Genomic DNA, 57,671 nt, shown 5'->3' on the forward strand with positions numbered 1-57,671 from the left:
GCGCTTGGGATCCGACTGCGGTTCCACGATGACGCTGGACGCGGCCAACGCGATCATCGGGGTCTTGGTTTCGGCCAGCACGTCCAGGGCGGCCAGCGCGGAGGCTGTGATGTTGGGGCCGACGATGGCGTCCACCTTGTCCTCGGAGGTCAGCTTGCGCATGTTCTTGACCGCCCGGCTGACGTCCGTGCCGTCGTCCAGCACCACGTACCGCGCGGGTTCGCCCCCTAGCGTGTTGGGCCACAGGCGGATCGCGTTGTTGGTCTGGATGCCGATGGCGGCGGCGGGGCCCGTGGTGGACACGTCCACGCCGATCACGATTTCAGCTTGGGCGGACAGGGCGGGAACGGCCAGCGCGACGGCGCAGGCGTAGCGGGCAAGGATGCGAGGCATGACTACGGCTCTTGGATGGGAGTGAAGGAGATGCCGCTATTTTGCCTGATGCGCCAGCGGCGGTTATTGACGCGGCCAACCCTTGTTGCGCGGTAAGTGCCCCGCCAGGCCATCGTTACATCGGCTTGCCGTTGCGTACCGGCCTTTTACGCGGTGGGCGGGGTGGCGGGACGTATCATCGACGGTGCCGCCTGAGGCAAGGCGCGCCGCCCCTGCGGCGGCGCCTCTCCCCACCCCGGACGCGCCGCCCGCGGCTGCGTTCCCACACAGGAGTCACGTATGAAGAAAACCGCAACCGCCGCCTGGTCGGGCGATCTGAAGACTGGCAAAGGCACGATTTCCACGCAGAGCGGCGCGCTCAAGAGCCAACCCTACGGCTTTAACACCCGCTTCGGCGACACGCCGGGCACCAACCCCGAAGAACTGCTGGGCGCGGCGCACGCCGGATGCTTCACCATGGCGCTGTCTAACATCCTGGGCGAAGCGGGCATGGTCGCGCAAAGCCTGGACACCAAGGCCGAAGTCACGCTGGACAAGGTCGATGACGGCTTTTCCATCACCGCCGTGCATCTGACCGTGGAGGCCGTCATTCCCGGCGCCTCCGCCGAAGCGTTCGAGGAAGCCGCCCGCAAGGCCGAAAAGGGCTGCCCGGTTTCCAAGGTGCTGAACGCCAAGATCTCGATGGACGCCAAGCTGAAGTCCTGACCGGCGCGAAGATAATCCGGCTCTGGACGGGGCCGGATCATTGGCCCGCCCTATCCCGGGCGTGGCCAAAATCAATTTGACGGTGCAGGTGCGCTCCTGAAAAATGAGAACCATTCTCAGGAGCAGCACATGACCGGATTCATCTACGCAATATCAGGCGGCAATGCCGCCCTGGCGCAGGACGCGCGGGTTTCCGCGAACCTGCGCCGCATGGTCGGGTCGGGCATCCTGGTCGCCGTCGGCTACATCGATCCGGGCAACTGGGCGACCGACATCGCCGGCGGCAGCGGCTTTGGCTACGGCCTGCTGATGGTCGTCATCACGTCGGCCTTCCTGGCGCTGGGTTTTCAGGTGCTCGTGTCGCGCCTGGCGCTTGCCACGGGTCACGATCTGGCCACCCTCACCGCCCGCCACCTTTCCCCGCGTTTGGCCAAGGCAGCCTGGCTGGCCGGCGAGGCCGCCATTCTGGCGACCGCGTTGGCCGAACTGATCGGCGGCGCGATCGCGCTTCGGCTGCTGTTCGGACTGCCGCTCATCGCGGGCGTCGCGGTGACGGGGATCGGCACCTTTGCCGTGCTGGCGATGACGCGCGGCAATGCCGACCGGCATGAACGCGTGATCGCCCTGCTGCTGTCCGTGGTCGCGCTGTCGTTCGTCTTCCTGCTGTTCAAGGCCAATCCGGCCTGGACGGAAGTGGCGCATGGCGTCACCGAAACCGGCCGCGCGCTTCGCGATCCGCAAGGCTTTTTGATCGCGCTGGGGATTCTGGGCGCGACCCTCATGCCGCACAACCTCTATCTGCATTCGGGCTCGCTTGCGCAGCGGGCGCGGGACCTGCCGCCGCAGGCGCTGGGCATGGCGATGCGGGTGGCGCGCAACGACACGATCGTGTCGCTGGGCGTGGCCATGCTCATCAATTCGGCCATCATGATCGTGGCGGCCGCCTCGCTGTCGGGATCCGGCATGACGGTGTCCAGTTTGGACGATGCGCATGCGGTGATCGGCCACACGCTGGGCATCGGGGCGGCGGTCGTGTTTGCCGTGGCGCTGTACGCCGCGGGCCAAAGCTCCACCATCACGGGCGTGTTGGCCGGACGCATCCTGTCCAAGGGATTCCAGGTCGGCAGCAACTGGTCCGACCGCCGCCGCGCATTGATGACGCGCTTGGTGGCGGGCGCTGCCGCCGTCGGCCTGCTGGCGTTCACGGGCGGCAACGATCCGGACGGGTTGCTGGTGCTGAGCCAGGTCATCCTGAGTCTTGCCCTGCCCTTCGCCCTGGGTCCCCTGGTCGTGCTGGCCTGCCGCAAGAGCCTGATGGGCCGCTACGTGCTGAAAGGCGCGTGGGCCTGGGCCGCCATCGGCGCCACCGTCGGCATCATCGTGCTGGACGCCTATCTGCTGCTGGATATCGTGGCCTGAGGGGGGCCAGCGCCGCCTGCCAGGGGCAGGCAAAAAAAAACGCCAGCGATCAAAGCTGGCGTTTTTTCTGGCGGGGTGCTTCAGTGGTACGCGGACACGACCGGGTGTTGACGGCGGCCGGCGTCCATATTGTGCAGGACCTCGCCGACAGCGCCGCCCAGTGCAGCCATGCGCAGCTTCAGGCGCAACCAGCGCGAGCGAGCGGTGGGACCGGACAGGGTTTCCGCCTTGATGGCCTCGCGGATCAGGGACCGCTCCAGCGCATCCGACATACGGGCATTTTTCAACGCGGTATCGCTCATGATTCTCTCCTTGAGAAAGCGCGATGTGGAACAACGTGAATCCATCTTAGATCCGCGTATGCTGCGTTGCAATAAAAATCACAAACATTTTTTTCGGCGTTGCGCAATGGGTACAAACACCACCACAACGGTGCATGCCGCACACGGTTACGCACCGAGTTTGTGCGGCGGCCTAGGCCGTTCGGCCGGGCAGGTGCGCCTGAATCAGCTTGTCGGCCATCGAAGCCACCCGCCCGGCGGGCCCACCCGCCCCGAAAAGCTGGCTGGATACGAACGCGCCTTCGATCAATAGCAGCAGTCCATCGGCCAGGGCTTCGGGATCTTCCGCGCCCATCCCGGCGGCCATGGCGTTCAGCCGGCGGCGCAATTCGCGTTTGTGTTCAACGGCCACGGCGCGGGCCGGATGATTGGGTTCGGGGTATTCGACCGCGGCGTTCGTCAGCCCGCATCCCCGGTAGCCGTTCTGCACCGCACGTCCTGCCATGCCGGTCAGGTAGTCGAGCAATTGGGCGCGCGGATCGCCCGGATGGGCGGCGCACGCGGCGTCAAAGCGCGCCCAGAATTCGGCGTCGTAATCGCGCAGGTACGCAGCCGCCAATTCGTCCTTCGAGGAAAAACTGCGGTACAGGCTGGGTTTCGTCACGCCAGCCTGGTTGACGATGGCGTCCACGCCCACGGCGCGGATGCCGTCGCGGTAGAACATCTCGCGCGCGGTCTTGCGGATTCGGTCGGCCGCCAGGAGCGGCTTGGATGGCGTGGCGCCGGGGGTGGCGGACGCGGGGGAACTCTTGCTGGCCATACGAGGCTCCTTTTCTGCGAAACAGCGCGAGCGGCCATCTGCGAAAACAGGGTCGCCAAAAATCGCTTGACGATGTTACTGACCGGTACGTACTATCCGCAAACCTTAATACGTACCGGTCAGTAACATGAGTATAGCCCAGCCTCCATTCCCCTTCCGCCGCGCCGGTCAGAAGTACGCGTTCGTGGTGGTTGCCGTGATTTTCCTGTCGCTGCTGGTCGCGGCCGGCCTGCGATCTTCGCCCAGTGTGCTGCTGGTGCCGCTGGAAGAAGCGTTCGGATGGAGCCGAAGTTCGATCTCGTTTGCCGCCGCGCTGGGCATTTTTCTGTACGGACTGGTTGGCCCCTTCGCAGCCGCCGCGATGGAGCGCTTTGGATTGCGGCGCGTGCTGATCACGGCGCTGATCCTGATGTCGGCCTCCAGCGCCGTCAGCGCCTACATGACCGAACCCTGGCATCTGATCATGACCTGGGGCGTGTTCTCGGGCATCAGTTCGGGCGCCGTGGCGATCGTGATGGGCGCGACCGTGGTGAACCGCTGGTTCGTCAAGCACCGCGGACTGATGATGGGCCTTCTGACCGCCAGCGCTGCCACCGGCACGCTGGTGTTCCTGCCGGTGCTGGCCGCGCTGGCCTCGTCGGGCGACTGGACGCGCGTGGTCTGGACGGTGGCCGGCGCCGCGGCCGCGCTCGTGCCGCTGGCCTGGTGGCTGGTGCCCGACCGCCCGTCCAGCGTGGGTCTCGTGCCCTTTGGCAGCGATCCGCACGCGACGCCCGCCCCCGCCGCGCCGCGCACCGGCATGGTGGCCGCCACCTTCGGCACGCTGGCGCGCGCGGCCCGCACGCGTACGTTCTGGTATCTGTTCGCCACGTTTTTCGTGTGCGGGTTCACGACCAATGGCCTGGTGGGCACGCACCTGATCGCACTGTGCGGCGACCACGGCATGCCCGAAGTGCAGGCGGCCGGCTTGTTGGCCATGATGGGCATCTTCGACCTGCTCGGGACCACGGCCTCCGGCTGGCTGACCGACCGCTACGATCCGCGCAAGCTGCTCTTCGTGTACTACGCGCTGCGCGGCCTGTCCCTGATGTACCTGCCCTATTCCGATTTCTCGTTCTACAGCCTGTCGATCTTCGCGATCTTTTTTGGTCTGGACTGGATTGCCACGGTACCGCCCACGCTGCGCCTGACGACGGAAGCCTTCGGCGAACGCGACGCCTCGATCGTCTTCGGGTGGATCGTGGCGGGCCACCAGATGGGCGCGGCAAGCGCCGCCTGGATGGCGGGCGCGCTGCGCGAAGCCCAGGGCAGCTACCTGATGGCTTTTGTGATCTCGGGCTCGACCGGCATCATCGCCGCCGTGCTGGCGCTCATGATTGGTAGAAAGCGCGTGGTGGCGCAACCTGCCTGAACTCGCCCGTCCGCTTGCAGGCAGGCGCCTGCATTCGGAAGGGCCGCGGCGGTCCGCCCTGCCCTCAGGCCGCGCCGCCGGTGCGCCCGCGCAGGTTGTAGGCCTTCTTGCCGCCCACGTGTTTGCGGATGAGGGCTTCGGCGCGTTCGCCGTCGCGCGCCATCAACGCCTGCACAAAGGCCTCGTGGTCGGCCACCGCCGTCGTCCATTCGTCCAGGTCGAAATTGGACTTGTAGCGCAGCGCCTGCACCTGCAGGTTCAGCCGGTCGTAGGAGTGTGACAACGCCGGGTTGTGCGCGGCGCGATTGATCGCGATGTGCGTGCCCATGCTGGCCGCAAAATACGCGCGGATGTCCCGTTTTTCATAGTTTTCAAGCATCTGCGCATGCAGCCGCCCGATCTGGGCCAGCTCCGCGTCGGACGCGCGCTCGGCGGCGCTGCGCACCGCCAGCCCTTCCAGCACCGACAACACGTCGAAGATGTTCTCGATGTCCTCGGCGGACAGCTCGATCACCATTGCGCCGCGCTTGGGCTGCAGCGACACCAGGCCATCCGAGGCCAGCATCCGGTACGCCTCGCGCAGCGGCGTGCGGGAGATCTTCAGCTGATCGCACAGATCCCGTTCGTTCAGCCACGTGCCGGGCTTCAGCGTGCCATCGATGATGAGCTGGCGCAGCCGTTCCGCCACGACCGCCGGCAGCGTGGGATGGTGGATGGCCAAATCGGGGACGGAGACATCGGCAATCAAGGGTTCAGGGTTAGCCATGGGTTGTTCATGCTCGCAACATCGACTATTTTTGTATCTGGTATACCAAACACCAACGGCATACCAACCTGACCCAATCATAGAGCAAGCAGCCCCTGGGCAGGACTCATCCACCAAAGGAGACCCTATGAACAAGCATGCTCGCGCCTGGACCGGCGTATTGATACTGGCCGCCGGCCTCGCGGCGGCCAGCCCCGTTGTGGCGCAGGATCCGGTCAAGTGGCCGGAACGTCCCATCCGGCTGGTCGTCGGCTTCGTGCCCGGCGGCGGCACCGACGTGTCGGCCCGCATCCTGTCGGCGCGCCTGTCCACCCTGCTGGGCCAGCAGGTCGTGGTCGAGAACAAGCCGGGGGCTTCCGGCCTGATTGCGGCCGACTATGTGGTCAAGGCGGATCCGGACGGCTACACGCTGCTGCTGGCCAATATGCAGTCCACCGTGGCCGCGCCTTACGTCGTGCAGTCCAACATCGATCCCAACAAGGATTTCACGGCGGTTCGGTACATCGGGTCGGTGCCGAACGTGCTGGTCGTCAATCCCGCCAAGCACGCGTACACCACGGTGCAGAACCTGGTGGACGACGCCCGCGCCAAGCCCAAGCAACTCCTGTACGCGTCGTCCGGCATGGGCAGCCCGCAGCATCTGAGCGCCGCGCGTTTCTCGCAGATTGCCGGGGTGCAGATGGAGCACGTGCCGTACAAGGGCAGCGGCCAGGCCATGACCGACCTGCTGGGCGGCAGCGTGGACCTGAACTTCGACACGCTGCCGGGCGCGATCAACCAGATCCAGGCCGGCAAGCTGCGGCCGCTGGCCGTGACCAGTCCGCAGCGCAGCAAGCGGCTGCCCGATGTGCCGACGCTGGCCGAATCCGGCATCAAGGGCCTGGACGTCGTGCAGTGGTACGCGGTCCTTGCTCCGGCCAAGCTGCCCCACCCGATCATGGAAAAGCTCGACCGGGCGCTTGCCCAGACGCTGGCCGACGCCGAGGTCGCCGCCAAACTCGCCGACCAGGGCATGGACCTGGGCGGCGGTCCGCAATCCCCCGCCGCCTTCGCCTCGTACGTGCGGGACGAATGGAGCAAGTACGGCAAGCTCACCGCAAGCCTGGGCCTGACGAAGCAGTAAGGCCCGCAAAAAGCCCCGCAGTAAGCCCCAACACCGGGCACGACTCACCTGGCGGGGGACGCCCCCCCGCGCATGCAAAAGGAATCCCATGACCGCTACTTCCACCCCGGGCTCCGCGCCCATCCTGCTGCACCGCGACGGCGACATCGCAACCGTGGTGCTGAACCGGCCGGAAAAGCTCAACGCCTTCACCATCGACGGCTGGCGCTTGCTGGGCGACACGTTTCTCGACCTGGACCGCGACGACGGCGTGCGCTGCGTGCTGCTGCGCGGGGCGGGCGAGAAAGCATTCTCGCCGGGCAACGACATCGGAGAGTTCGAGACGGCCCGCAGCAACAAGCGGCAGGCCGTGGAGTACGGCGCCGTCATGCGCCGCACGATCGAGGCGATCGGCGGGTGCCGCCACCCCGTGGTGGCGCAGATCCATGGCATCTGCGTGGGCGGCGGGCTGGAGATCGCCAGCCTGGCCGACGTGCGCATCTGCGGGGAAAGCTCACGGTTCGGCGTGCCCATCAAGAACCTGGGGCTGGTGATGTCGTATTCGGAGCTGGCCCCGCTGGTTCGGCTGGTCGGCCCCACCGTGGCGCTGCAGGTGCTGCTGGAAGGCAACATCTTCGACGCCGCCGAGGCCTTGCGACTGGGCGTGGTCTCGCGCGTGGTGGCCGATGACCAGGTGGCGGCTGACGCCCAGGCAACGGCCCGCCGGATCGCGGACGGCGCGCCGCTGGTGGCCCGCTGGCACAAGAAGTTCGTGCGCAACCTGGTGCAGGGCAAGGCGCTGACCGATGCCGACCGCGACGAAGCTTTCGACTGCTTCGACACCGAGGATTTCCGCGCCGGCTACCGCGCCTTCCTGGCCAAGGCCAAACCGCAATTCAGCGGCCGCTGAACGAACGATCGAGGAACACGCATGCACAACGACAACCGCGGCTCCGGCCGCCCGCCCTTCCCCGCTTCCGATGCCCCCGCCGCCGGCGCGCTGGCCGGCATGCGCGTCATCGAGCTGTCGCAGATCATGGCCGGCCCCACCTGCGGCATGATGCTCGCGGACCTGGGCGCCGATGTCATCAAGGTCGAGAAGATCGACGGCGGCGACGATTCGCGCCAATACCGCGATCCGCAGATCAACGGCATCTCGGCGCCTTTCCTGATGCTCAACCGCAACAAGCGCGCCATCGCGCTGGACCTGAAGCATCCCGACGGCAAGAAGGTGCTATTGCGCATGATCCGCGACGCCGACGTGGTGACCGAGAACTTCCGCAAGGGCACGATGGAGAAACTGGGCCTGGGCTACGACACGCTGCGCAAGGAGAACCCGGGTCTCATCTATTGCGCCGTCTCGGGCTATGGCACGACGGGCCCCTACGCCGACAAGGGCGGATTCGATCTTGTGGCGCAAGGCTTCTCGGGGTTGATGGCCATCACCGGTGAGCCCGGCGGGCCGCCGCTGCGCACCGGCAACTCGGTGGCCGACATCAACGCGGGCCTGCTCGCGGCGTTCGGCGTGCTGGCAGCCTACCAGCACAAGCAGCGCACCGGCGAAGGCCAGATCGTGGAGACCTCATTGCTGGAGGCCAGCCTGCAGCAGCTCTACTGGCATGCCGCCATCTACTTTGGCAGCGGCGTCTCGCCCGGTCCCACGGGGTCGGCGCACGTGCTGAGCGCGCCCTATCAGGCGTTTCCCACGCGCACCGACTGGATCATCATCGGCGGCGCCAACGAAAAGAACTGGCAGCGCATCGCGCAGGCGCTGGGCAAGCCCGAATGGGCCGACGATCCGCGCTTTGCGCGCAACCGCGACCGCATGCAGAACCGCGACGCGCTGGTCGAGGAGATTTCCGCCATCCTGAAAACCCGCGACGCGCAGGAATGGCTAGACATCTTCGATGCGGCCGGCGTGCCCGCCGGTCCGGTGCACTCGATCGCGCAGGCCTTGTCGCACCCGCAGACGCTGGCCCGTGAAATGGTGGTCGAACAGGAGCATCCGGTAGCGGGCAAGGTCCGCACGGTAGGCATGCCCGTGAAACTGTCCGCCACGCCTGCCCGCTATCATCGCGCCGCGCCGCGGCTGGGCGAGGATTCCATTGCGATCCTGGGGGAGTTCGGCTATGACAGGCAGGAGATCGACGCGCTGATCGACGCCGGTGTGGTCGCGGCCGTGGACCGCGAGCCGGTGCAGGCTTGAGCCAGCAGAACGCAAGGCGGGAGACCGCCTTGCGTCAGGTCTTGCTTACTCCACTTCGCCCAGGTACGCCGCGCGCACCTTGGGATCGTGCAGCATGTCGCGCGCAGGTCCCGACAGGGTGATCTCGCCCGACTCCATCACGTAGCCGCGATGGCTGTTTTCCAGGGCGAGGCGCGCGTTCTGCTCGATGAGCAGGATCGTCACGCCTTCGCTGGCGATGGTGCGCACCACTTCAAATACCTTTTCCACCATCAGCGGCGCAAGCCCCATCGACGGCTCGTCCAGCAGCAGCAGCTTGGGTCGCGCAATCATCGCGCGACCCATCGCCACCATCTGCTGCTCGCCGCCCGACAACGTGCCGGCGGCCTGCTTGCGGCGTTCGGCCAGGCGCGGGAACAGCGTGAATACGCGGTCCGTGTCCTGGCGGATCTGGGCGGCGTCGCGGCGGATGTAGCCGCCCATCGCCAGGTTTTCCTCGATGGTGAGCTGCCCGAAGATGCCGCGGCCCTCGGGCACCATGACCAGGCCCTTGCGGACCAGTTCGTGCGACTTCTGGCCGCCGATGGATTGGCCGGCATAGACGACCTCGCCGCCGGCCAGCGGCACCAGGCCGCAGATGGCGCGCAGCGTCGTGCTCTTGCCCGCGCCGTTGGCGCCGATCAGGCAGACCAGTTCACCGTCGTCCACGCGCAGATCGATGCCGCGCACCGCACGAATGCCGCCGTAGGACACTTGCAGGCCCCGCAGCTCGAGCAGGGGTTGGGATGCCGTCATGTTGCCTGGCCCTCGTTGTGGATGAGCGGATCCTGCGCAGCCCCGGCGCCCAGATACGCTTCAATGACCTTGGGATCGCGCTGCACCTGGGCAGGCTTGCCCATCGCCAGCACCTTCCCGTATTCCAGCACCAGCACGCGATCGCACAGGCCCATGACGAGCTTCATGTCGTGTTCGATCAGCAGCACGGTGACCCCGTCGGCGCGGATCTTTTCCACCAGCTTGCGCAGCACGACCGTTTCCGAGGCGTTCATGCCCGCGGCAGGTTCGTCCAGCGCCAGCAGCTTCGGATCCGTCGCGAGCGCGCGGGCGATCTCCAGACGCCGCTGGTCGCCGTAAGGCAGCGACCGCGCGACGTCGTTCGCGCGATGGCCGATGCCCACGTAGTCCAGCAGCTCCTGGGCGCGCGCCTCGATGGCGGCTTCTTCGGCACGGGTCGCGCGGGTGCGCAGCACCGCACCCAGCACGCCCGCGCGGGTGCGCATGTGGCGGCCGATCATCACGTTCTCAATCGCGCTCAGGTTCGCAAAAAGGCGGATGTTCTGGAAGGTGCGCGCCAGGCCCGCATACGCGACCTCGTGCGGCTTCTTGCCCGACATGGATTCGCCGTTGAACGTGCAGGTGCCTTCCTCGGGGATGTAGAGGCCGGTCAGCACGTTGAACAGCGTCGTCTTGCCCGCGCCGTTCGGGCCGATCAGGCCATAGATCTCGCCCTGTTCGATGTCGAAACTGACGCCCGACAGGGCCTGCAGCCCGCCGAAGCGCTTGCCCAGTCCCTGGGCTTGCAACAGCTTGCTCATGCCGCGCCTCCTTGCGTCTTGGTGGCAAGTTCGCGCCTGCGCACCGCCGACGGCCACAGGCCGGCCGGACGGAACAGCATCACGCACACCATCGCCAAGCCGAACAGCAGCATGCGGATGCCTTCCGGATCCAGCACCACGGCGCCGAACAGCATGTGCTGGACGGGTTCCACAACGGCGCGCAGGAATTCCGGCAACGCGGCCAGGATCAGCGCGCCCAGGATGACGCCCGGAATGTGGCCCATGCCGCCAAGCACCACCATGCACAGGATCGAGATCGACTCCATGAGCGAGAAGCTCTCGGGGCTGACGAAGCCCTGCATCGATGCGAAGAGCGCGCCCGCGACGCCCCCGAACGATGCGCCCATCGCAAAGGCCAGCAGCTTGATGTTGCGGGTGTTGATGCCCATCGCCTTGGCGGCGACTTCGTCTTCGCGGATGGCTTCCCACGCGCGGCCGATGCGCGAGTTCTGCAGGCGCACGCACACCACGACGATGATCAGCGTCAGCGCGAGCAGCAGGTAGTAGTACTTTTCCGGCCCGGTGAACCGGATGCCCATCAGGTTCTGCGTTCGGCCAAAGACAAACTCGCCCACCTTGAAGGTGTCGATGCGGTTGATGCCTTGCGGCCCGTTGGTAACGTTGATCGGCGCATTCAGGTTGTTCAGGAAGATGCGGATGATCTCGCCAAACCCGAGCGTCACGATGGCCAGGTAGTCGCCTCGCAACTTCAATGTCGGCGCGCCCAGCAGCACCCCGAACAGGCACGCGACCGCCAGCGCGATCGGCAGGATCGCCCAGAACGGCAGGTGCAGCCCGAAATGCGGCGAGGCAAGCAGCGCCCACGTGTAGGCCCCCACCGCGTAGAACGCGATATAGCCCAGGTCCAGGAGACCGGCGAAGCCCACCACGATGTTCAGGCCCAGCGACAGCATCACGTACAGCAGCGCGAAGTTCAGGATGCGGACCCAGCTCTGGCCGGCCATGCCGATGACGAACGGCAGCACGGCCAGCACGACGCCGATCAGGGCGATGCCGATCAGGTTGCGGGTGGAGAACCCGCTTTTCTTCAGATGGGCGTTCATGCGCGATCCCCCACCCGTTCACCCAGGAGACCCGAGGGACGGAAGATCAGCACCAGCACCAGCACGAAGAACGCAAACACGTCCTGATAATGGCTGCCCAAAAAGCCGCCGGTCAGGTCGCCGATGTAGCCCGCGCCCAGCGATTCGATGATGCCCAGCAGCAAGCCGCCGGCCATGGCGCCGACCAGGTTGCCGATCCCGCCCAGCACGGCGGCGGTGAACGCCTTCAGGCCCAGCATGAAGCCCATCGTGTATTGCGACACGCCGTAATACGTGGCGACCATCATGCCGGCCACGGCAGCAAGCGCCGACCCGATCAGGAAGGCTGCCGAAATCACCGTATTGATGTTCACGCCCATCAGGCCCGCGACCTCGCGGTTCTGTGCGGTGGCGCGCATCGCGGTGCCCAGCCGGGTCTTGTGCACGACAGCCAGCAAGCCGCCCATGATGAGCGCGGCGATCACCACGATGGCAATCTGCAGCGTGCTCATGCGCGCGCCGGCAAACTCGAACACCTGCGGCGACAGCACTTGCGGGAAGTTCAGGTAGTTGCGGCCCCAGCCCATCATCGCCACGTTCTGCAGGATGATGGACACGCCGATGGCCGTGATGAGAGCCGCCAGGCGGGGCGCGCGGCGCAGCGGCCGGTAGGCCACGCGTTCGGCCGTCCAGCCCACCGCCATGCACAGGGGCACCGAGACCAGCAGGCCCACGCCCAGGACCACAAAGGCCGAGACGCCGGGATCGCCGCCCACCAGCGAAATGGCGATCGTGGTGGCCGCCATCGCGCCGATCATGACGACGTCGCCATGCGCGAAGTTAATCAGCCCGATGATGCCGTACACCATGGTGTAGCCAAGGGCGACCAGGGCGTACACGCTGCCAAGCGTGACGCCGTTAATCAGTTGTTGAATGAAGATATCCATAGGGGCCGCTGAATAAGCCTGGAAGAATCGCGCGGGGCGGCCAGGGCGCAAAGGCCTGGCCGCGCGTCGCGCGCCGCAGCGCCGGACGGCGCGTGCGGAAAAAAGCGGGCGGATCGTGGCGCGTGGCCTGCGCCGCCCTGGTTTCGGGCCGGCTTAGTTGGCCTGGCTGACCATCGTTTCAACCATCTCCCACTTGCCGTTCTTGACTTCGTAGATGGTGACCGAGATTTCCTTCAGATCGCCCTTGTCGTCGTAGGAAATGTGCTCGCTCGTCGCGCCCTTGCGGTTCAGCTTGGCCAGCTTGGGCAGATACTTTTCGGGTTCGGCGGAACCGGCCTGTTCGATGGCCGTGATCATGTTCCAGGCGCCGTCGTAGGCGTACGGCGCGTACACGCCGGGGGCCTTCTTGAAGCGGGCCTGGTAACGCTGTTCGAAGTCCTTGCCCGCGGCCATCTTGTCCAGCGGCACGCCGGCCAGCGAGGCGTAGGTGCCGTCGGCGGCGTCGCCCGCCAGCTTGATGAACGTGTCGCTGCGAGTCATTTCGCCCGACACCAGCGGCGCCTTCAGACCCAGCGTGGCGAGCTGGCGCTTCATGGGGCCAGACTGCGCGTCCAGGCCGCCGTAGAAGATGGCGTCAGGCGCGGAACCCTTGATGTTGGTCAGGATGGCCGTGAAGTCGTTGGCCTTGTCGGTGGTGTACTCGCGGCGCACGACCTGGCCGCCAGCGGCCTTGACGGCCTTCTCGACCTCGTCGGCCAGACCCTGGCCGTAGGCGGTGCGGTCGTCGATGATCGCAACCTTCTTGGCCTTCAGGTTTTGCACGATGAACTTGCCGACCGCGGCGCCCTGCTGGGTGTCGCTGGTCATCATGCGGAACGTGGTTTCGTAGCCCTGCTTGGTGTACTCGGGCGAGGTCGCCATGGCGATCTGCGGCAGGCCGGCCTCATGGTAGACACGCGATGCCGGGATGGTGGTGCCCGAGTTGAAGTGTCCCAGGATGCCCACGACGTCCTGATCGACGAGCTGCTGGGCCACCTGCACGCCCACGCGCGGGTCAGCCTGGTCATCGCGCGAAACCAGCACAAACTTGGCCGTCTCGCCGTCAACCTTGATGCCCTTCTTGTTGGCTTCTTCGAGCGCCAGGTTCAGACCGTTCTGCATGTCCTCGCCGTAGTGCGATTGCGGACCGGTCAGCGGGGCGGCAAAGCCGAACTTGATGTCGGCGGCCTGCGCGGCGGCGGTCATGCCAGCGGCGGCGATGCTGGCGGCGAGGAGCTTCAAAGTGGTGCGCAACTTCATGGGGAATCCTCCGAGGTATCGGACTAAGGCCTTGTTATACCTGAGCTTTTAGCCAGGCTTTTGGTTTTTTACTACCGCGGGCCCAGTGATCTCCGGGTCCCGCGCATGCATTTTCTGCAGAGTCTGAATGCCGGATTGCGGCAGCCAGACCAGAGGTGCGACCGGATTTTCGTTCCAGTGCAACCTAGCCCGATATTGGAGATAACCCTTGGATACCCAAGGGTTACCCCTGGTGACGTTTAACCGATCGTCATGAGGCTGGCGTTGCCGCCCGCCGCGGCAGTGTTGACGCTGACGGAACGCTCGGTCAGGAGGCGCTCCGGCACGTAGCTGGCGCCGGCCGCCAGCGCGTCGGACGTCAGGCCGTGCACCGCCAGAATGGCGCCCGGGCGCCGCGCGATGCGCTGATTCAGCGCCTTGAGCGCATCGCCATCGCCTTCGAACAGCACCGCCTGGTAGTCGGCGTCGTCGACGTCGGTATCAGCCAGAATGCCCGCCTGACCCTGCTGCTCGGCGTCCAGCGTCGCCAGCAGCGCCTGTGCGGCCGGCGTGTCGGCAAACCAGGCGTGGTTGCCGGTCAGGCGCGCCACGGACCACTGCGCGCGCGCGCCCGCCTCGGTGGCGGCCACGCAGTACACGGCGCCGCGCGGCTCGACCATGTAGGTATTGGTCTCGCCGGTCGGACCCGGCAAGGCGATGCGCTGCGGCAGCGGCGCCGCGGCGTCCAGCGCCGGCGGCAGACCTGCGGGGCGCGTGCCGAGCAGGCGGTACATGTACAGCGGACCGCCCGCCTTCGGACCCGTGCCCGACAGGGCTTCGCCGCCGAACGGCTGCACGCCCACCACGGCGCCCACGATGTTGCGGTTGACGTAGACGTTGCCGGCGTGAACCTGGCCCGTCACATGCGCGATGGTTTCATCGATGCGGGTGTGCACGCCGAACGTCAGCCCGTACCCCGTGCCGTTGATGGCATCGAGCAGCGCGTCCAGCTCGTCGCGCTTGTAGCGGACCACGTGCAGGACCGGCCCGAAGACTTCGCGGGTCAGCTCGCTGACGTTGTCGATTTCGATGATGGTCGGCGGCACGAACGTGCCATGACGGCATTCGCCGTTCAGCTCGACCTGGTCGATGCGATGACCGGCCGTGCGCATGGCTTCGATGTGACGCTGGATGCCGTTGCGCGCCTCCGTGTCGATGACGGGACCGACATCGACGGACAAGCGGTCGGGGTTGCCGACGGCGAGTTCGCGCATCGCGCCGCGGAGCATGGTCAGCACGTGGTCCGCGTTGTCTTCCTGCACGCATAGCACGCGCAGCGCCGAGCAGCGCTGGCCCGCCGAATCGAACGCGGAACTGAGCACATCAAACACCACCTGCTCGGACAGCGCCGACGAATCCACCACCATGGCGTTCTGGCCGCCGGTTTCGGCGATGAGGGGAATGGTGTGTCCGTTATCGTCCAGGCGATCGGCGAGCGTGCGGGCAATGATGCGCGCCACGTCGGTTGAGCCGGTGAACATCACGCCGCGCACGCCAGGGTTGGCCACCAGTTGCGCGCCCACGGTCTCGCCGCGGCCCGGCAACAACTGCACGGCGCCGGCGGGCACGCCGGCCGCGCGCAGGATGGCCACGGCTTGCGCGGCGATCAGCGGCGTCTGCTCGGCCGGCTTGGCCAGCACGGTATTGCCCGCCGCAAGCGCTGCCGCCACCTGGCCGGTAAAGATTGCCAACGGGAAATTCCACGGGCTGATGCACAGCACGGTGCCCAGCGGACGGTGCGTGTCGTTGCTGAATTCCTGCTCGGCCTGATCGGCGTAGTAGCGCAGGAAATCGACGGCCTCGCGCACTTCGGCGATGGCGTTGGGCAGCGACTTGCCGGCTTCGCGCACGATCAGGCCCAACAGGGTCTGCATCTGCTCTTCCAGCAATTGCGCCGCGCGGCGCAGGCACTGGGCGCGCTCGGCCACGGGCGTGGACTGCCAGATCGGCGCGGCGTTGGCGGCCGCGCGCAGGGCGATGTCCGCATCGGCGGAATCGGCCTCGATGACATGACCCACCACGTCGCGCAGGTTGGCGGGGTTGCGCACCTCGATGGCCTTGGCGGCATCCCAGTGTTCGCCGCCTTCTCCCAGCATGGGACCGGCGCGCCACGGCGTGCCGGCGCTGGCCAAGAGCGCCGCCGACAGCGATCCCAGGCGGTGTTCGTTGCTCAGGTCAAGACCCGCCGAATTGGCGCGCGCGCCGTCTTGGGGATTGCCGTAGAGCTCGCGCGGCAGCGGGATCTTCTCGTGCGGCGCGCCCAGAGGCGTGATGCGCGAAGCGGCTTCCACCGGATCGGCGACCAGCGTCTCGACGGCGATGGAATCATCGCCAATCAGGTTCACGAACGACGTGTTGGCGCCGTTCTCCAGCAGGCGGCGCACCAGGTACGCCAGCAGCGTTTCGTGCGTGCCGACCGGCGCGTAGATCCGGCAGGGGCGGTTGAGCTTGCCCTGCGCCAGTGGGCCGACGACTTCTTCGTACAGCGGTTCGCCCATGCCGTGCAGGCACTGGAACTCGTACTGGCCGGGGTAGTAGTTCTGGCCGGCAAGCTGATAGATCGCCGCCAGCGTGTATGCGTTGTGCGTGGCGAACTGCGGGTACACGGCTTCGGGCGCGGCCAGCAGTTTGCGGGCGCAGGCAATGTAGGCCACGTCCGTGTACAGCTTGCGGGTGTAGACCGGATAGCCTTCCAGGCCATCGACCTGCGCGCGCTTGATTTCGCTATCCCAATAGGCGCCCTTCACCAGGCGCACCATCACGCGGTGACGGCTGCGGCGGGCCAGGTCGATGACGTAATCGATGACGAACGGCGCACGCTTCTGATAGGCCTGGATGACGAAACCGATGCCGCTCCAGCCTTCGAGTTCGGGTGTGAAGCAAAGCGCTTCCAGCAGATCCAGCGAGATTTCCAGACGGTCGGCTTCTTCGGCGTCGATGTTCAGGCCGATGTCGTAGCTGCGCGCCAGGATGGTCAGAGCCTTCACGCGCGGCAGCAGCTCGGCCATGACGCGCTCGCGCTGGGCGCGCGAATAACGCGGGTGCAGCGCGGACAGCTTGATGGAGATGCCGGGGCCTTCGTAGATGCCGCGTCCCGCGGCGGCCTTGCCGATGGCGTGAATGGCCTGCTCATACGACGCGTAGTAACGCTCGGCGTCTTCGGCCGTGGTGGCCGCTTCGCCCAGCATGTCGTACGAATAGCGGAAACCGCGCGATTCCATCTTGCGGTTGTTGGCCAGCGCCTCGGAGATCGTCTGGCCCGACACGAACTGTTCGCCCATCATGCGCATGGCCATGTTCACGCCCTTGCGCACCAGCGGCTCGCCGCCCTTGCCGATCAGGCGCGTCAGCGCCTTGGACAGCGACTGCTCGCTGCTCACGGCCACCAGCTTGCCGGTGATCATCAGGCCCCACGTGGCGGCGTTGACGAACAGCGACTGCGAGCCGCCCATGTGCGACTTCCAGTCGCCGCGGGCCACCTTGTCGCGAATCAGCGCATCGCGCGTGGCGCGGTCGGGAATGCGCAGCAGCGCTTCGGCCAGGCACATCAGCGCCACGCCTTCCTGGCTGGACAGCGAGAATTCCTGGATCAGGCCTTCCACCCCGCCGCCGGTGCGCTTGCCGCGGAGCTTCTTGACCAGGCCGGCTGCCATCGCATGCACCTTTTCCAGGTTGGGCACGCGGGCCTGGCCCAGCAGCAGCGGCACGCACTCGGGCTCGGGCCGGCGGTAGGCCGCCGTGATAGCGGCGCGCAGCACGGATTGCGGTTGCACGTCCTGGCCGAATTCGTAGAACGGCGGCGTCGGTGCGGAATGGGTGTCGGCCGCGTCGTCCTCGCCAGCGGCGTCCGCGCTCAGGTGCGACATCTCGGCGGGCAGATGGCCGCGCTCGATCTTGTCCAGATAGGAAAGGATCGCCTGCTTGTGCAGCCAGTGAGGCGTGCAGTTGAGCTTGTGGGCGGCGGCTTTCAGGCGGTCGCGGAGTGCGTCATCGACTTTGACGCCGAGGGTCGTGCTGGCCATAAGAGATTGCTTCCTGTCGCATGGCAAAGGTGTAACTGGGCCCGATCGGAACCCAGTAGGGGTAGGACCGTATGCTAGACAGGTTGCAACCGCGTTTGTATTAAGGTTAACCCTAGGTTAAACCCTAGTTAACCGATTGAGATCGCGGAGGTTATCCGGATCCCCGGCAGATCATTCCTTGAGCGCGGAACATCCCATCATCTGGACCGAGCCCGATCCCGCGGGCGTCTGGCCGCGGATTGCCGCCGCCATCACGCCGGCCAGGCTCACCACCGCGCGCTGCTGCGCGGCGATCAGGCTGGGGATCGCGTCGTCAGGCACCGCTTCGGTGACGACGCTGCGGCACAACAGGCCCGTGCCCTTGGCATCCACGGGGCGCACGCGCCAGGTGGCGTCCAGCTGTGCCATGCGCCCGGACACCATCTCAAAGCGCTGGACGTCGGTCTGAATGCGCCAGATCGGCGCGCCCGGCCCGGGCTTGACCATCTGCACGTCCAGCGCGCCCAGCTCGCGCTTGAGCGCGTCGGACAAGGCATTGCGCAACTCGTCGCCCAGCGGCGAACTCCAGCGCTCGGAATACAGGGCGGAAATGCTGCCGTCGCCGGTGCGGACCATGAGTTGGGGTTGGTCGGCCTGCGTGGCAAGCGTGACGGGCTGCACCTCGATCAGGAACGAGGCGGAGCCGGGCGCCGCGCCCGGTGCCCCTGCCCGCTCGGGCGTCTGCAGGGTGTAGTAGTGGACGGGCGGCGACGAGCCGCAGGCCGCCAGTGCGCCGGACAGCGCCAGCACGGCCAGCGCGGCGCGGCTGCGTCCGCGGGCAAACGGGGTTGCGAGGCAAGAGAGTCGGCTGTTCATGAGCGTCTAGTTCCTGACTGGGCCGGCGCCCGGGATGGGGTCGTCGCCTCTGCCGCGCAGCAGGGCTTCAGGGTTGGATTGCAGGAAGTCGGCCAGCGCCCGCAGCGAACGGGCGGCGCGGCTCAGTTCCTGCATCGCCCGTTCCGCATTGACCGGCAGCGAAGCGTCGGTGGCAAGCAGCGAGTTGATGTTCGCCATCGAGTCCTTGGCCGCCTTGAGCGCCTTCTGCGCTTCGGGCGCCACCTGCTTGTCCAGGCGGTTCATCAGCTTGGACGTGCTGGCCAGCGTGGCGCGCAGGTCCTCGCCGATCTTGTCGAACGGAATCTTCTCGATCTTGGTGACGATGTTGGTGACCTGCTGCTGGAGCTGATCCAGATTGCCGGGCACCGTCGGGATGATCGCCGGTTCAGACATCTGGAACTCGACCGGCTTGGCGTTCGGGACGTTGTCCAGCACCACGTAAAGCTGGCCGGTCAGCAGGTTGGCCGTGCGCAGCTGCGCACGCAGGCCATGCTTGACCATTACCCCCAGCAAGCGGCCGCCGGCCACGTCGCCGTCCTTGATCGCGCGCTCGCGCACCTCTTCGTATACGCGGCCAAGGCGTTCGGGATACAGCGTGGCGTCCACCAGCGAATAGAAGCGCTTGGTCTCGGGGTCGAAGTCCAGCGTGATCTGCGTGACATCGCCCAGCGTGATGCCGTTGAAGTCGATCGGTGCCCCCACGGCCAGCCCACGTATCGACTGGTCAAAGCGCATGCGGATGGCGAAGGCTTCGCCGTCCGGGTTGGCCTTGGCGGCGGCCTCGGTGGCGTACAGGTCGAACTCGGAGTCAGCCTGGGCAGGCGTGTCGCCGTCGCGCGCGGTCTGCACGGTTGCGAAGGCCACACCGCCCACCGCCATCGACACGAGCGACTGGGTGCGCACCTTCAGGCCGTCGGCATTGACGCTGAAGTCCACGCCGCTGGCGTTCCAGAAGCGCGTGCCGCTGGTCACAAATTTGTCGTTGGGCGCATCGACGAATACTTCGACGTTCACGGCGCGGCCGTTCTCGTCCAACGCATAACCGATCACGCGGCCCACGTTGATGCGGCGGAAATAGACGGGCGACCCGATATCCAGTGAGCCCAGGTCCGACGCCTTGAGCATGAAGCGCTTGCCCGCGCGGTCGTGGGTCACGGCGGGCGGGGTTTCCAGGCCTTCGAAAGACAGCTTGGTGGCGCGTTCGGTGCCGTCCTTGCCCTCTTCCGCGTCCACGCCGATATAGGCGCCCGACAGCAACGTGCCCAGGCCCGATACGCCGCTGACGTCCAGCCGCGGCCGCACCACCCAGAAGTTGGTGCCCTCGCGCGCCAGGTCGGAAACGTCCTTGGCCAGCTCGGCCTTCACGACGACCTTGCTGCGGTCCGAATTGAAGCCGATGGATTTGACCGTGCCGATGTTCACGTCCTTGTAGCGAAGCTGGGTCTTGCCCACCTCCAGCCCTTCGGCGGTATTGAACGAAATCGAAATGTCGGGGCCGGCCTGCATCCAGGTCCGCACGACCAGCGACAGGCCCATCAATGCGGCCACTACAGGCACCAGCCAGATCCAGGAGATCCGGCTCTTCTTCTTGCGCGAGATCGCGGGTGACGCGAACTTCTCTTCACCGGATCCGGGTGCTTGCTCGGACATCTACTTTTTCCTTGTTCTGAGCGGAAAACAACGGCGTGAGGCCTTTCCTAGCCCGCTTGCTTGCCGGCGGCAGACGCCGGCGCATACCGGCCCTCCACCGGCGCTGATTCGATTTCGGCCTGACCTTCCAGGTCCCAGCTACGGCGCAGGTCAAAGCTCATGGCCGCGAGCATGGTCAGGATGACGACCACGCCAAACGCGGCGGCACCCGCGCCAGCGCTGATTTCCATCAGGCCTTTGAAGTCTGCCAGAGCCGCCAGCAATATAACGACAAAAACATCCAGCATTGACCACTGGCCAATGAATTCAACCATCTGATACAACCGCGTACGCGCCCCCAGATTGGTTGTGCTACGCCACTGTTCGGTCAGCAACAGCAGGATCAGCGCCATCAGCTTGGTCAGCGGCACGGCCACGCTGGCAATGAAGACGATAAGCGCGATGTCCCAGGAACCCATCTGCCACAGCTCGACGACGCCGCCCAGGATGGTGTGCGCGCTGTCGCCAAGCAGCGAGTTGACGTTCATCACCGGCAGCACGTTCGCCGGGATGTAGAACACCACGGCCGCCAAGAGCAACGCCCACGTGCGCGCCAGATGATCGGGCTTGCGGTAATGCACCACGGCGTCGCAACGCACGCAGTGATGGTGCGCTTCGGGATCGGCATCGCGCGGCAGGGCCTGCACCTGGCCGCAGACGTGGCAACCGGTCAGGACGACGTCCGGCCCGGCCTCGGGCACATGCACGGGCACGACGTCGACGGATTCTGCATACCGCCACAGCACGTGCGGCGACAGCCTGCCCAACATGGTGAGCAGCACGGTCAGGATGCCGAACGCGGCCAGCCCGATGCCCGGCGACACCGCGGCCATCCCGGCCAGCTTGACCACCGCGACCAGCACGCCCAGAAGAAACACCGGCACCATGCACCACGGCCGCAGCAGGCCCAACAAGCGCATCGCGCCGTGAAACCCGGCGGGCTCGCGGTGTTGCGACAGCGGCCCCAACACCCACAGCAGCACGGTCAGCTGCAGCAGCGGCAGCGCGAAACCGGCCAGGCCGGTCATGATGGAGACCACCCAATGGCCTTGGCGCCAGGTGATGGAAATGGCGTCCAGCAGCGAGGCCTGCTGGACCATGCCTTGCACGGACATCGACGCGACCGGATAGGCGTTGGCCACCCCGAAGACGATCAGGGCAGTGATGGCGAGCGCCAGCCAATTGGACAAAGTAAGCCCGCTGTAGCGCCAGAGCACGGCGCCGCAGCGGGCACAATTGGCGGTCTCGCCAGGTTCAAGCTGATGTCGGCGATAGATGCTTGCGCAGTGTTCGCACTCGATCAGCGGCTGGCGGTCCGCGGTCATCAGTCGACGAGTTCGACTTCCTGCTTGTCCGGCGCGTCCGACGAAGGCGGCTTGCCGCTTTCGTCAAAATCCAGCGTGACCTTGCCCGACTCGTCCAGATCCACCGTGACCGAACCGCCGTCGACCAGCTTGCCGAACAGCAGCTCGTCGGCCAGCGCGCGCCGGATGGTGTCCTGAATGAGGCGTTGCATGGGACGCGCGCCCATGAGCGGATCGAACCCCTCCTTGGCAAGGTGTTCACGCAGGCGCGTGGTAAAGACTGCTTCCACGCGGCGCTCGTGCAGCTGGTCTTCCAGCTGCATGAGGAACTTGTCGACCACGCGCATGATGACCTCGTGGTCCAGCGCGGCGAACGGGATGATCGCGTCCAGGCGGTTGCGGAATTCAGGCGTGAACATGCGGCGGATTTCCGCCATTTCGTCGCCCACCATCCGCGAATTCGCAAAACCGATCGACGGACGGTTCAAGGTCTCGGCGCCCGCGTTGGTCGTCATGATGAGGATGACGTTGCGGAAGTCTGCCTTGCGGCCGTTGTTGTCGGTCAGCGTGCCGTGGTCCATGACCTGCAGCAGGATGTTGAACACATCCGGGTGCGCCTTTTCGATTTCATCGAGCAGCAGCACGCAATGCGGCTGCTTGGTGATGGCCTCGGTGAGCAGGCCGCCCTGGTCGAAGCCCACGTACCCCGGCGGCGCGCCGATCAGGCGCGACACCGCATGACGTTCCATGTACTCGGACATGTCAAAGCGCAGCAGTTCGACGCCCAGCGTGAAGGCCAACTGGCGCGCCACTTCGGTCTTGCCCACCCCGGTGGGGCCGGACAACAGGAAGGCGCCAATCGGCTTTTCCGGCTTGCCCAGGCCCGAACGCGCCATCTTGATGGCGGCGGACAGCGCATCGATGGCGCCGTCCTGGCCGAACACCACCGTCTTCAGGTCGCGGTCCAGCGTGGCGAGCTTGCTGCGGTCGTCGTTGGAGACGGACTGCGGCGGAATGCGCGCGATCTTGGAAACGATGTTTTCGATGTCGACCTTGCCGATCACCTTCTTCTGGCGCGAACGCGGCAGCATGCGCTGAGCGGCGCCGGCCTCGTCGATCACGTCGATGGCCTTGTCGGGCAGGTGACGGTCGTTGATGAAGCGGGCCGACAATTCAGCGGCAGCCGACAGGGCCGCGGCCGAATAGCGCACGCTGTGGTGCTCTTCGAAGCGGCTCTTCAGGCCGCGCAGGATCTGCACGGTCTGCTCGATGCTGGGCTCCGCCACGTCGATCTTCTGGAACCGGCGCGACAGCGCGTGATCCTTTTCGAAGACGCCGCGGTATTCGGTATAGGTGGTGGCGCCAATGCACTTCAACTGCCCGGACGACAGGGCCGGCTTGAGCAGGTTGGAGGCATCCAGCGTGCCGCCCGATGCAGAACCCGCGCCGATCAGCGTATGAATTTCGTCGATGAACAGAATGGCGTCGGGGTTGCCTCGGATCTGCTTGAGCACGCCCTTCAGACGCTGCTCGAAATCGCCGCGGTACTTGGTGCCGGCCAGCAGCGCGCCCATGTCCAGCGAATAGACCTGAGCAGCCTGCAGGATTTCAGGCACTTCGCCGCGCGTGATGCGCCAGGCCAGGCCCTCGGCGATGGCGGTCTTGCCAACGCCGGCCTCGCCCACCAGCAACGGGTTGTTCTTGCGGCGGCGGCACAGCACCTGGATGACGCGCTCGACTTCGTGCTCGCGGCCGATCAGGGGATCGATCCGGCCCGCAAGCGCGGCGGCATTCAGGTCGGTGGCGTACTGATCCAGCGGCGACTGACGCGAATCGCCCTGCTCTTCACCATTGGGCTGTTGCTCTTTCTGCACGGCGGCGGACTCCACCTGCGGCTGTTTGGTAATGCCATGAGACAGGAAATTGACCACGTCCAGACGGGTGACACCCTGCTGTTGCAGGTAGTACACGGCATGCGAGTCTTTTTCGCCAAAAATGGCCACCAGCACGTTCGCGCCCGTGACGGGCTTCTTGCCCGTGCCGCCGGCCGAAACATGCATGATCGCGCGCTGAATGACGCGCTGGAAACCTAGCGTGGGTTGCGTGTCGACTTCGGCGCCGCTGGGGATCACCGGGGTGTTTTCCGAGACGAACTGGCGCAGGTTGCGGCGCAGGTCATCCAGGTTGGCCGCGCACGCGCGCAGGACCTCGACCGCCGAAGCGTTGTCGAGCAGGGCGAGCAGCAGGTGCTCGACGGTAATAAATTCGTGCCGGGCCGAACGGGCCTCGACGAAAGCCATATGCAGGCTGACTTCAAGCTCTTGAGAAATCACGCTTCCTCCGTAACGCATCGAAGCGGGCTAATACACGATTCATATTCTATGCCGATCATGGCGTAACGCCAGCGATTTCAAAAACCACGCTGTCGTGCCGGCCATGTGTATCCATGACGGTTAGCGTATACCGGCCGTCGTGCGCCAGCACCAAATTAAACGGATGACCCGCGGCGCCATGACTTGCGACACGACCATCGAGCATCCACCATACTTCGCCTTCAGCGCCCTGGACGTCGACGTCCAGCGCGACTTGCCGCATGCCGGGCACGGGCCGCAGCACCGAACCGTTGGCCACGCCGCCGAGCCGCAGCGGTCCCTGGGTGGCATCGGCATAGCCCGCAAACGAGGGCGGCGCCGTTTCATTGAGCATCCAGGCGGCCCGCTGCTCGGGACACGCGCCCGAGGGCTCGCTGCCCAGCCTGTAACCCACGGGCCAGCATGTCACCACCGCCTGCACCGTTTCGGGCCTGACGCGGACCTGCTGGGCGCCTTCCGGCAACGCCGCCACAATGTCTTGCAGTAGCGGCGCCGCCACATTCGCCCCGAAAAATCCCGGGTTCGGCGTACCGTCGGGTCTGCCGACCCATACGCCGATCGTCCATCTGTCGGTCACTCCGACCGCCCAGGCGTCCCGGAAGCCAAAACTGGTTCCGGTTTTCCAGGCCAGTTGCCGTCCGGGGCTGCCGGACTGGTAGAACGGCCGGTCCGGGTGTCCACCGCCTTCGAGGATGTCCCGCACGATCCAGGCCGCGCCAGGACTCATCATACGGGACTCGACAAGGGGTTGCTCCGCCGTCAGGCGGGGCCGCCCCGAGACGCCGCCCCGGGCCAACGCGCGATAAGCGCCGACCAGTTCTTCCAATGTGGTGCCGCCCCCGCCCAAAATCAAGCTCAGATTCGGCTCCGCCCCTGCGGGCATACGTAATTTCACGCCTCCCGCCAGCATAACCGAGGCGAAACTGACCGGTCCGACCCGGTCCAGCAGGTCCACCGCCGGCACGTTGAGCGACCGCTGCAAGGCCTGCGCCACGCTCACCGGCCCCGCGAACGCCGCCTGGAAATTGCCGGGCGCGTACCCGCCAAACGACATGGGCGCGTCCATCAGCAGGCTTTCCGAGTGGATCAGCCCCTCGTCCAATGCCTGCGCATACAGGAACGGTTTCAGCGTGGAACCCGGCGAACGCACGCCGCGCACCATGTCCACATGCGAGTAACGGGAATTGTCGGAAAAATCTGCCGATCCCGCGTAAGCCTTGACCTCCAGCGAGTCGTTGTCCATGACCAGCACCGCCATCGACACCTTCGGCGGAAGGTTATCGACCCGATCCAGCAACATTTGTTCCACCGACGCCTGCATGTCGGCATCGAGCGTGGACGTGACGAGTGGCGGCCGTCCGCCGGCGCGGCGCGGGCCGCCCGCCTCCAGCAGCAGGCGCTGCGCGGCCAGGGGCGCCAGCCAGCGCGCCCTGAGCGGCGGCGCTATCACGGTCTCGATCTTGGCGTCGGCCACCTCGGCCGGCGTCCAGCGGCCCAGTTCGGCCATGCGGTCCAGCACCTTGTCGCGCGCGGCTTGAGCGGCTTCGGGGTGGCGGTCGGGGCGCAGCCGCGACGGCGCCTGCGGCAAGGCAGTCAGCATGGCGGCTTCGGCGGGCCCCAGGTCGCGGGCGGGCTTGCCCAGCCACAGCCGCGAACCCATCTCGACGCCCTCGACGATGCCGCCCATGGGCGCATGCGTCAGGTACAGGGACAGGATCTCGTCCTTGCTGTAGTGCATTTCAAGCTGCACGGCGCGCCAGGCCTGCCGCAGCTTGGCCGACATCGTGCGCGACGGCTTGCCGGCAAGCTGCGGATCGATCAGCCGCGCCACCTGCATGGTCAGCGTCGATCCGCCCGACACGATGCGGCGGTTGGTGGCCCACTGCCACCCGGCACGCGCAAGGGCCACGGGGTTCACCCCCGGATGCCAGTAGAACCAGCGGTCCTCATAGGTGAGCAAGGTTTCCAGGTAGCGGGGCGACACCTGGCCGGGCTGGACCGGATAACGCCAGATGCCGTCGCGGCTGGGATAGTTGCGCAGCGGCGTGCCATCGGCCGCAACGACGACGGCTGCCCCGCCCGAGTCGATGGGGGGCAGCGGATACAGGCGGTCCAGCGCGAATAACAACGCGGCCAGCGCTGACAACGCGCTGGCCGCGAAGATGCCGCGCCGCCGCCAGCGGCGGGCGCGCGATGCGCCCGCCCCGGGTGCGGCGGCGGCGTTCAAGGACGCTTGGCGCCGCGATCGCGGATTTCGACCGTGCTCCATTGCTCACCCACGCCGCGGATTTCGGGGCGGTACATATCCTCGGCCACCGTCGACGGCACCGCATAGCGGCCCGGCGTCACGACGCGCACCAGATAGAACACGTCCACCTTGCCACGGCCCAGCGATACCGCCGCCACATAGCGGTCGTCGCGGAACTCGCGATGCTTGATGTTGGAATCCGACATGGCGTCGGCCACGCGGCGTCCGCCGATCTTCCAGTCCTGCATCTCGGGGCTTTGCGACAGGTTCAGGTTTTCGACCTCGAAGCCCGCCGGCACGCGATCAACCAGCAGCCCGTCCGGGATGTTCTGGTTGGCGCTGGCCTGGACCCACACCACCAGCATGTCGCCGGTCTGCAGCGTGCCGCCATCCCACGGGCGGCCATCCGGACGGTACCAGCCGCGCTTGAGCTGGATGATGTCGTTGCGCGGCGCGGGGGTCGCGGTCGGGCTGCCCTGGATGTCGTACTCGACAAACAGAGACTGGCTGCCGGTGTTCTGGATCTGCGTGCCCGCCAGATCCGCGGCCGACAGCGAGACCGTCTGGTCGCTCTTGCCGCCGGACAGCGGCTTGCGCTCGCCATTGACGGTCAGCACGGCTTCCCACGGCGTGTTCTTGCTGCCGCCCGCGGCGCGCGCGGCCAACAGGAGCGCCATCTGTTCCTGGGTGGACAGGTACGAACGATTGCCCAGGCGGCTGGAGAGCTGGTTCAGCAGGTTTTCGCTGCGCTCGTGACGCAACTCGTACTGCGAAACCAGCGCATAGGACAGCGCGTAGTCGCGCACGCTGCTGCCGTAATCGCCCATCCATTCGTCGTAGTAGGCGCTGCTGCGGTTGTTGATGTTGATGCCATAGGCGCGCGTCATGGCCAGGTCGAGCGCCTGCTTCATGCGCCCTTCGTCGCCCATCAGCTTGAAGGCGGCAGCCAGTTGCACCAGCGGCAGCGGCGAACGCGCGCGTTCCTGGTAGTTGTCAAAGAGCTGGCGCACGGTCGACAGCGGGGCCTTCTTGTCGCGCGCCAGCACGAGCGCGGCGGTGGCCAGGCCGGCGAAGCGGCGATGGTCTTCGCGCAGCACGTTGGCGTCGCTGCTGTCGATGCGGTTGGCCTCGACGTTGCGGCGCAGGTTGGCCGACCACGTGCCGAACGCGCCCGTACTCTGCTGCACCTGTTCCAGCAGCCAGGTGCGGGAACGGTCCAGCGACGATTCGGGCACGTCGAAACCGCGGTCCCGGGCGTCCTGCATGAAGCCCACGGCATAGGCCGTCAGCCACACATCGCGCGAGGACGAGCCGCTCCAGAGGTTGTACGAACCCACCGAGTTGCGCATGCCGGACAGGCGGCCAATGGCGCCCGCCACCTTGGCGGCGCGCTCGGCCTGGGTGCGCGGCTTCAGGCCGAACTGCTTGGCCGAATCCTCATCGAGCATCACCCACGGCATGGTTGCGCTGATGGTCTGCTCGGTGCATCCGTACGGATAGTTGAGCAGGTCCTCGACCAGGCGGTTGACGTTGAACGGCGGACGGTTGGACACCGTGAGGCTGACGGTGGTGGAGTCCGGGTAGTAGGACGCGACCCACGAGGCCTGCGCCGGCTGCGATTCGCCCGGATTCAGGCGCAGACGCCGGACCTGGCGTTCGGGCGCGTGCGCCGGCTGCACCTGCAGCACGGACTCGCGCACGATGTGCACCGGCTTGGCGCCGCCCTGCCCGTCCACCGTCAGGCGCATCAGGCCAAGGCCGTACGAACCGGTGGTGGTGGCCGTGAAGCGCAGGGTCGTGCGCTGCTTGTCCTTCAGCGTGACGGTGCGCACGCCATCGACGATGGCCAGCGGATCCAGGGCTTCGAGCTTGACCGAGATCTTCTGCTCGGCGCCGCTCAGGTTGGTGACGTCCAGCGCAATGGCGGCCTGGTCGCCCGGCGTGATGAAACGCGGGGTGTTCAGTTCGGCCACGATCGGCGCGGCCACCACCATTTCGGCGTCGGTGCTGCCGTAGTTGTCGGGCGTGAACGCAACGGCCATCAGGCGCAGGGTGCCGTTGAAGTCGGGCAGGTCCAGCGGGATGTCGGCCTCGCCCTGCGCGTTCAGCGCAACAGGCCCCGAGAACAGGTCCACCAGCTTGACCTTCTTGGGCAGGCTCTTGCTGTCGCCGCGCATCGCGGCGTCGCCGCCCCACTTCAGCTTGCCCTTGGTGCCGTCCATCTTTTCGATGAGCTTGCCGTACATGTCCAGCAACTCGGGCGCGTAGCGGTGCTTGCCGAAGAAGTAATCCAGCGGGTCGGGCGTGGCGTACTGGTTGATGTTGAGGATGCCCACGTCGACCGCGGACAGCGTCACCATCGCCTGCTTGCCCTGCGCGCCGTCGACCTTCACGCGCACGGTCGTCTTCGTCTCCGGCACGACCTTGGGCGCGGCGGTGAGCTTGACGTCCAGCTTGCGGTCGGCGCTGGCGATCGGCAGGAATGCCAGGCCCAGCGCACGGGCCGGCGTGACACGGTCGCCTTCGCTGCCCGGGCGGAATACCGCGGCCGCCACGTACAGGTCGTGACGCTTCCATTCCTTGTCGACCGGAATCTCGACCTCGGTGCCGGTCGCCTTCACCGCCACCCACTTGGACCACAACATGCGGTCGCCTTCGACGGTGATGAGCGCCTGGCCGTCATGCGGCGGCGTGAGCGTCAGCTTGACGGTGTCGCCCGGCTTGGCCGGCACGCCTTCCAGCTTCATCTGCACGCGGTCGGGACGGTTGCCCATCGCGTCGGCGTCCTGCGCATTCCAGCCGGCATAGAAGCGATAGCGCATCGTTTCGCCGGTTTCCGGATCCGTGATTTCCAGGCGGTAACGGCCCCACTTGACCGGCACCGTCAGCTGGGTGCGATCTTTCAGCGCAATTTCGCGCGAATCGACCAGTTCCTCGGTTTCGGTATAGCCGCTGTTCCAGCCGCGCTGGTCGTCGAAGCGCCAATAGTATTGGCGCTCTTCGCGGAACAGGCGCATTTGCGCCTGCGCAAGCGGTTCGACCTTGCCCTGCGCGTTGGCGCGGATCACTTCAAAGCCTGCCGGCGCGTTCTCGCGGGCCACGTCGCTGTCGAACTGCGGACGCACGGCGATCAGCTTGTCGGCGGGCCAGACGGTGCGTTCGATGGAACGCACCACGGGGCGGCCGCCGGATTCCAGCAGGCTGGCCGACACGCGTACCTTCATCGGCGAATGCGTGCCGGAGGCGTTCGGGTTCACGTCCAGTTGCGCGCGGCCCTTGTCGTCCAGCGCGGTTTCCGGCAATTCGCCAAAGCTGCGCCGCGTATCGTCGGCCACGTCGCCGAAGATGAAGCCGGGCCATTGCTGGGCCAGCGCGAAGCGGTCACGCTTGACCTGGTAGGTGGCCAACAGGCGGTTGCCCGCCGCAGGCGCGCCGTACAGGTAATCGCCCTGCACATCGACGGTCAGTTCCTCGTCGGGGGACAACACGTCCTGGCCCGAGGTCAGCGCCATCTTCATGCGCTCGGGCAGGAATTCCTCGACCTGGAATTTCCAGGAGGCATCCGGGGCGCGCGAGGCCGGATCGACGCGCAATTCCAGCATCCACGTGCCGGTCTGCGCATCCAGCGGCAGATCGATTGCCCGCTCGACGTAGCCGGGCAAGTCTTTCTGCGGCTGCCACAGTGCGGTCTGCACCGTGCGGCCATCGGGGCGCTTGATGGTGGCGGTCAGCGGCGACGGGGTCAGCACGCGGCCGTCCAGGTCGCGCGGCAGCACCGACACATGGAACGTTTCGCCAGGGCGGTACAGGTTGCGGCCCGCATAGACGAACAGATTGTTGGCGCGCGACGCGTGGCCGCCCGTGTCGAACTCGGACAGGTCCAGCGCCGGTTCGCCCAGCGCCAGCACGGTCATTTCCTTGTCGCGCGAGGCGCGGATGACGCGCGCGTTGGCAAAGCTGCCGTCAAAGCGGACATGGCCCTGCGCATCGGCAGCCGCCTTGGCAAGCGGCTTGCCGGCGCCGTCCACCAGTTCGAACACGGCGCCCGAAATGGCCTGGCCGGACTTCAGCGACACCGAATACGCTTCGATGCGATCGCTGTAACGGCGCGCGTGCAGCCCGATGTCGCTGACGTAGAAATAGGTGACCTGATATTCGTAACGGAACCGGCCCGGCTGGCTCATGACCGCGACATAGATGCCCGGCTCCTGCAGTTCCTTGATGCCTTCGACCGGCAGGAACGTGACGTGGCGGCGGTTCGGCTTGTCGTCGGTGACGAAGCGGCCCTGATAAACGCTGGTCGTCAGCGAATTCAGCCGGTCCAGGTCCCAGTTGCTGACCGAGCCCTTCAGGCTGCGGTTGCCGGCATAGCGCCAGTCGTTCTCGTCGTAACCGTTGTCGTCCTCGTCGTCCGAGGCGGCCGGCGTGCGGCCCACGCCCAACACGGTGTCGAAGAGTTCGGGCACACGTTCGGGCGATACGCGCAGGAATTGCACGTCGACCTCGGGCACGTTGACCGTGGCCACCGGCAGGCCGCCGTTCTGGCCGGCGGGCAGTACCACGCCGCGGCTGGCGAAGTAGAACGAAGGCGGCATGGCCTGCGTGCTGACTTCGCAATGCGAGGCCTCGGCCAGCGCGACCTTCTCGCCCGCGCCCGGCAGGCCCGAGCGGACCGTGATGGCGTACGAGCGCTGCGGCTGCACGTAGGGGAAGTACACGACACGCGGGTTGTCGCCGACGACCCAGTTGCCCTTGACGATCTTGCCCTTGGGCGCGGAATCGCCAGGACGCACGGAGGCCGGCTGCTGGCCGGTTGCGGCCGCCGATTCGCTGTCCTCGTCGGCCTTGCCCGCAGTCGAACCCGTGTCGGTCACCTGAAGGAAGGCATCCAGATTGCTCTTGGCATCCACTGGCTGCGTGAAGGTCACGGCCAGCGACAAGGCATCGTTGTATTGGCGAGGCTGGCAGTTCAACGCGGCGAACGGATCCGCGGCACCCACCGTTGCAGTGGCCGGCAGCGCTGGCGCACCGCCGTTCGCCGCCTGCGGGGCAGCGGCAGTTGCCGTCTGCGCCGCCGGAACCGCGGCCGGCGTTGCCGGCTGCTGTCCCTTGCCCATCCACCAGCCCACGCCAAGGGCGCCGGCCAAGACCGCGACCCCGGCTACTGCCAGCCAGGTCTTGTTGAACTTTCCACTCACGGCGAAACCCTCCCCGCCCACTAGAATGCAACGCTCCTTAGCGGCGGAGCTGCCGACCCGCATGCGCCGCGCGCTTCCCGTTACGCGGCAAAACCGTTCATCCCGTCATCCGGGATGTAACCGGCAGCACAACGCCGCCATTGCTGGCGGCGCTGTCTTTTTTCGTTTTCAAACCGGTTCCATCACGCACTGCAACGGGTGCTGGCGCGCCCGCGCATATTGACCGACCTGCGCGATGCGCGTGGCCGCGAGGTCGCGCGGGTAAACGCCGCAGACGCCTCGACCTTCGTGATGGACCTGCAGCATGATCCGCGTCGCCTCTTCCTGATTCTTATTGAAGAATTTCTGCAGCACTTTCACGACGAACTCCATCGGGGTGTAGTCGTCATTGAGCAGCAGCACCTGGTACATCGGTGGCGGCGCAGCGCGAGCCGGCGCCTTTTCGACGACCAAGTCATGCTGGGAATCCAAGGTAGAACTCATAGGGCGGGTATTCTATTTAAACTGGGGACGGCAACCACTCAACTTACTGAAAATTACACGCAGAAATACGTAGTATCCATACTTGACTAGGTCAAGAAAAGCGGCGCATTATCCACGCATTCTGGGGTTTTCAATTCACCGAAAATCTGCCAGGAAGCCGGAGGGGGGACAGGGGTCTAGACCACAATGCCCTTCTGTCAACATACGATTCAATGAGGCAGGCCGCATGTCTGATACGACCGCAACCGCCGTCCAAGGGGACAATCCCAAATCGACGGGCACCGTCAAATGGTTCAACGATGCAAAGGGGTTTGGCTTCATTACGCCCGACGATGGCGGTGAAGATCTGTTCGCCCATTTCTCGTCCATCCAGATGAATGGTTTTAAAACCCTGAAAGAAGGCCAGAAAGTGGCCTTCGAGATTATTCAGGGGCCTAAAGGCAAACAGGCGCTCAATATTACGGCAGCCTGAGTTACCCTTTAAAGCGCAACGGTAAGGTTGCGCCATTATCCAGGCGGGGCTTTCGGGCCCCGCCTTGTTATTTTCTAATTACTCCGCCGGACCATGCTGAAGATTGCAGTTTTGTTTCCCATTGTGCGCTCACTGTTCAAAACAACGTTCACCAAGGCATCGTCAGCGGGAACTGCGGCGGGGCGCAAGGGTTCGGTGATTGCCGCCGCAGCCATCGCGTTCGCAACCGCCGCCCTGCCCTTGCCGGCCAGCGCCCAGCAACAGACCGGTCCGCAACCCAAGCTGCCGACCACCCAGCTGTCGGCAGGCATCCATATTATCCGCGCGGAAGTCGCAGACACGGACGCCACGCGGCGCGACGGCCTGATGTTCCGCAGGGAATTGCCCGGCAACGACGGCATGCTGTTCGTCTTTGACCGCCCGGACGTGCAGTGCTTCTGGATGCGCAACACGCTGCTGCCCCTGTCGATTGCCTTTATCGCCGACGACGGCACGATCGTCAACATCGAGGACATGGCGCCGCAGACCGAAGATCCCCATTGCGCGAAAAAGCCCGTGCGCTACGCGCTGGAGATGGCGCAGGGGTGGTTCGACGCCCACGGCATCTCCGCGGGCAAGAAGCTGGACGGGCTGCCCTGATTCGGCCGGCATCTGTCAGCACCGATACATGACAAAGGGAGCCCGAGGGCTCCCTTGTCGTTGGGGCGGCAGGTACTGTCCGCCCGGGGTCGTTGCCTTACACGCGTTCGACGATCAGCGCGATGCCTTGGCCGACACCGATGCACATCGTGCACAGGGCATAGCGGCCACCGGTGCGATGAAGCTGGTTGATGGCCGTGGTGGCCAGACGCGCGCCGCTGGCGCCGAGCGGATGGCCCAGGGCGATGGCGCCGCCGTTCGGGTTCACACGCGGGTCGTTGTCGGCGATGCCGAGCTGACGCAGCACGGCCAGGCCCTGCGCGGCAAACGCTTCGTTCAGTTCGATCACGTCCATCTGATCCAGCGTCAGGCCGGTCTGGGCCAGCACCTTTTGCGTGGCGGGCGCCGGGCCGATACCCATGATGCGCGGCGCGACGCCGGCGGTCGCCATGCCGACCACGCGGGCGCGCGGGGTCAGGCCATGACGGGCGGCGGCCTTTTCGTCGGCCAGCAGCAGCGCGGCGGCGCCGTCGTTCACGCCCGACGCATTGCCGGCGGTGACGCTGCCGCCTTCGCGGACCACACCCTTCAACTTGGCCAGCGACTCCAGCGACGTTTCACGCGGGTGCTCGTCCTTGGACACGACGATGGGATCGCCCTTCTTCTGGGCGATCGACACGGGCACTATCTCGGCGTCGAAGACGCCTTCCTTCTGTGCGCGAGCGGTCTTTTGCTGGCTGGCCAGCGCGAACTGATCCTGGTCGGCGCGGCTGATGTTGAAGTCGTCGGCGACGTTTTCGGCGGTCTCGGGCATCGAGTCCACGCCGTACTGCGCCTTCATCAGCTTGTTGATGAAGCGCCAGCCGATGGTGGTGTCGTAGATGGCGGCGCTGCGCGAGAAGGCGCTGTCGGCCTTGCCCATGACGAACGGGGCGCGGCTCATGCTTTCCACGCCACCGGCCAGCATCAGGCCGGCTTCACCGGCGCGGATGGCGCGCGCGGCGGTGCCGATGGCGTCCAGGCCAGAACCGCACAGGCGGTTGACGGTAGCGCCGGGCACTTCGATCGGCAGGCCGGCCAGCAGCGTAGCCATGCGGGCCACGTTACGGTTGTCTTCGCCCGCCTGGTTGGCGCAGCCCATGATGGCGTCGTCGAGTTCTTCCCAGCGCACGCCGGGATTGCGCGCCACGAGGGCCTTGATGGCTACGGCAGCCAGATCGTCGGGGCGCACCGAAGCCAGCGCACCGCCATAGCGGCCGAAGGGGGTACGGATCGCATCACAGATAAAGGCATTCACGGTCATGGGAAGCTCGGAGTGAAGTGAAAGAACTCGGGATCGGACGATCTTAACGCAGCGGTTTCGCGCCAAGTTGGTGCGTTGCACGGATGTCCGCTGCACGGACAGTGTCCAATGGACGTTCACATTAGTCGGCCGCGCTGCGCCCGAAAGCAGGCGCCCGTGCACGCAATCAGGGCGTCCCGGCCTTGGCTGCGCGGCCCGCCTCGACGATGGCTTGCCGGCGGAAACGGCCGGCCGCCAGATGGTAGAACGGTTGCGGGCAGAATTGGCGCGACACGCCGGACGCCAGCAGCGACGCCACCAGCAGCCAGAACAGCATGGGCTGGCTGCCCGTCATTTCCATCACCACCACGCTGGCCGTCAACGGTGCCTGCGTGGCGGCCGCCAGAAAGGCGGCCATTGACACCAATACCAGCACGCGCTGGTCGACGCCGTTGCCCGCGAGCTCCCAGATGTGGTGGCCGATGCCCGCGCCCGTGGTCAGCGCCGGCGTGAAGATGCCGCCGGGAATGCCCGCCCAGTACGACGCCACGGTCGCGAACAGCTTGGCGATGCCAAAGCCGTCCGGCACCGAGTCCTTCCCGTTGAGCAGATCGGCGGCGGCGGCGTAGCCGGTGCCGTAGACACTGCCCGCGGTGCACAGGCCGATGACCGCCAGGGCCAGGCCCATGATGAACGCCGTCCAGATCGGATGCGCCCGGATCCAGCCGCGCCACGATTGCGGCGCCGCCAGGACGGGGCCCTTGCCCAGCAGGCGGGCGAAGATGCCGCCCAGCGCGCCGTTGAGCGCGCCGCAGATGACGATCCACATCAGCATGTTCTGGGACAGCGGCGCACCGCCGAACACGCCGAAATAGGGATTGTTGCCTTCAACGGCCACGACCAGAAAGCCGGCGGCCAATACGCCGATCAGCACCAGGCGCTGCCAGCGCAGCACCGTGCCGCGGCCCAGTTCCTCGATCGCGAAGATGACCCCGGCCAGCGGCGCGTTGAACGCCGCCGCCAGGCCGCCCGCGGCGCCCGCGGCGATCAGTTCGTTGGCGTGAAAGCCGCGCAACTGCAGGCCGCGCCGCTTCCAGAAGTCGCCCCATGCCAGCATCAGCGCTGCGCCGACCTGCACCGAAGGCCCCTCGCGGCCAATCGACGCGCCCGCCAGCATGCCAAAGAACGCCAACGGAATTTTCCAAAGGCTTTGCGCCAAGGACACCAGACTGCTTTGGCTGGGCCCCGGCGGCAGCGACAACGCGCCAATGACCTGGGGAATGCCGCTGCCCGAGGCATTGGGCGCGAAGCGCAACGTGAGCCAGCGCAAGGCGGCAAGGCCGAACGGCATCACCAGCAGCGCGAGCCATCCGTTGTAAGCCACCCACTGCCGGTTCCAGGCCAGCGCCTTGTCGGCAAGATAGGCAAAACCCAGCGACATGAGCGCCACCAGCGCGGCGCCACCCAGCAGCAGCCCCAGTTGCACGCTTTTGCGTGACAGCCGGTTGACCTGACGCACTTTGCGGCGCGTGAGCCGGCGTGTTCGGGCAATGACGCGGCGGACGGGGTCGGGCAGGGGCATGGACGAGAAATGGGTGGTGTGGCGGGTTGCCAACCATACCATCCCCGCCTGACCCGTAACCGAACGGCCGCCGCCTGTCGCGGGGCCGGCCGCCTTAGAAGGAAGACCAGTCGTCGTCCTGCGAGGCGTTGGCCAGCGCGGGCCGGGCCTGCACCGGTCGCGCGGCCTGCGCGGCGGCGGCGGGCTTGCGCGCCGCGGTGCGTTCCGACGGCAGCAACCGGGCTTGCGCCTGAACCGCCGTCGCGCCGCCCGCATCGACCTTGAAGCGGCGCACTTCCTGCGCCAGGCGGGTGGCCTGCTCCTGCATGCTGGCTGCGGCCGCTGCCGCTTCCTCGACCAGCGCGGCGTTCTGCTGGGTCACGGCGTCCATCTGCGACACGGCCTGATTCACCTGGCCGATGCCGGCCGATTGCTCTTCCGAGGCGCCCGAGATCTCGCGCACCAGGGTGGCAACCTGGCGCACGCTGTCGACCACTTCACGCATCGTGCGTCCGGCTTCGTCGACCTGACGCGTGCCGCCTTCGACGCGGGTCACCGATTCATCGATCAAGGCCTTGATCTCCTTGGCGGCCACGGCGGAACGCTGGGCCAGCGTGCGCACCTCGCCCGCCACGACGGCAAAGCCGCGGCCCTGCTCGCCCGCACGCGCGGCTTCCACCGCGGCGTTGAGCGCCAGGATGTTGGTCTGGAATGCAATGCCGTCGATCACGCCCGTGATGTCGGCGATGCGGCGCGAGCTGTCGGAAATTGCGCTCATGGTCTGCACCACGCCTTCGACCACTTCGCCGCCGCGCACGGCAACGCTGGACGCCTGGCTGACCAGACGGTCGGCTTCCCCGGCGTTGTTGGCGTTTTGCTGCACCGTGCTGGTCAGTTGCTCCATCGACGCCGCGGTCTCTTCCAGCGAGGACGCCTGCTCTTCCGTGCGCTGCGACAGGTCGGAGTTGCCCTGCGCGATCTGGGACGACGCCGAAGCGATGTTCTCGCAGCCGTCGCGCACATCCTTGACGATGCGAGCCAGGCTTTCGTTCATGGCCTTGAGCGCCGCCATCAGGTCGCCGGTTTCGTCGCGCGTGGCGACGCGGATATCGGCAGTCAGGTCGCCCGCGGCCACCTGGCGCGCCGCCGACACGGCCTCGCTCAGCGGACGCACGATGCCTCGCGTCACCAGCCATCCCAGCAGCATGCCGATGGCCACGCCGGCGATCGCAAGCGCGATCATGACAGCGCGAACCGTGTTGTAGAGATCCGTCCCATCCTGCACGGACAGCTCGGCGGACTTTTCCTTGTTGACCGCCAGGTCGGTCATCAGATCGTCGAGCTTTTGCGACGTCGCGATGAAGCGCCTTTCGGTCTCGGCCACGCGCGCGTCGGTCTGCGTCAATGGCTGCGACTTGGCCGCCTCGAAGAACGCCATGGCCTCGCGCTTCCACGCCTGCTCGGTTTCATTGAACTGCGCCAGCAGACGCTTGGCCGGTTCGCCATAGAAATTCTCGGCCGCCTTGTCCCGCAGGCCGTCCATGGTCTTGACCGCATCGTCGAACTGCTTGCGCAGCGCCAGCCGCGCGTCCTCGGAGGAGGCGGCCAGGTACGCGTTACGCGCACGCCCCGCGTAGATGAGGTTGAGGTTGGCTTCCTTCAGATCCGAAATGCCGCGCAGTTCGGTGTCGTAAAGCCTGTCATTCATTTCATTGATGCGCGACAGCCCCCATACGCCGAACGCCCCGATCGCACCGCCTATCACCGCCACCAGCAAAAACGCGCCCGTCAGGCGTGCCCCGATGCGCATTCCCGAAAATAACCGCAACATGCTTCCCTTCCCTGTGAGTGCCCCGGCTTGTGGCGGCGCTGCCGCAGCCCTGCGCTCCGGGGTAGAGGCGCAGGCCGGAGGAAACGATAGCGACGTTTGGCCTAGGGCTTACCCTGAAGAGAAGCCAGTTCCCGTGTCAGTTTCGTGTAATGAAATCGACAGTCGACACCGGTTTTCGAAACTGAATTTTTCCTGAACAAAAGAAAACCCCTCGCCGGGGCGAGGGGTCGTTTTCACGGGGTGCGGCGCGGAGGCCGCACGGCGCCCGGGAACGGAAATCAGGCGAAGTTCTTGGCCGCGAAATCCCAGTTTGCCAGTGCCCAGAAATTCTCCAGATACTTGGGACGCGCGTTGCGGTAGTCGATGTAGTACGCGTGTTCCCAGACATCACAGGTGAGCAGCGGCTTGTCGGCCGTCGTGAGCGGGGTGGCGGCGTTGCTGGTGTTGACGATGTCGACCGAGCCGTCGGCCTTCTTGACCAGCCAGGTCCAGCCCGAACCGAAGTTGCCGGCAGCCGACTTGTTGAAGGCTTCCTTGAAGGCGTCGAAGCTGCCCCACTTGGCGTTGATGGCGTCAGCCAGCGCGCCGGTGGGAGCGCCGCCGGCCTTGGGAGCCAGGCTGTTCCAGTAGAAGGTGTGGTTCCAGACCTGAGCGGCGTTGTTGAAAATGCCACCCGAGGACTTCTTCACGATGTCTTCCAGCGACAGCGTTTCGAATTCCGTGCCCGGGATCAGGTTGTTCAGATTCGTGACGTACGTCTGGTGATGCTTGCCGTAGTGGAACTCCAGCGTTTCCTTGGAGATGTGCGGCGCCAGGGCGTCGAGTTCGTAAGGCAGGGGGGGAAGAGTATGTGCCATGTGATGGTTCCTTCTGTTGAGAGCACGATCAAGCCGGTCAATTGTATCGGCAACTCCTGAGGATACCGTGTTAACCCCGCGCTGGCGCGGGGTTAACAGGCACATGCTTATTACCGGGCCGTCCCAGCGCCCGCGCGCGACCGCGGGCATCGCGTCACTTCGTGTAGCGCAGTTCCCTGCCGCCGGACGTCTCGACCAAGGCGCCGTCGTCGGCCACGGCCAGGACTTTGTGCAGCGGCGCGCTGGCCGCGGCGTCGGGCACGTCGATATCGATGCGAATGGACCGGGTGGCCGGATCGATGCGGCTCACGTCCACCTCATGCCAGCGTTCGCCAGCCGGCAACGGCACGAATACGGCCAGGGACTTCAGCGTGCCTTCGGCGATGGGCACGCTGACGCCGTCCGCGCCTTCCGATCGGCGCGGCCCGCCGCCGTAATCGGCATCAGCCGACGACGCCGCCACATCGATGCTGACCGGCCTGCCGCGGTGATACACCCGCACTGTCAGCATGCCGGGCTCGGCGGGCAGACTGTCGGCGCGCACGCTGGCGATGGCTGAAAACGGCCGCAGCGGCGGCGTGTCCAGGAAAATCCGCTTGCCGTCGGCGCGCCAGGCTCCGCGCGCGTTGATGTCGACGGCGCCATAGCTCAGGAAGTATTCGAAGCTGCCGTCCTCGCGCAGCAGCAATTCGCTGCCGACCTCCCGAACACCGCTCAGAAAATAGTGTCCTGGAACGCGGATGGCTTCGGTGGATTTGTTCGCGGCCTTCGCGCCCAGGCGCCGGCCTTGCGCGGCCGGTGGCGCGCACTCCGCCTGCAGCGTGACGCCCGCGTCCTGCAGCGTCTTCGCGAAGACCGGATCGGACTGGCAGACGAGCGCCATGCGAAACGACTGCCCGGACGGCGCGACAGCCGCATCGAACCGCGCGCGATGCTGCGCCAGCAAGGCCAGCATCCCGGGCTGGCCAGTTTCTAGCGCAACCCATGCAGGCCCACGGCCCGAGGCGGCGCCGGCGTCAGGGCTCGCGCCCGCCTCCAGCAGCGCATCCGCCAGGTCTTGGCGGCCCAGTTGTATCGCAGCCGTCAGCGGCGTGTCGTCGCAGGCCACCGGCGCATCCAGGTCGGTTCCCGCGTCCTTGAACTGGCGCAGCACCTGGACCACGGTGTCGTGCCGCGCGGTGATCAGTTGCCGGCTTTGCAACAGCGTCGACACGACGCGCTCGGGCAAGCGGCGTCCATCACGCGCGCATGCCGATTCGTGGCCGGTGAACCCGGCCGCATGCAGTTGCGCAAAGTAGCCGGGCTTGTCGACCAGCACGAACTCGGCGTTGTCCGGCAGGCAGGCCTGCGCGATCGCCTGGCCATTCGCGGCACTCACGCGGCGCACCGTGCCGATGTCGCCTGACACCACGGCGGCGTTGAGCAGCGCGTACGGATTGGGCGCTGCCGGTAGCCGCGGGTCGTCGAAGCGGGCGCCGGCGCGCAGCAGCCGATCCAGCATGGCGGCGTCCTGACGGCCGATCAGCCAATACAAGGCGCTCTCGCCGTCCGGTGCGATGGCGGCCGGGTCCGCGCCCTTGGCGAGCAGCGCATCGACGACGGCGACGTGGCCGGACGTGGCCGCCAGCAACAGGGGCGGCGTGCCGCCCGCATCCTCCGGCCCGGCTGGCGCGGCATTCCGCCCGGCCGCCGGCGCCGGCGGATTCACCGGCACGCCAGCGTTGATCAGCATCAGGGCGAGCGCCGTATCGCTGTTTTCCAGCGCCTGGCGGATGGCGCCCGCGTCCAGGGTTTTCATGTCGAACCCCGCGTCCGCGAACATGCGCAGGACCGCCGCGCCCTGCCCGCCCGGTTGCCGCAACAGCTGCGCCACCGGCGAGTTGCCGGGATCCTGCAACGCCGCGCGCAAGGCGTCGGGCGTCATCGCGGACAAGAGGGTGCGCAGCAGCGTCGTGTCCCCGGCCCGCGCCGCGGCATCCAGCGCCGACTGGCGGTCGTAGCCGTCGCGCCGCAAGCCGGGATCGGCGCCCCCAGCGAGCAGCGTCTTAACGACGTCAGGCTTGCCGGCTTGCACGGCATCGGCCAGCGGGGTGTTGCCGTGCGGCTCCGCCAGGTCGCCATCGACCGGCGCCCCCAGGGCCAGCAGGCGCCGCACCGTCTGCGCGTCGCCGCGCTGTGCGGCCAAGTTCATGATGGGCCGGTTGCCCATCTCGGGTTTGGCGAAGAGCAGACCGCCTGAGCCCACCTGCGGGCCGCGTTGCGCAAAGGGCATGTCCGCGCGCAGCAGCAACCCGGCGGCTTCGGGGTGCCCGCCTTCGACCGCCGCCTGCGCCGCGTCCAGCCACACATCGCGTTCCCCGCTCTCGCCCCACCCCGTGGCGGGGATCGTGCGCGGACCCTGCTCCATCAAGAACGACACTGCCTGCGCATCCCCCTGGTAGGCGGCGAACGCCAGCGCGGTCAGCTCCTCTTCATAAGCGGGGCGGCTGCCCGAGGCGGCCAACGCGCGCAGCGCTTCTGCCCCCTCGGTCAATTCCACCAACGGGAGCCAGCACAGGAAGTCGGCCGCCGGCCGCACCCGGCCTTGTCCGTCCGTTATCGCGCTCGACGCGGCGGCCTTGTCCGCGGCGTCCAGCGCCGCATAGGGACGGCTGGCGCCGGCGCCGAACAAGGCAACCACCATCCGCGTCATGTTCTTGCGATCGACAAGGCGCGGCAGGTAGGTCATGCGCACCGCATATTCGAAATCGCGGTTCAGCAGGAATTCCAGGGGCGTTTCGTTGGCGTCGCCGCGTTGGTCCGGGTTGGCGCCCGCGGCCAGCAGCGCCTCGATCGTCTCCGGCGAGCCGTACAGCAGGGCCAGGTGCAGCGGCGGGCGCCGCGACTCGTACGTGATGTCATCCAGCGCGGGGTTGGTGGCCAGCAATGCCGCCAGCATCCGCGCGCGGGCCGGCAGGCCGGCCTCGTGGGCCTGGCGCAGCCGCGCGGAATCTTCCGGCGTCAGGTCCCAATACACGTACTGCGATCGCAGGCCGCGGGGCGGCATCAGCAAAGCGTGCAGCAACGGCACGCCGTTCAAGGCATAGTCGCCAGGGCGATCCACCTGCGCCAGCGCGGCCAGAAACGCCGCCTCATCGTTGCGGCTGACCGCCGCGAACAACGCCTCGGTCTGCGGGGTGTCGGCGTTTTTGTATTCGCGGTACGGCGACGCACAGTTGCAATCGGCGGCTGCGGCTGCGGTCGGCGTGACCGAGGGCGCGGTGGCTGCGGGCGCTGCCGCCGCCGCCACGGAGCCAACCCCCGTTGCCCATATCGCCGCGGCCAGACCGGTCGCCGCCCATTTCAGATTTCTGTCTTGGAACATCCTGCCGCCAGGGTTTGGGTGGAAAGGATTTGCGGCGCGGAAAGATCAGCTTGGGTCGCGCGTGGAACGCGTGGATTGCACCTGGACCTGCGCGCCGCCCTGCGCGAAGCTCAGGTCCAGCGGCTGGCCCGCCGATAGCGCGGCCGCGTCGCGAACAATGCGGCCCTGCTCGTCGCGCGCGATCGCGTAACCGCGCGCCAGCGTGTTCCCCGGATCCAACGCGCGCAACTGCGCGGATGCGGCGGCAAGCCGGTTGCGACGCTCGACGAGCAATCGCGCCTGGGCCTGGCCCAGACGGCGCACGGCGCCGGCCAGGCGTTCCGCGGCCCGACCCGTGTCGGGCACGCGATGACTGAGGCGCTGGGCCAGCAGATTGACCCGCGCGGTGCGCCGTCCTTGCGGCGCCGACCAGGCCGAGGCCAGGCGGTACTGCAGGCTGTTCAAGCGTTCGCGCTGGTGCTGCAAGCGCTGCGCCGGGGAAACGAGCTGCGCGGTGGCGCGATCCAGGCGCTGCGCCGCCCGCTCAAGCCGCCGTTGCTGGCCCCGCACCATGGTCTGCAGGGTCTGCATGACGCGGCCGAGCAATTCGGCGCGCGGCGCGCATGCCAGTTCTGCAGCGGCAGTGGGCGTGGGCGCCCGCAGGTCGGATACGAAGTCCACGATGGTGAAGTCGGTTTCGTGGCCCACGCCGCTGATGACGGGGATCTCGCTGACCGCCACCTGGCGCGCCAGGTCCTCGTCGTTGAAGCTCCAGAGGTCTTCGATGCTGCCGCCGCCGCGCACGAGCAGCAGCGTGTCCACTTCGGCTCGTTCATTGGCCAGACGCAATTGGGCGGCCAGCTTGCTCGCGGCGTCCGCACCCTGAACCGGGGCCGGATAGATGATGACCGGAACCTGCGGCGCCCGCCGGGCCAGCGCCGACAGCACGTCGCGCAGCGCCGCCGCATGCAGCGAGGTGATCACGCCGATTGCGCGGGGCAGCCGGACCGGCTCGCGCTTGCGGGCCGCATCGAACAGCCCCTCGGAAGCAAGCTGCTCTTTCAGTCGCAGAAAGGCCTCGTACAGATTGCCTAATCCTGCCCGTCGCATGGCGTCAGCCTGCAGCTGATAGTCGCCCCGCGGCTCGTACAGGGAAACCCGGGCGCGGATCTCGACCTGGTCGCCCGCCCGGGGCACGAAACCCACGGCGCTGGCGCGGCTGCGGAACATGACCGCCCGCACGGCGGCCCGGCTGTCCTTGAGCGTGAAGTACCAATGCCCGGATGCCGCCTGCGTGAAGTTGGAAATTTCTCCACGCACCCACAGCGCCGGGATGCTGCGCTCCAACAACTGCCCCACTGCTTGGTTCAACTGGGCAACTGTAAGGATTTCCCGCGCAAATGCGTTGTTTGTGACTGGGAGTTCAATTGTCATGGGGCTTTCCGATGCGAACCTGTCCACAGGGCAGGCGGAGCGGGCCGCAATGATACCGCGTCCCCAGGAATTTGCAGCAACGGCCCAGAAACGCAGCAAATTCGGTGTAAGTGCATGATTTATATATTCTTTATGCGATAAGGCGCTGCGCTCAATTGAAGCAAACAAGCGCAAGCCCTGTGCCCATAAGCCTTCTGGCTGAGTTCTACACAGAATTATCCACAGATTCTGTGGATAGCTTGGGATCGCCCCGCCTTGCCACATGCGCGCCGCGCCGTTACAGTTTCGGCTTGTTCAGACGCCACGACGCGCCCCCTCCGGCGCCTTCGGCTTCTCAGGAGTTGACGCTTTGCTTTCCATTCTGCGCGAGGCCGGCTGGCCCATCTGGCCCCTGCTGGCGACATCCGTGCTGGGCTTGGCGCTGATCTTCGAGCGCTTCCTGTCCCTGCGCCGAAGCCTGGTGATGCCGCGCGGCCTGAACGATCAGGTCGCCGATATGCTGCGCAATCACCAGGACACACCCGAATCGATCCACCGGCTGGAACGCAATTCGCCGCTGGGCCGCGTGCTGGCCGAAGTGATGCGTCACCGTCACCTGCCCCGCGAAGAGCTGCGCAACGTGGTCGAAGACACTGGCCGCGCCGTCGCACATGATCTCTCCCGCTACATTTCCGCCATCGGCACCATCGCCGTGGTCGCGCCGCTGATGGGCCTGTTCGGCACCGTCGTCGGCATGATCGAAATCTTCGGCTCCTACACCCCCGGCGGCGGCGATCCGGCCCAATTGGCGCGCGGCATCTCGATCGCTCTGTACAACACGGGTTTCGGCATTCTTATCGCCATTCCCGCCATGATCGCGCACCGCTACCTGCGCGGCCGCGTCGACAACTACCTCAATGCGATGGAACAGGCCGCCTCGCGCCTGATCCGCGCCCTCGCGCCGGCGCGCGCCCCCCGCGAGGCCCGTCCATGAATTTCCGCGGATCCCGGGGCGAACGCGATGAGCTGGACATCAACCTGATCCCGCTCATCGACGTCCTGCTGGTCATCCTGATCTTCCTGGCGGCCACCACTTCGTTCACGCGCTTCACGCAGTTGAAGGTAACGCTGCCGCAGGCGTCCTCCGAACAGGACACGCCGCCCGCGCTGGAAGTCGCGGTCAGCCAGGATGGCCGCTACGCCCTGAATGGCACCCTGATCGACGTCTCGACCCCGCCCGAAATCGCCGAGGCCCTGCGCCAGGCCGCGGCCGGCAAGACCGAGCCGCTCATCATCATCAACGCCGACGCCCAGGCCACCCACCAGTCCGTGATCAACATCATGGAAGCCGCCCGCCTCGCCGGCATCGGCCGCGTCAACTTCGCTGCCCAGACCAACCGTTGAAAAACAGACGCGCATCACTGCTGGCCCGCCAATGGCAGCGCGGCGGCTGGCTGTCCACCGCCCTGCGCCCCCTGTCCGCGCTGACCGCCTGGGCGGTGGCGCGCAAGCGCGAACGCTACACCAGCGGCGCCAAGGTGGCGTACCGCGCCCCTGTGCCGGTGGTCGTGATCGGCAACATCTACGTCGGCGGCACGGGCAAGACGCCGATGGTGATCGCCACGGTCGAGAACCTGCGGGCGCGCGGCTACACGCCGGGCGTGGTCAGCCGGGGCTACGGGGTCAAGGTCGGCCCACACCCCCGCGTGGGACTGGGCGACCTGGAAGCCGCCCGCTTCGGCGACGAACCGGCGTTGATCGCCCGCGCCACGGGTGCGCCGGTGTCCATCCACCCCAGGCGCGCCCTCGCCGCCCAGGCCTTGCTTGACGCCCATCCCCGGGTGGACGTCATTGTCTCGGACGACGGCCTGCAACACCTGGCGCTGGCGCGCGACATCGAAATCGTGGTGCAGGACCAGCGCGGGGTGGGCAACCGGCGCCTGCTGCCCGCCGGCCCGCTGCGCGAGCCCGCCAGCCGGCTGGCCGACGTGGACGCCGTGGTGACCAACATCGGCACGCCCGGCGCCGCTCCTGCGGTGTCCCTTTCGGTGTCTGACACCCTTGCGGCACGTTCGCAGCCTGACGGCCGTCTCCCCAGGGTGTCAGACACCGAAAGCGCCCCTCCGCGCCAGGTCCATATGTGGCTCGAACCCGGTCTGGCGCGCCATATCGGGGGACGCGACACGCAGCCGCTGTCCGCCTTTGCCGGCCAGCCCCGCATCGCGGCCGCGGCCGGTATCGGCAATCCGGAACGCTTTTTCACCACGCTGCGGGCAGCCGGCATCACGCTGTCCGCCACGCTCCCGCTACCCGACCACCACGACTACGCCACGTCGCCGTTCCAGGCGCTGGATGCCGACGTCATCCTGGTGACCGCCAAGGACGCCATCAAATGCGGCGCCCTGAACGATCCCCGGCTGTGGGAAGTACCCGTGCAAGCCGCGTTCTCCGACCCGGCGCTCTTTGACTGGCTGGCCGACGCGCTGCGCGCCCGAAAAGCGCGCCCGGGCCGAGGCCCGAACGGCGGCGCCAAAAACCGGGGTCACAACCCAACGGCGTAGCCGGCGGCTTGCCGCAAGCCCGACGAGCCGCGCGCTGTCCGGCGGCAAAACTGTTTTAGAATCCCGGTCATGGAATCCCGCCTTCTCGACATCCTCGTTTGCCCCTTGTGCAAGGGCCGCCTCGAACACGACCGCCAGCAGGCCGAGCTGATCTGCCGTGCGGATCGCCTGGCCTTCCCGATCCGCGACGGCATTCCGGTCATGCTGGAGTCCGAAGCGCGCGCGCTGGACGACGCCGCAGCCCCCCGCTGACCGCCGCATCGTGAGCTTCATCGCCATCATTCCGGCGCGCACCGCCTCGACCCGCCTGCCCGACAAGCCGCTTGCCGACATCGCCGGCAAACCCATGGTCGTGCGCACCGCGGATCGCGCCGCGCTGTCGGGCGCCTCGCAGATCTTCATCGCGACCGATGACCTGCGCGTGCAGCAGGCGGTGCAGGCGCACGGGCTGCGCGCCCTGATGACCCGCGGCGACCACCCCACCGGCACGGACCGATTGGCCGAGGCGGTCGAGCAACTGGGCCTGCCCGACGACGCGATCGTCGTGAACGTGCAAGGCGACGAGCCCCTCATCGAACCCGAACTCATCGACGCAGTCGCCGCCAAGCTGCAGGCCTATCCGCAGGCGGACATCGCCACCTGCGCGTGCCCGCTGGCCGACGCCGAGGCGCTGTTCAATCCCAACGTCGTCAAGCTCGTCTGCGCCGCGGACGATCGCGCGCTGTACTTTTCGCGCGCCCCCATTCCGTGGGCGCGCGACGCGCTGGCGGGCGGCGCACGCGTGCTGGCCGACGGCCTGCCCGCGTGGCATCACATCGGCCTGTACGCCTACCGCGCCTCGTTCCTGCGCCGGTTCCCCACGCTGCCGCAAGGCACGCTGGAACGCTTCGAATCACTGGAACAACTGCGCGCCATGGAGCATGGCCACACGATCGTCGTCCATCGGGCGTCGACGCCTCCTGCAGGCGGGGTAGATACCCCGGCCGACCTGGAGCGCGTCCGCTTGATCTACAGCAAACCGATATAAGGGTTATTTCGCATGGCGCAGCCCCGCATTGGCTGCTGCGTTGCGGCATAATCCCCCGGATCACAAAAAATAAACCCCTTCAGGAGCACTCATGCGTCTCATCTTGCTCGGACCCCCCGGCGCCGGCAAAGGCACCCAGGCTGCGTTTCTAACGCAGCACTTCGGCATTCCCCAAATCTCCACCGGCGACATGCTGCGCGCCGCCGTGAAAGCGGGCACCCCGCTGGGTATTGAAGCCAAGAAGGTCATGGACGCCGGCGGCCTGGTTTCCGACGAGATCATCATCGGCCTGGTGCAAGACCGCCTGACGCAGCCCGACTGCGCCAACGGTTATCTGTTCGACGGTTTCCCCCGCACGATCCCGCAGGCCGACGCGCTCAAGAGCGCCGGCGTCAAGCTGGACTACGTCGTGGAAATCGCCGTTCCCGAAGAAGACATCATTGAACGCATGAGCGGCCGCCGCGTGCACCAGCCCAGCGGCCGCAGCTACCACGTGCGCTTCAACCCGCCCAAGACCGAAGGCAAGGACGACGTCACCGGTGAAGACCTGGTCCAGCGCGACGACGACCGCGAGGAAACCGTGCGCCATCGCCTGTCGGTCTATCGCGAACAGACCCGTCCCCTGGTCGACTACTACTCGGCCTGGGCGCAGCAGGATCCCGCCGCCGCCCCCAAGTACCGCAAGATCTCCGGCGTGGGCGCGGTCGACGAAATCAAGTCGCGCCTGTTCGAAGCCGTTCAAAGCTGATCGGCGCCTCGACGGCCCAAAGGCCTTCGGCGCCGGCCGGACGCACCGCGTTCCGGCCCTGGCCCGAAGGCCTTGTCGCATCCGGCGCCCGGCGCGCCGCCTTCCTTCCCTTGAACTGATCTGGTGGTACACACATGGAAATCGCGAACAAGGTATTCATCGTTACCGGCGGCGCATCCGGCCTGGGCGCCGGCACCGCCCGCATGCTGGTTGAAAACGGCGCCAAGGTCGTCATTGCCGACCTGCAGGACGAGCCCGGCGAAGCCCTCGCCAAGGAACTCGGCCAGCGCTACGTGCACTGCGACGTGACGCAGGAAGCCGACGGCAAGAAGGTCGTGGCCGCCGCGCTGGAACTGGGCTCGCTGTTCGGCCTGGTGAACTGCGCGGGCGTTGCCCCCGCCGCCAAGATCGTCGGCAAGAACGGCGCGCATCCGCTGGCCCTGTTCCAGAAGGTCGTGTCGATCAACCTGATCGGCAGCTTCAACATGATGCGCCTGGCCGCCGAGGCCATGAGCGCCAATACGCCCGAGCCCACCGGCGAGCGCGGCGTGATGATCAACACGGCGTCGGTCGCCGCGTTTGACGGCCAGATCGGTCAGGCGGCCTATGCCGCCTCCAAGGCGGGCGTGGCCGGCATGACGCTGCCCATCGCGCGCGACCTGGCCAAGACCGGCATCCGCTGCATGACCATCGCCCCGGGCATTTTCGGCACCCCGATGATCTTTGGCATGCCGCAGGAAGTGCAGGATTCGCTGGCCGCCAGCATCCCCTTCCCCGCACGCCTGGGCCGGCCCGAAGACTACGCCAAGCTGGTCCACAGCATCATCACCAACGACATGCTCAACGGCGAAACGATCCGTCTGGACGGCGCCATCCGCATGCCGCCGAAGTAATCCAGCGCAATGGCCGGCCCGCCTGGGCCGGCCGTGCTGGCGGCCGGCATTCCGTCCCCATCCTCCGCGGCGATCCGGCCCGCATTCTCTTCAGTAGTCATCCATGAGCCTGTTCCGTTCGGCCGCCACGGTCAGCAGTTTCACGTTGCTGTCCCGTATTTCCGGCCTGGTCCGCGACATCCTGGTGGCCCGCGCCTTTGGCGCCGGCCCCATTACCGACGCGTTCTGGGTTGCCTTCCGCATTCCCAACCTGCTGCGCCGCCTGTTCGCCGAAGGCGCCTTCGCCCAGGCTTTCGTGCCCATCCTGGGCGCCGCGCGCAACAACCGCTCCGAGGACGAAGTCCGCACGCTGCTGGACCGCGTCGCCCTGCTGCTGACCGCCGCATTGATGCTGGTCACGCTGATCGGCATCATCGCGGCGCCCTGGGTGGTGTCGGCGATGGCCAGCGGCCTGCGCGGCGCGGCGCGCGACACCGAATTCGGCGCGGCGGTCTGGATGACGCGGATGATGTTCCCCTACATCCTCTGCATGTCCCTGATCGCCTTCGCGTCCGGCGTGCTCAACACGTGGCGCCGCTTCGCGGTTCCGGCCTTCACGCCCGTGCTGCTGAATCTGTCCATGATCGGCGCCTGCATCTGGCTTGCGCCGCGCATGGACGTGCCGGTGTATGCGCTGGCGGTCGGCGTCATGATCGGCGGCGTGGCGCAACTGGCAGTTCAGTGGGTCGCGCTGGCGCGCCTGGGCCTCACGCCGCGGTTTTCGCTGCGCTTTGGCCAGGCCTGGGCCGATCCCACCGTGCAGCGCATCCTCAAGCAGATGGCGCCCGCCACGCTGGGCGTATCCGTCGCGCAGATCTCGCTGCTCATCAACACCAATATCGCGACGTGGCTGACGCCCGGCAGCGTGACGTGGCTGTCGTTCGCCGACCGCCTGATGGAATTTCCCACGGCGCTCCTGGGCGTGGCGTTGGGTACCGTTCTGCTGCCAAGCCTGTCCGCCGCGCACGCCCGCGACGATCACGGCGGCTACAGCGCACTGCTCGACTGGGGACTGCGCCTGGTCCTGCTCTTGGGCCTGCCCGCCGCCGTCGGCATGGCGCTGCTGTCCGATGGGCTGGTCGCCACGCTGTTCCATTACGGCGCCTTTGACGCGCAGGACGTGTTGCAGACGCGCTTGGCAGTGATCTCCTACTCGGCGGGATTGATCGGCCTGCTTGCGGTCAAGATCCTGGCCCCCGGGTTTTACGCCAAACAGGACATCCGAACGCCCGTGAAGATCGCCATTGCCGTGCTGGTGGTGACGCAGCTGCTGAACGTGGCGCTGGTCCCCACGCTGGCGCATGCCGGACTTGCCCTGGCGATCGGCCTGGGCGCGTGCCTGAATGCCCTGGCGCTGTTGATCGGCCTTCGCCGCCGCGGCGTCTACCAGCCGGGCGCCGGCTGGACGGCGTTTGCCTTGCGCCTGGTGCCCGCCCTGGCCGGACTGGCCGCGCTGCTCTGGTATGCGGACACCCGCATCGATTGGATCGCCCTGCAGGCGCATGCCGGCCAGCGCGCGCTCCTTTTGGCCGGCGTTCTGGCCGCCAGCGGCGTGGTGTATTTCGGCATGTTGTTACTGTTTGGATTTCGTCCCAGGGACTTCGGACGACGCCCGAAGCCGTAATTCCCCCTGTTTGGGCTACATTGCCATCCAAAAGCCGGCCAAACGCCGGCTTTTCGCACTAAATTCGTCAAGAATTGACAAGCGGGCCGTAATCTTTGGTAAAAAACCTTTATGATTTAAAAATTGCGACTGAGAGGACCCCCTGCTGGCCCCGGCTGGCGGGAATATGAAGTGAAGTACGCCCAAGGACAACCCATGGCGGACCAGGTGATCAATTGGCTGTTACTGCTGCGCTCCGGCAAAGCAACGGCCCAGGACTACAACGACTTCCTGGCGTGGCGAGCGGCCGACCCTGTCCATGAGAACGCCTGGCAGCAATTGACGGGCACCCTGGCGGGATCGTCTTTCGGCCGGCTTGGCGATGTTTACGCCACCGGCAGCGGCGGCGGCGCCTCGGGCGCGGCCCCCTCGCTGATCCCTCCCCCGCCCGCGGCCATCATGCCGCCCCGCCGCCGATTCCTGACTGGTGCGCTTGCGCTCGCCGGTACGGGCGCGGCCGCCGCTTACGTCGGCAACGCCTTCTACCCGCTGAACAACGTCGCCGCCGACGCAGCCACGGCAACCGGCGAACGCCGCCGCTACCTGCTGTCCGACGGCAGCCAGCTTCTGCTCGACGCCCGCAGCCGCGTCGACCTGGATTTCACAGCCGCGTACCGCCAGGTCCGTCTTCTCGATGGCGCGGTCACGGTGTCGGTCGCGCCGGACGCCCGCCGTCCGTTCCTGGTCCAGACGGCGCAGGGTACGGTCCGCGCACTGGGCACCCGCTACATGGTGCGCCAGCAGGCGCAGCGCACGGTCGTGGTCGTGCACGAGCACGAAGTCGAAGTCGAGACCATGTCGGGCGCTCACGGCACCATCCGCGCCGGCACCGGCGCCCGCTTCGACAATGCCCGCATGGACACCCCCCGCGCAGAACTGATGGCCGAAGCCGCCTGGGAGTCCGGGTGGGTCGAAGCGCGCGGCCGCCCGCTGGCGGAAGTCATCGCCGCGCTGCGCCCCTATCGCAGCGGCACCCTGCGCGTGTCGATGGCCGCCGGAGGCCTGCCCGTGTCGGGCCACTTCCCCCTGGACGACACCGACGCCGCGCTGGACAGCCTGCAGGACCTGATGCCGATCCAGGTGCGCCGGTTCACGCCCTGGTTCGTGTCCATCAGCGTCGCGGCCTGACAACGACGGCCACGAAGGTCTGCCGGGCGCGGCGCTTTCCGTTGTATACTACGCACCGTGTTTTTATCCAGTAGGCGCCGCGAATTTTCCTCGCGTTTTCAAGAGGATCACTCGCAAGGGTTCTCCAACCCGGGGATTCTTCCCAGCAGCGCCCTCCCGCCCGGTTGACGGGCGCTCCATCGGTTGAAGCGACATTAAAAGCTTGCATTCCCCACGGGGCTTGCTACAATGTTCGACTTTGCCGAATTCAACTTACAAAGCAACATGGCCAATACCGCCCAAGCCCGCAAGCGCGCTCGCCAATCCGTTGAGCGCAACAAGCACAATTCCAGCCTGCGCTCGATGCTGCGCACCGCCATCAAGCGCGTTCGCCAATCCATCGCCGCTGGCGACAAGGCTGCGGCTGGCGAAGTGTTCCAGAAGGCCACCAGCGTGATCGATCGCGTGGCTGACAAGAACATCATCCACAAGAACAAGGCCGCTCGCCACAAGAGCCGCCTGGCTGCCGCCATCAAGGCGCTGGCCTAAGCCATTCTGCCGCCCCGGTTTTCGGGGCGTCACGAATACGGCAAATGAAGAAGGATGCCCGCGGGCATCCTTTTTTTGTTGGATGCCGGTTTTCGCGGCGGCAAGACGCCACAGGCCATCTTGCCTGCTACGTGCCCTGCGCGGCCGCCAGCTTGGCCTCGATGGCGGCCGCGGCGTCGCGCAGCGATTCCATGAAGGCGCCGACCAGCGGGTTGCCGGGTCGATGTTCCGGAAACACCACGTTGACGCGAAACGGGAACGAGCGCGTCAGCGGCCGGATGTGCAGCCCCCGGCCCACGAAGTCCAGCGCCGTCAGCGGATTGACGATGGCCACGCCCAGCCCCTGACGCACGAACGTGCAAACCGACACCGCCGTGGGCGTTTCCACGATGGACCGGGGCAGCACGCCCGCCTGGGCGAATGCTTCGTCGATCTGGAGGCGGTAGGGATCGTTGGCGGAAAGGCTGACGAACGCCTGCCCTTCGAAATCGGCCAGGCCGAGAGCCGCGCGGGCCAGCAGCGGATGGCCGTCAGGCAGCACGCAAACCTCATCGACCTGAGTCAGCAATTCCAGCCGGGTGCCGGCGGGGGCCGAATCCTGCTCGGTCAGGCCCAGATCGTAGCGCTGCGCGGTCAGCCATTCTTCCAGCAGCGGCGACTCCTGCGTTTCGACCGACAGGCTCACCCCGGGGTGGCGGCCGTGAAAGCGCAGAAACGCATTGGGCAGGATCGAATGCGAGAACGCCGGCAGGGAGATCACCGAGAGCTGCCCTTCCCGGAACGCGCGCAGACGCGCGGCGGCGGACGCCACGCGCTCCAGGCCGGCGTAGGACTGCCGCACCTCTTCAAAGAGCGCCAGCGCGGGCCTGGTGGCCCGCAGACGCCCTGCGACGCGTTCAAACAGCGCGAAGCCGATGGTCTGTTCCATGCGCGCCAGCTCGCGGCTGACGGTTGGCTGCGACGTATTCAGAAATTCCGCCGCGCGGGTCACGCTACCGGCGATCATCACGGCACGAAAGACTTCGATGTGGCGATGCGTCAGCATCCCAACTCCATATCAGGAATGAATCGATCCCGAAAATCAAAGCATTTTACTGGATGACTTAGGGCAGGCATCATGCCGCCTTCGATTCACTTTCCTCACGGTTCCGCTTCCATCATGACCTTCGATCCGCGCCAGCTCACCCAACTTGCCGCCGAACACGGCACGCCGCTCTGGGTGTACGACGCCGCCGTCATCCGCGAGCGCATTGCGCAATTGCGCCGCTTCGATACGATCCGCTACGCCCAGAAGGCGTGCTCCAACCTGCACATCCTGCGCCTCATGCGCGAGCAAGGCGTGGTGGTGGACGCGGTGTCCCTGGGCGAGATCGAGCGCAGCCTGGCGGCCGGCTTTGATCCGCGAAGCGAACCCGAAGGCATCGTCTTCACGGCGGACCTCATCGACCACGCCACGCTGGCCACCGCGCTCAAGCACGGCATCACGGTCAACGCCGGGTCGCTGGACATGCTGGACCGCGTGGGCAAGGCGTCGCCGGGCCATCGCGTCTGGCTGCGCATCAACCCCGGCTTTGGCCACGGCCATAGCAACAAGACCAATACCGGCGGCCCGCAAAGCAAGCACGGCATCTGGATCGGCGACGTGGCCGAGGCTATTTCCATCGTGCGCCGCCACGGCCTGAAGCTGGTGGGCGTGCACATGCACATCGGCTCGGGTGTCGACTACGGCCATCTGTCCAGCGTGTGCGATGCCATGGTGGACGTGGTGAAGTCGCTGGATCACGACATCGAGGCCATCTCGGCGGGCGGCGGGCTGTCGATCCCCTACCGCGATGGCGAGCCGCGCATCGACTGCGACCACTACTTCTCGCAATGGGATGCGGCGCGCCAGCGGATCGCAGCGTACCTGGGGCATGAGATCCGCCTGGAGATCGAACCCGGGCGCTTCCTGATCGCCGAATCCGGCGTGCTGGTCGCCGAGGTGCACGCGATCAACCGCCGTCCCGAGCGTGATTTCGCGCTGGTCGACGCGGGCTTTAACGACCTGATGCGCCCGGCCATGTACGGCAGCTATCACCGGATCTCGGTGCATGCGCCGGATGGCACGCCCCCGCAGGACGCGCCCGAAACGCGCATCGCGGTGGCCGGTCCGCTATGCGAATCGGGCGATGTGTTCACGCAGAACGAAGGCGGCGTCATGTCCGACCAGTTGCTGCCGCGTCCGCGCATCGGCGACTTCATGGTCTTTCACAACGCCGGCGCGTACGGCTCGTCGATGTCCTCGAACTACAACAGCCGCCCGCTGGCGCCCGAAGTCCTGCTGGACAAGGGCGAGGCGCGTCTGATCCGCCGGCGCCAGACCGTCGCGGAGCTGCTGGCGCTGGAGGCTTGAACGAACCTGGGCCTCAGGTGGGGAACGCCTCGCGCAACGCGAAGGTCGCCTGCTTGAACACGCCCAGGTCGGTGCCCACGGCCACGAAGTGCATGCCCATGTCCAGGTAGCGCCGCGCGTCGGCATGCACGGGGGCCAGAATGCCCACGGCCTTGCCCTGCGCGGTCACCCGCTGGTACAGATGGCGGATCGCCTCCTGCACTTCGGGGTGGCCGGGATTGCCCAGATGGCCAAGCGCCGCCGCCAGGTCCGACGGGCCGATGAACACGCCGTCCACGCCCTCGACGGCGGCGATCTCATCCACGGCCTCGATGCCGGGACGGCTTTCGATCTGCAACAGCACGCAGATGTTGTCGTTGATCGTGTGCAGGTAGTCGGGCACCGTGCCATACCGGTTGCTGCGCTGCGCGCCCGCCACGCCGCGCATGCCTTGCGGCGGATAACGCGTGGCGGCCACCGCGCGGCGCGCATCCTCTTCGGATTCGATGAAGGGAATCAGCAGGTTGTAGAAGCCGATATCCAGCAGGCGCTTGATCTCGACCGGATCGTTCCAGGACGGACGTCCGACGGCCGCGCTGGCGCTGCCCTGCAGGGCCTGCAACTGCTGCAGGAACATCGGCACCTCGTTGGGCGAATGCTCGCCATCCAGAAGCAGCCAGTCGAAATCGGCCAGGCCGACGAGCTCGGCGGTGATGTGGCTGGACATGCACATCCAGAATCCGATAAGCCGTTCGCGGGCCAGGATGCGCTGCCGGAACCGATTGGGAAGAGGTGAGTTCATTGCCGCCTTCATGTCAGAAAAAAATGCCGTGTCTCCCGGACGATCGGCATCAATGGATCTCGGGCTCGCCCGCGGGTGCGGCGCGCTCCTCGGACTGCAGAAAATCGAAGTCGCACCCGGTGTCGGCCTGGCCGATGTGCTTGAGATACAGCACGCCATAGCCGCGCTCGAAGCGGGGTGGCGGCGCTTGCCAGGCCGCACGCCGCGCGGCCAGTTCCGCGTCCGGAATCAAGAGGTCCAGCCGGCGGTTCGGCACGTCCAGCGTAATGCGGTCGCCGTCCTTGACCAGCGCGAGCGGTCCGCCCACATACGATTCGGGTGCGACGTGCAACACACAGGCGCCATAGCTGGTGCCGCTCATGCGCGCATCGGAAATGCGCACCATGTCGCGCACGCCTTGCTTGAGCAGCTTTTGCGGGATGGGAAGCTGCCCCCATTCCGGCATGCCCGGCGCGCCTTGCGGCCCGGCGTTCTGCAGCACGATGACGCTATCGGCGTCCACGTCCAGATCCGGATCGTCGATGCGCGCGGCCATGTCGTTGTAGTCCTTGAAGACGACGGCGCGGCCGGTGTGCACCTGCAGGCGCGCCTCCATCGCGGGCGGCTTGATCACCGCGCCATCCGGCGCAAGATTGCCGCGCAGCACCGCCAGGCCATCGCGTTCGATGAGCGCCTGCGCCCGCGGACGGATCACGTCTTCATTGAAGATGCGCGCCCCCGCGATGTTCTCGCCCAGCGTGCGGCCGTCCACCGTGCGCTGCGCGGTGTCCAGCAGGTCGCCCAGCTGCACCAGCATCGCGCGCAGGCCCCCGGCGTAGTAGAAGTCTTCCATCAGGTACTTGCCCGCCGGCCGCAGATTGGCCAGGACGGGCGTGGTGCGCGCCAGGTAATCGAAGCGGTCCAGGTCCAGCCCGAAGCCGCTGCGGCGCGCCATGGCGATCAGGTGCACCACGGCATTGGTCGAGCCCGACAACGCCAGCACGGTGCGCACGGCGTTGTCATAAGAGGCCGCGGTCAGCAGGTCCGAGGGCTTCAGGTCTTCCCAGACCATGTCGACGATGCGCTTGCCCGTCAGACTGGCCATCTGCGCATGGCGTGAATCCGGGGCGGGGATTGACGATGCGCCCGACAGGCACAAGCCCAGGGCCTCGACCGCGCCCGTCATGGTGGACGCCGTGCCCATCGTCATGCAATGGCCGGGCGAACGCGCGATGCCGTCTTCCACGCCCTGCCAGTCTTCCTCGGTGATGTTGCCCGCGCGCAGTTCCGCCCAATACTTCCAGGTGTCGGACCCCGAACCCAGCGTGTTGCCATTCCAGTTGCCGCGCAGCATCGGCCCGGCCGGCACGAAGATGGTGGGCAGGTCCATCGACACCGCGCCCATGATGAGCGCCGGCGTGGTCTTGTCGCAGCCGCCCATCAGCACGCAGCCATCGGCGGGATACGAGCGCAGCAGCTCCTCGGTCTCCATCGCCAGCAGGTTGCGGTAGAGCATCGTCGTGGGCTTCTGGAAAGGCTCGGACAGGCTCATGGCCGGCATCTCCACCGGAAATCCGCCCGCCTGCCAGATGCCGCGCTTGACCTCTTCGACGCGCTGCTTGAAGTGGCTGTGACAGGGGTTGATGTCGCTCCAGGTGTTGATGATGGCAATCACCGGCTTGCCGGCGTAATCGGAGCGGTGATAGCCCATCTGCGCGGTCCGCGACCGGTGGCCGAAGGACCGCAGGTCCTTCACACCGTACCAGCGGTGGCTGCGCAGGTCTTCGGGTTTCTTGCGATTGTTGGAATGGCTCATGTCTCGCTTCCTCTGCTCTGTGGCGGGGTCAATGCGTGTTCATACCATAAGACGCCCCGTCGGGGCGCGACCGCCAAGACGGACTCAGGCGGGATCCAGCAGGTACGGCGTGCCGGCGCGCTCGCAGATGCCGCGCAGGCGTTCGGCCAGCGCAGCGGGAATCGGAATGCCTTCGCGCAACCGGCGCACGCGCTCGGCCGCTTCGGGCTCGCCGGCCACCAGCACCGGTTCTGACGCATTGGCAGGCGGCGTGTCGTGCATGGCGTCGATCATGTCGTCCATGTCCGACTCGAACGACCCTGCCGCGCGGAAGGCGTCGGGATTGAGCGCGAGAAAGAAGTGCCCGACGTCGTCGGGCTCACCAGGACCGCGCGTGGCGGCGCGACGGGCCGCGAACGCGCTGCCGCTGAGCGTGCCGCCCAGGATCTGCGCCATCATCGCCAGGCCATAGCCTTTGTGGCTGCTCATGGCGGTTGTGCCACCCAACGGCGTGAGGCCGC

46 protein-coding genes (2 of these 46 running past the window's edge) are annotated in these 57,671 nt (G+C 66.7%); 19 read left to right on the top strand and 27 right to left on the bottom strand.

The genetic code is table 11. The annotated features are described in order from the left end of the window. Positions 1–393: the start of an ABC transporter substrate-binding protein gene (locus tag V6V88_RS16445; protein ID WP_062840688.1), read on the bottom strand. It extends 762 nt beyond the left edge of the window; 393 of the gene's 1,155 nt are visible here — the first part of the coding sequence; it begins with the start codon at positions 391–393; its stop codon lies off the left edge, out of view. A 279-nt stretch (positions 394–672) separates the two neighbouring features. On the opposite strand from V6V88_RS16445, the gene V6V88_RS16450 reads away from it, so the two are divergent. Beyond that, positions 673–1,098 (top strand): OsmC family protein, encoded by a 426-nt coding sequence (locus V6V88_RS16450; RefSeq protein WP_062840687.1) that lies wholly within the window; start codon positions 673–675, stop codon positions 1,096–1,098. 129 nt (positions 1,099–1,227) lie between these two features. Then, positions 1,228–2,517 carry an Nramp family divalent metal transporter gene (locus V6V88_RS16455; protein ID WP_223576062.1) on the top strand — a complete coding sequence of 430 codons (1,290 nt, stop codon included), beginning with the start codon at positions 1,228–1,230 and terminating at the stop codon, positions 2,515–2,517. A gap of 80 nt (positions 2,518–2,597) precedes the next feature. On the opposite strand, the gene V6V88_RS16460 is transcribed toward V6V88_RS16455, so the two are convergent. Both V6V88_RS16460 and V6V88_RS16465 read right to left on the bottom strand, forming a co-directional pair. After that, entirely contained in the window at positions 2,598–2,819 is a 222-nt protein-coding gene (locus tag V6V88_RS16460) for a hypothetical protein (protein ID WP_056324328.1), read from the bottom strand. Between the two features lie 172 nt (positions 2,820–2,991). Then, positions 2,992–3,618 carry a TetR/AcrR family transcriptional regulator gene (locus V6V88_RS16465; RefSeq protein ID WP_062840685.1) on the bottom strand — a complete coding sequence of 209 codons (627 nt, stop codon included), beginning with the start codon at positions 3,616–3,618 and terminating at the stop codon, positions 2,992–2,994. A 127-nt stretch (positions 3,619–3,745) separates the two neighbouring features. Here V6V88_RS16465 and V6V88_RS16470 point away from each other — a divergent pair, with 127 nt between their 5' ends. Next, a complete protein-coding gene (locus tag V6V88_RS16470) occupies positions 3,746–5,029 on the top strand; it encodes an MFS transporter (RefSeq protein WP_062840684.1) in 1,284 nt (427 codons plus the stop codon). Between the two features lie 64 nt (positions 5,030–5,093). On the opposite strand, the gene V6V88_RS16475 is transcribed toward V6V88_RS16470, so the two are convergent. After that, the gene (locus tag V6V88_RS16475) at positions 5,094–5,795 is read right to left on the bottom strand and encodes a GntR family transcriptional regulator (RefSeq protein ID WP_280003377.1); all 702 of its coding nucleotides are present in this window, start codon (positions 5,793–5,795) and stop codon (positions 5,094–5,096) included. 127 nt (positions 5,796–5,922) lie between these two features. Here V6V88_RS16475 and V6V88_RS16480 point away from each other — a divergent pair, with 127 nt between their 5' ends. From V6V88_RS16480 to V6V88_RS16490, 3 genes are all read left to right on the top strand, one after another. After that, positions 5,923–6,918: a tripartite tricarboxylate transporter substrate binding protein gene (locus tag V6V88_RS16480; protein WP_280003379.1), complete on the top strand. Its 996-nt coding sequence runs from the start codon at positions 5,923–5,925 to the stop codon at positions 6,916–6,918. A gap of 88 nt (positions 6,919–7,006) precedes the next feature. Next, a complete protein-coding gene (locus tag V6V88_RS16485) occupies positions 7,007–7,807 on the top strand; it encodes an enoyl-CoA hydratase-related protein (RefSeq protein ID WP_280003381.1) in 801 nt (266 codons plus the stop codon). A gap of 21 nt (positions 7,808–7,828) precedes the next feature. Further along, the gene (locus tag V6V88_RS16490) at positions 7,829–9,103 is read left to right on the top strand and encodes a CoA transferase (protein ID WP_128828536.1); all 1,275 of its coding nucleotides are present in this window, start codon (positions 7,829–7,831) and stop codon (positions 9,101–9,103) included. Positions 9,104–9,148: 45 nt separating this feature from the next. On the opposite strand, the gene V6V88_RS16495 is transcribed toward V6V88_RS16490, so the two are convergent. From V6V88_RS16495 to clpS, 13 genes are all read right to left on the bottom strand, one after another. Continuing rightward, positions 9,149–9,877: an ABC transporter ATP-binding protein gene (locus tag V6V88_RS16495; protein ID WP_063954883.1), complete on the bottom strand. Its 729-nt coding sequence runs from the start codon at positions 9,875–9,877 to the stop codon at positions 9,149–9,151. After that, entirely contained in the window at positions 9,874–10,677 is an 804-nt protein-coding gene (locus tag V6V88_RS16500) for an ABC transporter ATP-binding protein (protein ID WP_056324304.1), read from the bottom strand. Before V6V88_RS16500 ends, V6V88_RS16495 begins: the two co-directional genes overlap by 4 nt. Next, complete coding sequence (locus V6V88_RS16505; protein ID WP_338615647.1) at positions 10,674–11,762, bottom strand: ABC transporter ATP-binding protein; 1,089 nt, start codon at positions 11,760–11,762, stop codon at positions 10,674–10,676. The genes V6V88_RS16500 and V6V88_RS16505 overlap by 4 nt, the downstream gene beginning before the upstream one ends. Beyond that, positions 11,759–12,688 carry a branched-chain amino acid ABC transporter permease gene (locus V6V88_RS16510; RefSeq protein ID WP_056324299.1) on the bottom strand — a complete coding sequence of 310 codons (930 nt, stop codon included), beginning with the start codon at positions 12,686–12,688 and terminating at the stop codon, positions 11,759–11,761. Before V6V88_RS16510 ends, V6V88_RS16505 begins: the two co-directional genes overlap by 4 nt. Before the next feature lie 153 nt (positions 12,689–12,841). Continuing rightward, a complete protein-coding gene (locus V6V88_RS16515) occupies positions 12,842–13,987 on the bottom strand; it encodes a branched-chain amino acid ABC transporter substrate-binding protein (protein WP_056324296.1) in 1,146 nt (381 codons plus the stop codon). A 239-nt stretch (positions 13,988–14,226) separates the two neighbouring features. Then, a complete protein-coding gene (gene putA / locus V6V88_RS16520) occupies positions 14,227–18,048 on the bottom strand; it encodes a trifunctional transcriptional regulator/proline dehydrogenase/L-glutamate gamma-semialdehyde dehydrogenase (protein WP_279991055.1) in 3,822 nt (1,273 codons plus the stop codon). A gap of 171 nt (positions 18,049–18,219) precedes the next feature. Then, entirely contained in the window at positions 18,220–18,903 is a 684-nt protein-coding gene (locus V6V88_RS16525) for a PqiC family protein (RefSeq protein ID WP_338615652.1), read from the bottom strand. Between the two features lie 6 nt (positions 18,904–18,909). Next, positions 18,910–20,574 carry an MlaD family protein gene (locus V6V88_RS16530; protein ID WP_338615653.1) on the bottom strand — a complete coding sequence of 555 codons (1,665 nt, stop codon included), beginning with the start codon at positions 20,572–20,574 and terminating at the stop codon, positions 18,910–18,912. A gap of 47 nt (positions 20,575–20,621) precedes the next feature. Continuing rightward, entirely contained in the window at positions 20,622–21,938 is a 1,317-nt protein-coding gene (locus tag V6V88_RS16535) for a paraquat-inducible protein A (protein WP_338615654.1), read from the bottom strand. Continuing rightward, entirely contained in the window at positions 21,938–24,250 is a 2,313-nt protein-coding gene (clpA, locus tag V6V88_RS16540; protein ID WP_338615655.1) for an ATP-dependent Clp protease ATP-binding subunit ClpA, read from the bottom strand. Before clpA ends, V6V88_RS16535 begins: the two co-directional genes overlap by 1 nt. A 55-nt stretch (positions 24,251–24,305) precedes the next feature. Further along, the gene (gene pbpC / locus V6V88_RS16545; RefSeq protein ID WP_338615656.1) at positions 24,306–26,516 is read right to left on the bottom strand and encodes a penicillin-binding protein 1C; all 2,211 of its coding nucleotides are present in this window, start codon (positions 26,514–26,516) and stop codon (positions 24,306–24,308) included. Further along, a complete protein-coding gene (locus V6V88_RS16550) occupies positions 26,513–31,654 on the bottom strand; it encodes an alpha-2-macroglobulin (protein ID WP_338619624.1) in 5,142 nt (1,713 codons plus the stop codon). Before V6V88_RS16550 ends, pbpC begins: the two co-directional genes overlap by 4 nt. 249 nt (positions 31,655–31,903) lie before the next feature. Continuing rightward, the gene (gene clpS / locus V6V88_RS16555) at positions 31,904–32,218 is read right to left on the bottom strand and encodes an ATP-dependent Clp protease adapter ClpS (protein WP_056324280.1); all 315 of its coding nucleotides are present in this window, start codon (positions 32,216–32,218) and stop codon (positions 31,904–31,906) included. 226 nt (positions 32,219–32,444) lie between these two features. On the opposite strand from clpS, the gene V6V88_RS16560 reads away from it, so the two are divergent. Together V6V88_RS16560 and V6V88_RS16565 are read left to right on the top strand one after the other, a co-directional pair. After that, positions 32,445–32,690 carry a cold-shock protein gene (locus V6V88_RS16560; RefSeq protein WP_006220277.1) on the top strand — a complete coding sequence of 82 codons (246 nt, stop codon included), beginning with the start codon at positions 32,445–32,447 and terminating at the stop codon, positions 32,688–32,690. Positions 32,691–32,783: 93 nt separating this feature from the next. Beyond that, on the top strand, positions 32,784–33,329 hold the full coding sequence (locus tag V6V88_RS16565) for a DUF192 domain-containing protein (protein WP_338615658.1): 546 nt from the start codon (positions 32,784–32,786) through the stop codon (positions 33,327–33,329). Between the two features lie 97 nt (positions 33,330–33,426). On the opposite strand, the gene pcaF is transcribed toward V6V88_RS16565, so the two are convergent. From pcaF to xseA, 6 genes are all read right to left on the bottom strand, one after another. Further along, entirely contained in the window at positions 33,427–34,632 is a 1,206-nt protein-coding gene (pcaF, locus tag V6V88_RS16570) for a 3-oxoadipyl-CoA thiolase (RefSeq protein ID WP_338615660.1), read from the bottom strand. 166 nt (positions 34,633–34,798) lie between these two features. After that, entirely contained in the window at positions 34,799–36,193 is a 1,395-nt protein-coding gene (locus tag V6V88_RS16575; RefSeq protein ID WP_056324665.1) for a chloride channel protein, read from the bottom strand. 94 nt (positions 36,194–36,287) lie between these two features. Continuing rightward, the gene (locus V6V88_RS16580; protein ID WP_062840675.1) at positions 36,288–38,003 is read right to left on the bottom strand and encodes a methyl-accepting chemotaxis protein; all 1,716 of its coding nucleotides are present in this window, start codon (positions 38,001–38,003) and stop codon (positions 36,288–36,290) included. A gap of 278 nt (positions 38,004–38,281) precedes the next feature. Next, positions 38,282–38,860 (bottom strand): superoxide dismutase [Fe], encoded by a 579-nt coding sequence (gene sodB, locus V6V88_RS16585; protein WP_056324270.1) that lies wholly within the window; start codon positions 38,858–38,860, stop codon positions 38,282–38,284. A 154-nt stretch (positions 38,861–39,014) separates the two neighbouring features. After that, positions 39,015–42,224 carry an ankyrin repeat domain-containing protein gene (locus tag V6V88_RS16590; protein WP_338615663.1) on the bottom strand — a complete coding sequence of 1,070 codons (3,210 nt, stop codon included), beginning with the start codon at positions 42,222–42,224 and terminating at the stop codon, positions 39,015–39,017. 45 nt (positions 42,225–42,269) lie between these two features. Continuing rightward, positions 42,270–43,637, bottom strand: a complete 1,368-nt coding sequence (gene xseA / locus V6V88_RS16595) for an exodeoxyribonuclease VII large subunit (protein WP_223576072.1) — start codon at positions 43,635–43,637, stop codon at positions 42,270–42,272. A gap of 349 nt (positions 43,638–43,986) precedes the next feature. Here xseA and V6V88_RS16600 point away from each other — a divergent pair, with 349 nt between their 5' ends. The 10 genes from V6V88_RS16600 (at position 43,987) to rpsT (ending at position 52,203) form a co-directional block, all read left to right on the top strand. Further along, complete coding sequence (locus V6V88_RS16600; RefSeq protein ID WP_056324265.1) at positions 43,987–44,610, top strand: MotA/TolQ/ExbB proton channel family protein; 624 nt, start codon at positions 43,987–43,989, stop codon at positions 44,608–44,610. Next, on the top strand, positions 44,607–45,020 hold the full coding sequence (locus tag V6V88_RS16605; RefSeq protein ID WP_062840673.1) for a biopolymer transporter ExbD: 414 nt from the start codon (positions 44,607–44,609) through the stop codon (positions 45,018–45,020). Before V6V88_RS16600 ends, V6V88_RS16605 begins: the two co-directional genes overlap by 4 nt. Further along, the gene (lpxK, locus tag V6V88_RS16610) at positions 45,017–46,177 is read left to right on the top strand and encodes a tetraacyldisaccharide 4'-kinase (RefSeq protein WP_338615665.1); all 1,161 of its coding nucleotides are present in this window, start codon (positions 45,017–45,019) and stop codon (positions 46,175–46,177) included. Before V6V88_RS16605 ends, lpxK begins: the two co-directional genes overlap by 4 nt. Before the next feature lie 69 nt (positions 46,178–46,246). Further along, positions 46,247–46,429 carry a Trm112 family protein gene (locus V6V88_RS16615; RefSeq protein ID WP_056324258.1) on the top strand — a complete coding sequence of 61 codons (183 nt, stop codon included), beginning with the start codon at positions 46,247–46,249 and terminating at the stop codon, positions 46,427–46,429. A 10-nt stretch (positions 46,430–46,439) separates the two neighbouring features. Continuing rightward, positions 46,440–47,204: a 3-deoxy-manno-octulosonate cytidylyltransferase gene (gene kdsB / locus V6V88_RS16620; protein ID WP_142054661.1), complete on the top strand. Its 765-nt coding sequence runs from the start codon at positions 46,440–46,442 to the stop codon at positions 47,202–47,204. 91 nt (positions 47,205–47,295) lie between these two features. After that, positions 47,296–47,952: an adenylate kinase gene (gene adk / locus V6V88_RS16625; protein ID WP_056324253.1), complete on the top strand. Its 657-nt coding sequence runs from the start codon at positions 47,296–47,298 to the stop codon at positions 47,950–47,952. A 134-nt stretch (positions 47,953–48,086) separates the two neighbouring features. Further along, on the top strand, positions 48,087–48,845 hold the full coding sequence (locus tag V6V88_RS16630) for a 3-hydroxyacyl-CoA dehydrogenase (protein WP_338615667.1): 759 nt from the start codon (positions 48,087–48,089) through the stop codon (positions 48,843–48,845). A 103-nt stretch (positions 48,846–48,948) separates the two neighbouring features. Continuing rightward, a complete protein-coding gene (gene murJ / locus V6V88_RS16635) occupies positions 48,949–50,508 on the top strand; it encodes a murein biosynthesis integral membrane protein MurJ (RefSeq protein WP_056324247.1) in 1,560 nt (519 codons plus the stop codon). 195 nt (positions 50,509–50,703) lie between these two features. Beyond that, positions 50,704–51,675, top strand: a complete 972-nt coding sequence (locus V6V88_RS16640) for a FecR domain-containing protein (RefSeq protein ID WP_062840668.1) — start codon at positions 50,704–50,706, stop codon at positions 51,673–51,675. A gap of 264 nt (positions 51,676–51,939) precedes the next feature. Beyond that, positions 51,940–52,203, top strand: a complete 264-nt coding sequence (gene rpsT / locus V6V88_RS16645; protein WP_043542310.1) for a 30S ribosomal protein S20 — start codon at positions 51,940–51,942, stop codon at positions 52,201–52,203. Between the two features lie 127 nt (positions 52,204–52,330). Here rpsT and V6V88_RS16650 read toward each other — a convergent pair whose 3' ends face one another. Continuing rightward, on the bottom strand, positions 52,331–53,248 hold the full coding sequence (locus V6V88_RS16650) for a LysR family transcriptional regulator (RefSeq protein WP_338615669.1): 918 nt from the start codon (positions 53,246–53,248) through the stop codon (positions 52,331–52,333). Positions 53,249–53,362: 114 nt separating this feature from the next. On the opposite strand from V6V88_RS16650, the gene lysA reads away from it, so the two are divergent. Further along, positions 53,363–54,595, top strand: a complete 1,233-nt coding sequence (gene lysA / locus V6V88_RS16655) for a diaminopimelate decarboxylase (protein WP_175234508.1) — start codon at positions 53,363–53,365, stop codon at positions 54,593–54,595. 13 nt (positions 54,596–54,608) lie between these two features. On the opposite strand, the gene garL is transcribed toward lysA, so the two are convergent. From garL to V6V88_RS16670, 3 genes are all read right to left on the bottom strand, one after another. Further along, on the bottom strand, positions 54,609–55,376 hold the full coding sequence (gene garL, locus V6V88_RS16660; RefSeq protein WP_056324238.1) for a 2-dehydro-3-deoxyglucarate aldolase: 768 nt from the start codon (positions 55,374–55,376) through the stop codon (positions 54,609–54,611). 49 nt (positions 55,377–55,425) lie between these two features. Next, positions 55,426–57,171 (bottom strand): L-arabinonate dehydratase, encoded by a 1,746-nt coding sequence (araD, locus tag V6V88_RS16665; protein ID WP_223576076.1) that lies wholly within the window; start codon positions 57,169–57,171, stop codon positions 55,426–55,428. 84 nt (positions 57,172–57,255) lie between these two features. Continuing rightward, positions 57,256–57,671: the 3' portion of an Ldh family oxidoreductase gene (locus V6V88_RS16670; RefSeq protein WP_338619627.1), read on the bottom strand. It continues 625 nt past the right edge of the window; 416 of the gene's 1,041 nt are visible here — the last part of the coding sequence; its start codon lies beyond the right edge, outside the window — the gene reads right to left on this strand; its stop codon occupies positions 57,256–57,258.

Source organism: Achromobacter sp. E1 (genome assembly GCF_037039475.1).
GTDB classification, from domain to species: domain Bacteria; phylum Pseudomonadota; class Gammaproteobacteria; order Burkholderiales; family Burkholderiaceae_B; genus Achromobacter; species Achromobacter mucicolens.

What these genes read in the sequence shown, in the direction of transcription:
- V6V88_RS16450 (WP_062840687.1), top strand. Translation starts at nt 673, where the DNA reads ATGAAGAAAACCGCAACCGCCGCCTGGTCGGGCGATCTGAAGACTGGC.
- V6V88_RS16455 (WP_223576062.1), top strand. Translation starts at nt 1,228, where the DNA reads ATGACCGGATTCATCTACGCAATATCAGGCGGCAATGCCGCCCTGGCG.
- V6V88_RS16460 (WP_056324328.1), bottom strand. Translation starts at nt 2,819, where the DNA reads ATGAGCGATACCGCGTTGAAAAATGCCCGTATGTCGGATGCGCTGGAG.
- V6V88_RS16465 (WP_062840685.1), bottom strand. Translation starts at nt 3,618, where the DNA reads ATGGCCAGCAAGAGTTCCCCCGCGTCCGCCACCCCCGGCGCCACGCCA.
- V6V88_RS16470 (WP_062840684.1), top strand. Translation starts at nt 3,746, where the DNA reads ATGAGTATAGCCCAGCCTCCATTCCCCTTCCGCCGCGCCGGTCAGAAG.
- V6V88_RS16475 (WP_280003377.1), bottom strand. Translation starts at nt 5,795, where the DNA reads ATGGCTAACCCTGAACCCTTGATTGCCGATGTCTCCGTCCCCGATTTG.
- V6V88_RS16480 (WP_280003379.1), top strand. Translation starts at nt 5,923, where the DNA reads ATGAACAAGCATGCTCGCGCCTGGACCGGCGTATTGATACTGGCCGCC.
- V6V88_RS16485 (WP_280003381.1), top strand. Translation starts at nt 7,007, where the DNA reads ATGACCGCTACTTCCACCCCGGGCTCCGCGCCCATCCTGCTGCACCGC.
- V6V88_RS16490 (WP_128828536.1), top strand. Translation starts at nt 7,829, where the DNA reads ATGCACAACGACAACCGCGGCTCCGGCCGCCCGCCCTTCCCCGCTTCC.
- V6V88_RS16495 (WP_063954883.1), bottom strand. Translation starts at nt 9,877, where the DNA reads ATGACGGCATCCCAACCCCTGCTCGAGCTGCGGGGCCTGCAAGTGTCC.
- V6V88_RS16500 (WP_056324304.1), bottom strand. Translation starts at nt 10,677, where the DNA reads ATGAGCAAGCTGTTGCAAGCCCAGGGACTGGGCAAGCGCTTCGGCGGG.
- V6V88_RS16505 (WP_338615647.1), bottom strand. Translation starts at nt 11,762, where the DNA reads ATGAACGCCCATCTGAAGAAAAGCGGGTTCTCCACCCGCAACCTGATC.
- V6V88_RS16510 (WP_056324299.1), bottom strand. Translation starts at nt 12,688, where the DNA reads ATGGATATCTTCATTCAACAACTGATTAACGGCGTCACGCTTGGCAGC.
- V6V88_RS16515 (WP_056324296.1), bottom strand. Translation starts at nt 13,987, where the DNA reads ATGAAGTTGCGCACCACTTTGAAGCTCCTCGCCGCCAGCATCGCCGCC.
- putA (WP_279991055.1), bottom strand. Translation starts at nt 18,048, where the DNA reads ATGGCCAGCACGACCCTCGGCGTCAAAGTCGATGACGCACTCCGCGAC.
- V6V88_RS16525 (WP_338615652.1), bottom strand. Translation starts at nt 18,903, where the DNA reads ATGAACAGCCGACTCTCTTGCCTCGCAACCCCGTTTGCCCGCGGACGC.
- V6V88_RS16530 (WP_338615653.1), bottom strand. Translation starts at nt 20,574, where the DNA reads ATGTCCGAGCAAGCACCCGGATCCGGTGAAGAGAAGTTCGCGTCACCC.
- V6V88_RS16535 (WP_338615654.1), bottom strand. Translation starts at nt 21,938, where the DNA reads ATGACCGCGGACCGCCAGCCGCTGATCGAGTGCGAACACTGCGCAAGC.
- V6V88_RS16550 (WP_338619624.1), bottom strand. Translation starts at nt 31,654, where the DNA reads ATGGGCAAGGGACAGCAGCCGGCAACGCCGGCCGCGGTTCCGGCGGCG.
- clpS (WP_056324280.1), bottom strand. Translation starts at nt 32,218, where the DNA reads ATGAGTTCTACCTTGGATTCCCAGCATGACTTGGTCGTCGAAAAGGCG.
- V6V88_RS16560 (WP_006220277.1), top strand. Translation starts at nt 32,445, where the DNA reads ATGTCTGATACGACCGCAACCGCCGTCCAAGGGGACAATCCCAAATCG.
- V6V88_RS16565 (WP_338615658.1), top strand. Translation starts at nt 32,784, where the DNA reads ATGCTGAAGATTGCAGTTTTGTTTCCCATTGTGCGCTCACTGTTCAAA.
- pcaF (WP_338615660.1), bottom strand. Translation starts at nt 34,632, where the DNA reads ATGACCGTGAATGCCTTTATCTGTGATGCGATCCGTACCCCCTTCGGC.
- V6V88_RS16575 (WP_056324665.1), bottom strand. Translation starts at nt 36,193, where the DNA reads ATGCCCCTGCCCGACCCCGTCCGCCGCGTCATTGCCCGAACACGCCGG.
- V6V88_RS16580 (WP_062840675.1), bottom strand. Translation starts at nt 38,003, where the DNA reads ATGTTGCGGTTATTTTCGGGAATGCGCATCGGGGCACGCCTGACGGGC.
- sodB (WP_056324270.1), bottom strand. Translation starts at nt 38,860, where the DNA reads ATGGCACATACTCTTCCCCCCCTGCCTTACGAACTCGACGCCCTGGCG.
- V6V88_RS16590 (WP_338615663.1), bottom strand. Translation starts at nt 42,224, where the DNA reads ATGTTCCAAGACAGAAATCTGAAATGGGCGGCGACCGGTCTGGCCGCG.
- xseA (WP_223576072.1), bottom strand. Translation starts at nt 43,637, where the DNA reads ATGACAATTGAACTCCCAGTCACAAACAACGCATTTGCGCGGGAAATC.
- V6V88_RS16605 (WP_062840673.1), top strand. Translation starts at nt 44,607, where the DNA reads ATGAATTTCCGCGGATCCCGGGGCGAACGCGATGAGCTGGACATCAAC.
- V6V88_RS16615 (WP_056324258.1), top strand. Translation starts at nt 46,247, where the DNA reads ATGGAATCCCGCCTTCTCGACATCCTCGTTTGCCCCTTGTGCAAGGGC.
- adk (WP_056324253.1), top strand. Translation starts at nt 47,296, where the DNA reads ATGCGTCTCATCTTGCTCGGACCCCCCGGCGCCGGCAAAGGCACCCAG.
- V6V88_RS16630 (WP_338615667.1), top strand. Translation starts at nt 48,087, where the DNA reads ATGGAAATCGCGAACAAGGTATTCATCGTTACCGGCGGCGCATCCGGC.
- murJ (WP_056324247.1), top strand. Translation starts at nt 48,949, where the DNA reads ATGAGCCTGTTCCGTTCGGCCGCCACGGTCAGCAGTTTCACGTTGCTG.
- V6V88_RS16640 (WP_062840668.1), top strand. Translation starts at nt 50,704, where the DNA reads ATGGCGGACCAGGTGATCAATTGGCTGTTACTGCTGCGCTCCGGCAAA.
- rpsT (WP_043542310.1), top strand. Translation starts at nt 51,940, where the DNA reads ATGGCCAATACCGCCCAAGCCCGCAAGCGCGCTCGCCAATCCGTTGAG.
- V6V88_RS16650 (WP_338615669.1), bottom strand. Translation starts at nt 53,248, where the DNA reads ATGCTGACGCATCGCCACATCGAAGTCTTTCGTGCCGTGATGATCGCC.
- lysA (WP_175234508.1), top strand. Translation starts at nt 53,363, where the DNA reads ATGACCTTCGATCCGCGCCAGCTCACCCAACTTGCCGCCGAACACGGC.
- garL (WP_056324238.1), bottom strand. Translation starts at nt 55,376, where the DNA reads ATGAACTCACCTCTTCCCAATCGGTTCCGGCAGCGCATCCTGGCCCGC.
- araD (WP_223576076.1), bottom strand. Translation starts at nt 57,171, where the DNA reads ATGAGCCATTCCAACAATCGCAAGAAACCCGAAGACCTGCGCAGCCAC.